The sequence below is a fragment of the Candidatus Nitrosotenuis aquarius genome, assembly GCF_002787055.1.
In the GTDB taxonomy this organism is placed as follows: domain Archaea; phylum Thermoproteota; class Nitrososphaeria; order Nitrososphaerales; family Nitrosopumilaceae; genus Nitrosotenuis; species Nitrosotenuis aquarius.
In genome coordinates, this window is the sequence record NZ_CP024808.1 from 503741 (window position 1) to 557026 (window position 53286).

At 42.9% G+C, this 53286-nt stretch carries 77 protein-coding genes and 1 pseudogene (2 of these 78 only partly in view); 32 read left to right on the plus strand and 46 right to left on the minus strand.

Annotated elements, in window-relative coordinates:
• On the plus strand, positions 1 to 795 hold the 3' portion of the coding sequence (locus NAQ_RS03045; protein WP_100182194.1) for a hypothetical protein. The gene continues 3 nt to the left of window position 1, outside the view; 795 of the gene's 798 nt are visible here — the last part of the coding sequence; the start codon falls outside the window, past its left edge; the stop codon is at positions 793 to 795.
• On the opposite strand, the gene NAQ_RS03050 is transcribed toward NAQ_RS03045, so the two are convergent.
• From NAQ_RS03050 to NAQ_RS03060, 4 genes are all read right to left on the minus strand, one after another.
• Positions 788 to 1036 carry a hypothetical protein gene (locus NAQ_RS03050; protein ID WP_100182195.1) on the minus strand — a complete coding sequence of 83 codons (249 nt, stop codon included), beginning with the start codon at positions 1034 to 1036 and terminating at the stop codon, positions 788 to 790. The two genes, NAQ_RS03045 and NAQ_RS03050, sit on opposite strands and share 8 nt — an antisense overlap.
• Before the next feature lie 26 nt (positions 1037 to 1062).
• On the minus strand, positions 1063 to 1230 hold the full coding sequence (locus NAQ_RS10015) for a hypothetical protein (RefSeq protein ID WP_162858601.1): 168 nt from the start codon (positions 1228 to 1230) through the stop codon (positions 1063 to 1065).
• Between the two features lie 35 nt (positions 1231 to 1265).
• Positions 1266 to 1538, minus strand: a complete 273-nt coding sequence (locus NAQ_RS03055; RefSeq protein ID WP_100182196.1) for a DUF5615 family PIN-like protein — start codon at positions 1536 to 1538, stop codon at positions 1266 to 1268.
• Positions 1539 to 1714: 176 nt separating this feature from the next.
• Positions 1715 to 2068 (minus strand): DUF6659 family protein, encoded by a 354-nt coding sequence (locus NAQ_RS03060; protein WP_100183413.1) that lies wholly within the window; start codon positions 2066 to 2068, stop codon positions 1715 to 1717.
• A 109-nt stretch (positions 2069 to 2177) separates the two neighbouring features.
• Between NAQ_RS03060 and NAQ_RS03065 the strand changes: the two genes are divergently transcribed.
• Complete coding sequence (locus NAQ_RS03065; protein ID WP_100182197.1) at positions 2178 to 2783, plus strand: O-methyltransferase; 606 nt, start codon at positions 2178 to 2180, stop codon at positions 2781 to 2783.
• Here NAQ_RS03065 and NAQ_RS03070 read toward each other — a convergent pair.
• From NAQ_RS03070 to NAQ_RS10030, 16 genes and pseudogenes are all read right to left on the minus strand, one after another.
• Entirely contained in the window at positions 2780 to 4210 is a 1431-nt protein-coding gene (locus NAQ_RS03070) for a coiled-coil domain-containing protein (RefSeq protein ID WP_100182198.1), read from the minus strand. The two genes, NAQ_RS03065 and NAQ_RS03070, sit on opposite strands and share 4 nt — an antisense overlap.
• A gap of 67 nt (positions 4211 to 4277) precedes the next feature.
• On the minus strand, positions 4278 to 4766 hold the full coding sequence (locus NAQ_RS03075) for a hypothetical protein (protein ID WP_100182199.1): 489 nt from the start codon (positions 4764 to 4766) through the stop codon (positions 4278 to 4280).
• Positions 4763 to 5128 carry a hypothetical protein gene (locus NAQ_RS03080; RefSeq protein WP_100182200.1) on the minus strand — a complete coding sequence of 122 codons (366 nt, stop codon included), beginning with the start codon at positions 5126 to 5128 and terminating at the stop codon, positions 4763 to 4765. Before NAQ_RS03080 ends, NAQ_RS03075 begins: the two co-directional genes overlap by 4 nt.
• A gap of 9 nt (positions 5129 to 5137) precedes the next feature.
• Positions 5138 to 5422: pseudogene (locus NAQ_RS03085) on the minus strand (hypothetical protein); the annotation flags it as partial.
• 327 nt (positions 5423 to 5749) lie between these two features.
• The gene (locus tag NAQ_RS10020; RefSeq protein WP_162858602.1) at positions 5750 to 5911 is read right to left on the minus strand and encodes a hypothetical protein; all 162 of its coding nucleotides are present in this window, start codon (positions 5909 to 5911) and stop codon (positions 5750 to 5752) included.
• Positions 5912 to 6054: 143 nt separating this feature from the next.
• Positions 6055 to 6513, minus strand: a complete 459-nt coding sequence (gene msrA, locus NAQ_RS03090) for a peptide-methionine (S)-S-oxide reductase MsrA (protein WP_100182201.1) — start codon at positions 6511 to 6513, stop codon at positions 6055 to 6057.
• A gap of 42 nt (positions 6514 to 6555) precedes the next feature.
• Positions 6556 to 7335 carry a hypothetical protein gene (locus tag NAQ_RS03095; RefSeq protein ID WP_100182202.1) on the minus strand — a complete coding sequence of 260 codons (780 nt, stop codon included), beginning with the start codon at positions 7333 to 7335 and terminating at the stop codon, positions 6556 to 6558.
• Positions 7336 to 7360: 25 nt separating this feature from the next.
• On the minus strand, positions 7361 to 7513 hold the full coding sequence (locus NAQ_RS10025; protein WP_162858603.1) for a hypothetical protein: 153 nt from the start codon (positions 7511 to 7513) through the stop codon (positions 7361 to 7363).
• Positions 7510 to 8373 (minus strand): matrixin family metalloprotease, encoded by an 864-nt coding sequence (locus tag NAQ_RS03100; RefSeq protein WP_162858604.1) that lies wholly within the window; start codon positions 8371 to 8373, stop codon positions 7510 to 7512. The genes NAQ_RS10025 and NAQ_RS03100 overlap by 4 nt, the downstream gene beginning before the upstream one ends.
• 41 nt (positions 8374 to 8414) lie before the next feature.
• Positions 8415 to 8810 carry a hypothetical protein gene (locus tag NAQ_RS03105; RefSeq protein ID WP_100182204.1) on the minus strand — a complete coding sequence of 132 codons (396 nt, stop codon included), beginning with the start codon at positions 8808 to 8810 and terminating at the stop codon, positions 8415 to 8417.
• 26 nt (positions 8811 to 8836) lie between these two features.
• Positions 8837 to 12106 (minus strand): fibronectin type III domain-containing protein, encoded by a 3270-nt coding sequence (locus NAQ_RS03110; protein ID WP_100182205.1) that lies wholly within the window; start codon positions 12104 to 12106, stop codon positions 8837 to 8839.
• Between the two features lie 70 nt (positions 12107 to 12176).
• Positions 12177 to 12623, minus strand: a complete 447-nt coding sequence (locus NAQ_RS03115) for a cupin domain-containing protein (RefSeq protein ID WP_100182206.1) — start codon at positions 12621 to 12623, stop codon at positions 12177 to 12179.
• 31 nt (positions 12624 to 12654) lie between these two features.
• Entirely contained in the window at positions 12655 to 12864 is a 210-nt protein-coding gene (locus NAQ_RS03120) for a hypothetical protein (protein ID WP_100182207.1), read from the minus strand.
• Between the two features lies 1 nt (position 12865).
• A complete protein-coding gene (locus NAQ_RS03125) occupies positions 12866 to 13312 on the minus strand; it encodes a hypothetical protein (RefSeq protein ID WP_100182208.1) in 447 nt (148 codons plus the stop codon).
• Entirely contained in the window at positions 13309 to 13560 is a 252-nt protein-coding gene (locus NAQ_RS03130) for a hypothetical protein (RefSeq protein WP_162858605.1), read from the minus strand. The genes NAQ_RS03125 and NAQ_RS03130 overlap by 4 nt, the downstream gene beginning before the upstream one ends.
• Before the next feature lie 168 nt (positions 13561 to 13728).
• A complete protein-coding gene (locus NAQ_RS10030; protein WP_162858606.1) occupies positions 13729 to 13890 on the minus strand; it encodes a hypothetical protein in 162 nt (53 codons plus the stop codon).
• Between the two features lie 90 nt (positions 13891 to 13980).
• Here NAQ_RS10030 and NAQ_RS10035 point away from each other — a divergent pair, with 90 nt between their 5' ends.
• Positions 13981 to 14157 (plus strand): hypothetical protein, encoded by a 177-nt coding sequence (locus NAQ_RS10035; protein WP_162858607.1) that lies wholly within the window; start codon positions 13981 to 13983, stop codon positions 14155 to 14157.
• Here NAQ_RS10035 and NAQ_RS03135 read toward each other — a convergent pair.
• On the minus strand, positions 14135 to 14410 hold the full coding sequence (locus NAQ_RS03135; RefSeq protein ID WP_100182210.1) for a P-II family nitrogen regulator: 276 nt from the start codon (positions 14408 to 14410) through the stop codon (positions 14135 to 14137). The two genes, NAQ_RS10035 and NAQ_RS03135, sit on opposite strands and share 23 nt — an antisense overlap.
• Positions 14411 to 14497: 87 nt before the next feature.
• Between NAQ_RS03135 and NAQ_RS03140 the strand changes: the two genes are divergently transcribed.
• Positions 14498 to 14749, plus strand: a complete 252-nt coding sequence (locus NAQ_RS03140; RefSeq protein WP_245871701.1) for a DUF1059 domain-containing protein — start codon at positions 14498 to 14500, stop codon at positions 14747 to 14749.
• A gap of 53 nt (positions 14750 to 14802) precedes the next feature.
• Here NAQ_RS03140 and NAQ_RS10395 read toward each other — a convergent pair whose 3' ends face one another.
• Together NAQ_RS10395 and NAQ_RS10400 are read right to left on the minus strand one after the other, a co-directional pair.
• Entirely contained in the window at positions 14803 to 14949 is a 147-nt protein-coding gene (locus NAQ_RS10395) for a hypothetical protein (RefSeq protein ID WP_320410637.1), read from the minus strand.
• A 77-nt stretch (positions 14950 to 15026) separates the two neighbouring features.
• The gene (locus tag NAQ_RS10400; protein WP_256387163.1) at positions 15027 to 15221 is read right to left on the minus strand and encodes a DNA polymerase ligase N-terminal domain-containing protein; all 195 of its coding nucleotides are present in this window, start codon (positions 15219 to 15221) and stop codon (positions 15027 to 15029) included.
• 102 nt (positions 15222 to 15323) lie between these two features.
• Here NAQ_RS10400 and NAQ_RS03150 point away from each other — a divergent pair, with 102 nt between their 5' ends.
• Positions 15324 to 16271, plus strand: a complete 948-nt coding sequence (locus NAQ_RS03150; RefSeq protein ID WP_100182211.1) for a ligand-gated ion channel — start codon at positions 15324 to 15326, stop codon at positions 16269 to 16271.
• Positions 16272 to 16587: 316 nt separating this feature from the next.
• Here the strand turns inward: NAQ_RS03150 and NAQ_RS03155 are convergent, their stop codons facing one another.
• Together NAQ_RS03155 and NAQ_RS03160 are read right to left on the minus strand one after the other, a co-directional pair.
• Positions 16588 to 18780, minus strand: a complete 2193-nt coding sequence (locus NAQ_RS03155; protein ID WP_100182212.1) for an elongation factor EF-2 — start codon at positions 18778 to 18780, stop codon at positions 16588 to 16590.
• Positions 18781 to 18843: 63 nt separating this feature from the next.
• The gene (locus NAQ_RS03160) at positions 18844 to 19734 is read right to left on the minus strand and encodes an SIS domain-containing protein (protein ID WP_100182213.1); all 891 of its coding nucleotides are present in this window, start codon (positions 19732 to 19734) and stop codon (positions 18844 to 18846) included.
• 104 nt (positions 19735 to 19838) lie between these two features.
• Here NAQ_RS03160 and NAQ_RS03165 point away from each other — a divergent pair, with 104 nt between their 5' ends.
• The 4 genes from NAQ_RS03165 to NAQ_RS03180 all read left to right on the plus strand — a co-directional run bounded on the left by NAQ_RS03165 (position 19839) and on the right by NAQ_RS03180 (position 22398).
• A complete protein-coding gene (locus NAQ_RS03165) occupies positions 19839 to 20654 on the plus strand; it encodes a CBS domain-containing protein (RefSeq protein WP_100182214.1) in 816 nt (271 codons plus the stop codon).
• Between the two features lie 31 nt (positions 20655 to 20685).
• A complete protein-coding gene (locus NAQ_RS03170; RefSeq protein WP_100183416.1) occupies positions 20686 to 21504 on the plus strand; it encodes a menaquinone biosynthesis family protein in 819 nt (272 codons plus the stop codon).
• Positions 21505 to 21773: 269 nt separating this feature from the next.
• Entirely contained in the window at positions 21774 to 22058 is a 285-nt protein-coding gene (locus tag NAQ_RS03175) for a hypothetical protein (protein WP_100182215.1), read from the plus strand.
• Between the two features lie 34 nt (positions 22059 to 22092).
• Positions 22093 to 22398 carry an MTH1187 family thiamine-binding protein gene (locus tag NAQ_RS03180; protein WP_100182216.1) on the plus strand — a complete coding sequence of 102 codons (306 nt, stop codon included), beginning with the start codon at positions 22093 to 22095 and terminating at the stop codon, positions 22396 to 22398.
• Here NAQ_RS03180 and NAQ_RS03185 read toward each other — a convergent pair.
• The 4 genes from NAQ_RS03185 to NAQ_RS03200 form a co-directional block, all read right to left on the minus strand.
• Positions 22384 to 23481 (minus strand): radical SAM protein, encoded by a 1098-nt coding sequence (locus NAQ_RS03185; RefSeq protein ID WP_100182217.1) that lies wholly within the window; start codon positions 23479 to 23481, stop codon positions 22384 to 22386. The genes NAQ_RS03180 and NAQ_RS03185 overlap by 15 nt on opposite strands.
• A gap of 67 nt (positions 23482 to 23548) precedes the next feature.
• A complete protein-coding gene (locus tag NAQ_RS03190; protein ID WP_162858608.1) occupies positions 23549 to 24172 on the minus strand; it encodes a hypothetical protein in 624 nt (207 codons plus the stop codon).
• Positions 24173 to 24252: 80 nt separating this feature from the next.
• The gene (locus NAQ_RS03195; protein WP_100182219.1) at positions 24253 to 24951 is read right to left on the minus strand and encodes a hypothetical protein; all 699 of its coding nucleotides are present in this window, start codon (positions 24949 to 24951) and stop codon (positions 24253 to 24255) included.
• A gap of 75 nt (positions 24952 to 25026) precedes the next feature.
• Positions 25027 to 25704, minus strand: coding sequence for a hypothetical protein (locus tag NAQ_RS03200; RefSeq protein WP_100182220.1), 678 nt, complete (start codon positions 25702 to 25704; stop codon positions 25027 to 25029).
• Between the two features lie 107 nt (positions 25705 to 25811).
• Here NAQ_RS03200 and NAQ_RS10040 point away from each other — a divergent pair, with 107 nt between their 5' ends.
• Positions 25812 to 25982, plus strand: coding sequence for a C2H2-type zinc finger protein (locus NAQ_RS10040; protein WP_162858609.1), 171 nt, complete (start codon positions 25812 to 25814; stop codon positions 25980 to 25982).
• A gap of 2 nt (positions 25983 to 25984) precedes the next feature.
• Positions 25985 to 26569, plus strand: a complete 585-nt coding sequence (locus tag NAQ_RS03205) for a tetratricopeptide repeat protein (protein WP_100182221.1) — start codon at positions 25985 to 25987, stop codon at positions 26567 to 26569.
• Here the strand turns inward: NAQ_RS03205 and NAQ_RS03210 are convergent.
• Both NAQ_RS03210 and NAQ_RS03215 read right to left on the minus strand, forming a co-directional pair.
• Positions 26542 to 27096, minus strand: coding sequence for a tetratricopeptide repeat protein (locus tag NAQ_RS03210; RefSeq protein WP_245871703.1), 555 nt, complete (start codon positions 27094 to 27096; stop codon positions 26542 to 26544). The genes NAQ_RS03205 and NAQ_RS03210 overlap by 28 nt on opposite strands.
• A gap of 328 nt (positions 27097 to 27424) precedes the next feature.
• The gene (locus NAQ_RS03215) at positions 27425 to 27709 is read right to left on the minus strand and encodes a tetratricopeptide repeat protein (RefSeq protein WP_320410631.1); all 285 of its coding nucleotides are present in this window, start codon (positions 27707 to 27709) and stop codon (positions 27425 to 27427) included.
• A gap of 39 nt (positions 27710 to 27748) precedes the next feature.
• Here NAQ_RS03215 and NAQ_RS03220 point away from each other — a divergent pair, with 39 nt between their 5' ends.
• Entirely contained in the window at positions 27749 to 28129 is a 381-nt protein-coding gene (locus NAQ_RS03220) for a response regulator (protein WP_162858610.1), read from the plus strand.
• On the opposite strand, the gene NAQ_RS03225 is transcribed toward NAQ_RS03220, so the two are convergent.
• Positions 28126 to 28365: a hypothetical protein gene (locus tag NAQ_RS03225; RefSeq protein ID WP_100182224.1), complete on the minus strand. Its 240-nt coding sequence runs from the start codon at positions 28363 to 28365 to the stop codon at positions 28126 to 28128. The two genes, NAQ_RS03220 and NAQ_RS03225, sit on opposite strands and share 4 nt — an antisense overlap.
• Before the next feature lie 107 nt (positions 28366 to 28472).
• Between NAQ_RS03225 and NAQ_RS03230 the strand changes: the two genes are divergently transcribed.
• Complete coding sequence (locus NAQ_RS03230; RefSeq protein WP_100182225.1) at positions 28473 to 28916, plus strand: Lrp/AsnC family transcriptional regulator; 444 nt, start codon at positions 28473 to 28475, stop codon at positions 28914 to 28916.
• Between the two features lie 37 nt (positions 28917 to 28953).
• Entirely contained in the window at positions 28954 to 29532 is a 579-nt protein-coding gene (locus NAQ_RS03235) for a DnaJ domain-containing protein (RefSeq protein ID WP_100182226.1), read from the plus strand.
• Here the strand turns inward: NAQ_RS03235 and NAQ_RS03240 are convergent.
• Positions 29521 to 29898: a hypothetical protein gene (locus NAQ_RS03240; RefSeq protein ID WP_245871705.1), complete on the minus strand. Its 378-nt coding sequence runs from the start codon at positions 29896 to 29898 to the stop codon at positions 29521 to 29523. The genes NAQ_RS03235 and NAQ_RS03240 overlap by 12 nt on opposite strands.
• Before the next feature lie 33 nt (positions 29899 to 29931).
• Positions 29932 to 30138, minus strand: a complete 207-nt coding sequence (locus NAQ_RS10045; RefSeq protein ID WP_162858611.1) for a hypothetical protein — start codon at positions 30136 to 30138, stop codon at positions 29932 to 29934.
• 206 nt (positions 30139 to 30344) lie between these two features.
• Here NAQ_RS10045 and NAQ_RS03250 point away from each other — a divergent pair, with 206 nt between their 5' ends.
• The 5 genes from NAQ_RS03250 (at position 30345) to NAQ_RS10050 (ending at position 33693) form a co-directional block, all read left to right on the plus strand.
• Entirely contained in the window at positions 30345 to 31670 is a 1326-nt protein-coding gene (locus NAQ_RS03250; protein WP_100182228.1) for an HD domain-containing protein, read from the plus strand.
• A 37-nt stretch (positions 31671 to 31707) separates the two neighbouring features.
• Entirely contained in the window at positions 31708 to 32133 is a 426-nt protein-coding gene (locus tag NAQ_RS03255) for a hypothetical protein (RefSeq protein WP_100182229.1), read from the plus strand.
• Between the two features lie 36 nt (positions 32134 to 32169).
• Positions 32170 to 32850: an MFS transporter gene (locus tag NAQ_RS10405; protein WP_256387164.1), complete on the plus strand. Its 681-nt coding sequence runs from the start codon at positions 32170 to 32172 to the stop codon at positions 32848 to 32850.
• Positions 32799 to 33443 carry an MFS transporter gene (locus tag NAQ_RS10410; RefSeq protein WP_256387165.1) on the plus strand — a complete coding sequence of 215 codons (645 nt, stop codon included), beginning with the start codon at positions 32799 to 32801 and terminating at the stop codon, positions 33441 to 33443. The genes NAQ_RS10405 and NAQ_RS10410 overlap by 52 nt, the downstream gene beginning before the upstream one ends.
• A gap of 106 nt (positions 33444 to 33549) precedes the next feature.
• Positions 33550 to 33693 (plus strand): DUF5679 domain-containing protein, encoded by a 144-nt coding sequence (locus tag NAQ_RS10050; RefSeq protein ID WP_245871762.1) that lies wholly within the window; start codon positions 33550 to 33552, stop codon positions 33691 to 33693.
• A 24-nt stretch (positions 33694 to 33717) separates the two neighbouring features.
• Here the strand turns inward: NAQ_RS10050 and NAQ_RS03265 are convergent, their stop codons facing one another.
• On the minus strand, positions 33718 to 33969 hold the full coding sequence (locus NAQ_RS03265) for a hypothetical protein (protein WP_100182230.1): 252 nt from the start codon (positions 33967 to 33969) through the stop codon (positions 33718 to 33720).
• A gap of 44 nt (positions 33970 to 34013) precedes the next feature.
• Positions 34014 to 34733 (minus strand): hypothetical protein, encoded by a 720-nt coding sequence (locus NAQ_RS03270; protein ID WP_100182231.1) that lies wholly within the window; start codon positions 34731 to 34733, stop codon positions 34014 to 34016.
• Positions 34734 to 34824: 91 nt separating this feature from the next.
• On the opposite strand from NAQ_RS03270, the gene NAQ_RS03275 reads away from it, so the two are divergent.
• A complete protein-coding gene (locus NAQ_RS03275; RefSeq protein WP_100182232.1) occupies positions 34825 to 35397 on the plus strand; it encodes a hypothetical protein in 573 nt (190 codons plus the stop codon).
• Here NAQ_RS03275 and NAQ_RS03280 read toward each other — a convergent pair.
• Positions 35381 to 37114, minus strand: a complete 1734-nt coding sequence (locus tag NAQ_RS03280; RefSeq protein ID WP_100182233.1) for a DEAD/DEAH box helicase — start codon at positions 37112 to 37114, stop codon at positions 35381 to 35383. The genes NAQ_RS03275 and NAQ_RS03280 overlap by 17 nt on opposite strands.
• A 207-nt stretch (positions 37115 to 37321) precedes the next feature.
• Between NAQ_RS03280 and NAQ_RS03285 the strand changes: the two genes are divergently transcribed.
• Entirely contained in the window at positions 37322 to 38020 is a 699-nt protein-coding gene (locus tag NAQ_RS03285; RefSeq protein WP_100182234.1) for a PAC2 family protein, read from the plus strand.
• 155 nt (positions 38021 to 38175) lie between these two features.
• Here the strand turns inward: NAQ_RS03285 and NAQ_RS03290 are convergent, their stop codons facing one another.
• A complete protein-coding gene (locus NAQ_RS03290; RefSeq protein ID WP_100182235.1) occupies positions 38176 to 38835 on the minus strand; it encodes a hypothetical protein in 660 nt (219 codons plus the stop codon).
• A gap of 29 nt (positions 38836 to 38864) precedes the next feature.
• Positions 38865 to 41003, minus strand: coding sequence for a PKD domain-containing protein (locus NAQ_RS03295; protein WP_100182236.1), 2139 nt, complete (start codon positions 41001 to 41003; stop codon positions 38865 to 38867).
• Positions 41004 to 41256: 253 nt separating this feature from the next.
• Between NAQ_RS03295 and NAQ_RS03300 the strand changes: the two genes are divergently transcribed.
• The 4 genes from NAQ_RS03300 (at position 41257) to NAQ_RS03315 (ending at position 44072) form a co-directional block, all read left to right on the plus strand.
• Complete coding sequence (locus tag NAQ_RS03300) at positions 41257 to 42174, plus strand: carboxypeptidase-like regulatory domain-containing protein (RefSeq protein WP_162858613.1); 918 nt, start codon at positions 41257 to 41259, stop codon at positions 42172 to 42174.
• A 79-nt stretch (positions 42175 to 42253) separates the two neighbouring features.
• On the plus strand, positions 42254 to 42493 hold the full coding sequence (locus NAQ_RS03305; protein WP_162858614.1) for a hypothetical protein: 240 nt from the start codon (positions 42254 to 42256) through the stop codon (positions 42491 to 42493).
• Positions 42494 to 42513: 20 nt separating this feature from the next.
• Positions 42514 to 43107, plus strand: a complete 594-nt coding sequence (locus NAQ_RS03310) for a hypothetical protein (RefSeq protein ID WP_100182239.1) — start codon at positions 42514 to 42516, stop codon at positions 43105 to 43107.
• 98 nt (positions 43108 to 43205) lie between these two features.
• Positions 43206 to 44072 carry a cupredoxin domain-containing protein gene (locus NAQ_RS03315; protein ID WP_218192570.1) on the plus strand — a complete coding sequence of 289 codons (867 nt, stop codon included), beginning with the start codon at positions 43206 to 43208 and terminating at the stop codon, positions 44070 to 44072.
• On the opposite strand, the gene NAQ_RS03320 is transcribed toward NAQ_RS03315, so the two are convergent.
• Entirely contained in the window at positions 44069 to 44368 is a 300-nt protein-coding gene (locus NAQ_RS03320; protein ID WP_245871707.1) for a hypothetical protein, read from the minus strand. The genes NAQ_RS03315 and NAQ_RS03320 overlap by 4 nt on opposite strands.
• A gap of 52 nt (positions 44369 to 44420) precedes the next feature.
• Between NAQ_RS03320 and NAQ_RS03325 the strand changes: the two genes are divergently transcribed.
• A complete protein-coding gene (locus tag NAQ_RS03325; protein WP_162858615.1) occupies positions 44421 to 44738 on the plus strand; it encodes a hypothetical protein in 318 nt (105 codons plus the stop codon).
• Here NAQ_RS03325 and NAQ_RS03330 read toward each other — a convergent pair.
• Positions 44735 to 45574, minus strand: coding sequence for a hypothetical protein (locus tag NAQ_RS03330; protein WP_162858616.1), 840 nt, complete (start codon positions 45572 to 45574; stop codon positions 44735 to 44737). The two genes, NAQ_RS03325 and NAQ_RS03330, sit on opposite strands and share 4 nt — an antisense overlap.
• A 100-nt stretch (positions 45575 to 45674) precedes the next feature.
• On the opposite strand from NAQ_RS03330, the gene NAQ_RS03335 reads away from it, so the two are divergent.
• Genes NAQ_RS03335 through NAQ_RS03350 form a run of 4 tightly spaced genes read left to right on the plus strand, consistent with a single transcriptional unit; the run spans position 45675 to position 48896 of the window.
• Positions 45675 to 46094, plus strand: coding sequence for a type II toxin-antitoxin system VapC family toxin (locus NAQ_RS03335; protein WP_100182243.1), 420 nt, complete (start codon positions 45675 to 45677; stop codon positions 46092 to 46094).
• Positions 46095 to 46099: 5 nt separating this feature from the next.
• Complete coding sequence (locus NAQ_RS03340; RefSeq protein WP_162858617.1) at positions 46100 to 46465, plus strand: hypothetical protein; 366 nt, start codon at positions 46100 to 46102, stop codon at positions 46463 to 46465.
• 37 nt (positions 46466 to 46502) lie between these two features.
• Complete coding sequence (locus NAQ_RS03345; protein ID WP_100183420.1) at positions 46503 to 47549, plus strand: ABC transporter permease; 1047 nt, start codon at positions 46503 to 46505, stop codon at positions 47547 to 47549.
• Positions 47550 to 48896, plus strand: coding sequence for an ABC transporter permease (locus NAQ_RS03350; protein WP_100182245.1), 1347 nt, complete (start codon positions 47550 to 47552; stop codon positions 48894 to 48896). It begins immediately after the preceding gene.
• Here the strand turns inward: NAQ_RS03350 and NAQ_RS03355 are convergent.
• Genes NAQ_RS03355 through NAQ_RS03370 form a run of 4 tightly spaced genes read right to left on the minus strand, consistent with a single transcriptional unit; the run spans position 48893 to position 51273 of the window.
• Positions 48893 to 49216, minus strand: a complete 324-nt coding sequence (locus tag NAQ_RS03355; protein WP_100182246.1) for a hypothetical protein — start codon at positions 49214 to 49216, stop codon at positions 48893 to 48895. The genes NAQ_RS03350 and NAQ_RS03355 overlap by 4 nt on opposite strands.
• Positions 49217 to 49555, minus strand: a complete 339-nt coding sequence (locus NAQ_RS03360; RefSeq protein ID WP_162858618.1) for a hypothetical protein — start codon at positions 49553 to 49555, stop codon at positions 49217 to 49219.
• Positions 49556 to 49591: 36 nt separating this feature from the next.
• Positions 49592 to 50005 carry a Mov34/MPN/PAD-1 family protein gene (locus NAQ_RS03365; RefSeq protein ID WP_100182247.1) on the minus strand — a complete coding sequence of 138 codons (414 nt, stop codon included), beginning with the start codon at positions 50003 to 50005 and terminating at the stop codon, positions 49592 to 49594.
• On the minus strand, positions 50005 to 51273 hold the full coding sequence (locus NAQ_RS03370; RefSeq protein ID WP_100182248.1) for a coiled-coil domain-containing protein: 1269 nt from the start codon (positions 51271 to 51273) through the stop codon (positions 50005 to 50007). The genes NAQ_RS03365 and NAQ_RS03370 overlap by 1 nt, the downstream gene beginning before the upstream one ends.
• Before the next feature lie 76 nt (positions 51274 to 51349).
• On the opposite strand from NAQ_RS03370, the gene NAQ_RS03375 reads away from it, so the two are divergent.
• On the plus strand, positions 51350 to 51826 hold the full coding sequence (locus NAQ_RS03375) for an SRPBCC family protein (protein WP_162858619.1): 477 nt from the start codon (positions 51350 to 51352) through the stop codon (positions 51824 to 51826).
• Positions 51827 to 51848: 22 nt separating this feature from the next.
• The gene (locus NAQ_RS03380; protein WP_177585552.1) at positions 51849 to 52166 is read left to right on the plus strand and encodes a hypothetical protein; all 318 of its coding nucleotides are present in this window, start codon (positions 51849 to 51851) and stop codon (positions 52164 to 52166) included.
• On the opposite strand, the gene NAQ_RS03385 is transcribed toward NAQ_RS03380, so the two are convergent.
• Positions 52163 to 53286, minus strand: partial view of a polysaccharide deacetylase family protein gene (locus NAQ_RS03385; protein ID WP_100182250.1) — the end only. It continues 1552 nt past the right edge of the window; the window shows 1124 of its 2676 coding nt (coding positions 1553–2676); its start codon lies off the right edge, out of view; its stop codon occupies positions 52163 to 52165. The genes NAQ_RS03380 and NAQ_RS03385 overlap by 4 nt on opposite strands.

Sequence of the window (53286 nt, forward strand, 5' to 3'; positions counted from 1 at the left end):
GCTAAAGACGGCAGAACATTAATCACATTAGGATTTGTGGCAATTGCGATTTTGTTTTTAATTTATGCAAGGCTTGGCAATTCCGAGATAACTCCTGCTGCACTATCATCAATAGAAAGACTGGGAGTTGCGTTTTATGGAATGATGATTCTGGCGCTAGGTGCAATAGCGTACGGGTTTTACCAGTATCACAAGTACAAAGTAGGAAAAAACCAGGACGATCCGTTTTCTATTATAGCCCAAGTAACATGGAATTCCAAGTCGCGCAGAATTTTTGCTGCAACGTCAATAGGATACGGAGTGTTTTTTGCCCTAACTTCTGGAATCTTGGTGTACCAGCCCGACGTTACTTTTTCATATCATTATAACGTGCAGATCCCGTCTGCGCAGATTGCTCCATGTTGCGGAGAAATCGGCTATGTGCCAAAAGTTTTGATATATCTGACAGACCATGTCGGAATGCAAATTATCCCAATTAATCTTATTTTGCAGATTGCGGTGTCTTATCTGGTAGGCCTAAACGCGGCAATTGCAGTAAACGCGTTTTCAATTCTACGCAAAGGTGCAGGTATGGGAAGTGTTGCAGCGGCCACGGGCTTGTTTGTTGCCTGTCCCACATGCGCAGGAACGTTCATCTCATTGTTTGTATCAGCATCCAGTGCTCTTGCATTTACCATAGCCATAACACAACTTCAGACAATATTCATCGCAATATCGATTCCATTACTAGTGGTGACACCAATCATAATGGCAAAGAAGATAAGGTCGAGTGGCTGGAGCTGCAAAATCAACTAGGCTTTACTTCTGGGACTTTCCAGTTGCCAATGTCGTATCCGTCACGTCGCAAATACTTTAACGTAAGCTTGTAGATGAGCTCATCATGGTCTACCTTTTCTAGTACTTCAGACCAGAGAACCTTTCCGTTCGCTGCAATCATTTTCTTAAAGTCCGGGTTTAGCGCCTCTGCTATTTGCCTGCACTGATCAAATGTTTTTCCGTTTCTATATGCACGGACTCGCCTGTCGCAGCTGTTCATGGTATAGATTCAATATAGTAAAATAATTACTTGTCTTGTCTGGCCTTGTCTTTGCCTTTTTCGGCTGCTTCCTTTCCCGCATCGTATGCTTTAGTGCCAAGCTCGGCGCCCTTTTCAATTCCTTTTTTGCCAAGCTCGCTTCCCTTTTCCACCCCTTTTTCAGCTACGCCCTTGAGTTTTTTTAGAAACCCCATGGTTACGGTTTAGATGCTAAACCTTAAAAAATATTCTAAAACTGCTTTAGCTTTTCCACTATGATTTTGAAGATTTCGTTATTGTCAATTAGTATGCACGGCAGGTTGTTTTCTGCGCAGGCCTGGCCGCTTTCCGTGTCCCGGGTAATCAGAATCATGCCGTTTTCCTTGGCGTAATTTATCACGGAATAGTCGGTGCGGAGATTTTTTCCTTCGGTTATCAGCTTTTTGACTGAGTATGCGTCATATCCTAGACTACGAAGTTTTTCATCCCAGCCATCATCCATTTCATCCACTAGAATCTTCATTGTAACCAAATTCTAAAATTTCATATAATAATATTAGTCAAGCAGGTAGCCGATTATCAAAGGTATAAACACAGACAGTGCAACTATGGCACCCATAATCGAGACGACATGTTGCGACTCCATGGTATAATGTTACACAGACAGATAGTAAGATTTGGTGTGTGCAAAACAAACAACTAGAGGTGTGCAGTTATTTTTTTGACTTTATTTACCAGCGCCATCTTTTTTGTTGCGTTAACCTCAGGCTCTAGTGTAAAGTAGACTGTTTTTCTTTTTGGATAGATCACCATCTGGGTTACCTTTTCGCGCTCTACTTGGACGTATCTTACCTTTCCTAGGGACTTGTTGAATTGCTGTCGCATTTTGCGCCTCTGTGCCACTTGCTTGCAAAAATGCTCCTCTTCTTTTTGGGATTTTAGAGAGGTCTTGCCTTTTTTCATTATTGATTCTAGAATGTTTCCTTTTAGATCTATTATAGCTGCAAACCTCATAGTAGAGTCCAAGCTGATGATATCCTCAACTATTTCCATTAATGTTGCTCGCTTGTAGACGTTCAATTTTCTGTGGCTAAAGTTTGGCCAAATATAATTGAATTAACAGATTTCAAAAATTATTATCCAATAATATTTTAGTAAAGATATGAACCAGATCAGATCGGTACTTGCAAGACTGGAAAGACAATCGCTTTTAGAAAAGGCAAGAAAAGTAGACGTAGTATCTGAGAGGCGAATGCTTGCGATTACCCCAGAGACTGCTAGATTTTACCACAGATTACTGAGAGGGATTGGGGCAAAAAAGATCCTCGAGCTTGGGACATCATCAGGATATTCTGCATTATGGTTTGCAGATGCAATTATGCAAAATGCCAATCCTAAAATCATCACAATAGAGGGCAATCCAACCAAGATAGAAATGGCAAGGGCAAATTTTGAGGCTGCCGGGGTTTCCCACATTATCCAAATCAGGCAGGGCCAAATCCTAGACATATTGCAAAAAATGCCAAAAAAGCCAACGTTTGACTTTGTGTTAATTGATGCAGACAAGGAAAATGTCACAGAATACTTTGATCTAGTGCTGTCAATGACAAGAATAGGTGGAATCATTGCAACAGACAACGTCTTGCTGCCAAGAAAATATCAAAAATTCATGCGCAAATATACAAATCACATAAGACAAAACAGGCATGTCGTCACAGGCACAATACCACTAGGGTACGGCCAGGAAATCACTATTCGAATTAGCTAGGATTTTGCCAGCTTTTTGATTTTTTCAGATTCTGCACTGATTGATTTTGATATGATTTTCTTTTTTTGTTCCAACTGTTTTAGTTTTGCTGCTTCCTTTTTCTTTTGTCGCTCTAGTTGGGTTTTTTGAGCTTTTATCTGCCTCTCAATTGCGGCCTTTTCCTTTTTGATTAATCGTAGCTCTGTCTGCGCTGTTTTGACCTGATTTTCCAGTGCTGCTCGGTCCTGCAGGATTTTATCTAGTAGCTCTTGGTCGGATTTTATCTGGGAAACAGACGGTGCCGCAGACAGTACCTTGTTTTTTTGGTCCAGTATTTGCTTTGCAATTTCTGATTGTTTTTGTTTGGATTCAGACAGAAATTTCTCATAGCTGGAGATTGTTTTGAGCAGCTTTGCCTGTGTTGCAATCTTTGCCTTTTCCTGCTTTACCTGTTCTTCAAGCTGGCGCTCTTGAGATTTTGCCTCTATGGTGATTTTTTGGTTTTCTGCACGTATTAATTCCAGTTGCTGTCTTTCCTCTTGGATTTTTTTGGCAACTTGCGCCTGTTCTGCTAGGTGCGCCCGCTCGACTTGTGCCTGGGATGCAATCTCGGCCTGCTCTTTTTGTAGTTGTAGCATGATAGAATCACGCTCTGATCTTGCTTGTTCTAGTTCTGCCTCCTGTGATTTTATCTGCTCTATTAGCTTGTTTTGTTCCAAGATTTTGTTGCGCTCCTGAGATATCTGCTTTTGGAGTTGTTCTTTTTCTATTTTGACCTGATTTTCAAATTCCTTTCTATCTAGAATAATCTGGGTAAGCTTTGATTGCTCTATTCTGATTTTTTCTGCCTCTGTCTTTTCGTGTCCCAGTCTTTGTTGTTCTGTTGCAAGCTGTTTTTGGATCTGATCAAGGCTTTGCCCCTGTCCCTCCCATCCTTTTGGTAGAGTTACATGCTGGCGGTGCTCAGATTGGAGATGACTAATTTTTTGTGTTATGATGGATTCTAGGTTTGCTATCTTTTGGTTTGCCCATGATACCTGGGACTTTAATGATTCAATGGTTTTGTCTGATTCCTGCTTTTCCGTTATAATTTTAGTGTAATCTATTTTTTGGCCAAGCTTTGATTCTAAATATTGCTGGTCTGATTTGTATAGGGTTTTTCCTTGCTTTAGAAATTCCAGTATAAACTGCAGGCGCCCCGTGTCTCCGGCTCCGGATGAGATCAGTTTTTGGATTTTGACTAGGATGCTTTCTTCTACTTTGAGCTGTTCTTGCAAGCCTATTTCCTGCGAGAATTTCTCATTGAGATATTTTTGATCAGATTGGTACAGTTGCCTGCCCTCGGTTAGAACTGTCAGAATGTGTTGTAGTCTGCCTGGGTCCCCTTTGCCAGAAGCCATCATCTTTTCTACAAATGCCCTAGTTTCCTGGCGAGTCAGATTTGCCATGCCGAGTTCCTGTGTTCTATGTAGGACGGGTATTTTAAGACCTCAGAGATTTACTAAATTTAACAACTCAGGCCGCGCCAAGACTAGCCTTGTACATTATCTTCCAGTCCTTGACACATTTGGAGGATCTGATTATTACTATGCCTCCAAAGGAAAATGATTTTTTTATTTTCAGGGAATTTTTGATTTTTCTCTTGGTAGAATAATCCATATTTTTGTAAATCAGGCTAATATGCGGTACAAAATCATATTTTGTGCCCAATACAGCATGCAGTGTTTTGTGGATTTTGCCTAGATTTTTGTCCTTTTTTATTTTGACAAATATTGTCTTCCAGAGATAGTTGGACTGACCAATGCCTGTTTTGCATACTTTAATTTTACAAGAGTCCAGGTTTTGCACTGCGGCCTTTGCTTTTCTCAGTGATGTAATACCACTATACACAGTAATGTGGGCTGAGAATTTTGGCGCGCCGTATTTTTTTGCCAGATCGTTAACTATTTTGTTTAGGTATTTTTTGTCCCCGTATGATGGAACAAGCCATATGGAATAAGTCATGACATTTTTTGCATTACAATATTTCTATATGGGGCATATTCCACTGCTGAATAGTCCTTTGAGAACTCTTCTGCAAAGACGGTGTCTTCTTTTGCAATCAACAGGTGCGCCGCCATCGGCGGTACAATAATTACTGCAGGGCTCGGTATTGTCTGGATTTTTTCCTGGTTTGTGTTGATGTCTTTTTCATAGTATTCTATTATACCTGATATCAGGTGATGTCTTGTCTCAAATGTGTGATAGTGCCCACCTCGTGCAAATCCTTTTTTGATTTGCACTAGGTTGATGCTCCTGTCGCCATATTTTAGAAAAATTATGGTCCCCCGAGCGTCGGTTACCTGTTTTTCGTATTCTAGTTCCATGGAATCATCCTAGGCTGCAGAACCCACGTTTATCTTCAATGACAGAGTTGGCGATAGTGCAGATGGGTTATCAATACTTTCCCATACAAAGATTGTCGCCTCATAGTCTCCCGCCTCACTTGGAGTCCATGAAAGTGACGGTGAAAATGATTGGGCCGCAGATAGCACTCCCGTAATCCAGGCAAGCGACACGGTTACGCCGTTTTCATCCTGGACTTGGACAATGTATGCAAACTCTTGCTCAAAGTCCTGGTTGTTTTTTAGATCGGCTGCGATTTGGACCTGCTTGCCGACTTCTACGGTCTCTGTTTGTGGGCCTGCACCTAGATTTACCTGTGCAAACGCCATTCCAAAAACGCTAAACAATACAAGGCCAATCAGTGCAAATCTGTACAATATTACAAATTCTTCCAGTCTTGTTGATAAACTAATCCTCTTCAGACTGGATCATGTGGTCTACGGCGCAATCAGTGGAGCAATAGTTAGATGCCCTGTTTTTGAACTCGGTGCCGCAGTTCTTGCACTTCATGTTTTGCAAATGTATACGAGGGTGTGATAAAATTAACCATAAAATACCAAGATTGGAAACGCCGTGAGCATAGTATGAATCTGGGATGAGGATCAAGTCGCTTCGGCAAGTATTGACTTGAGATAGTTTATTTCATCGATGATAGTGTCGCGTAGTTTTTCTAATTCTAATATTCTGTCGTAAAATGACTTGTATGCCGGATTTTGTGCATCAAACCAATACGGTGGTAATACAATTACTGAGCTTTGTTCCATGTATTGCATATCCAAAAATTACATAAAAGACTCACTAATGATTTATCAGTAGATGGGCTGGCAATGGCTTGCCAGAGTCCGGCATTAATCCCCATCTACTAGTATAGCAATAGTAAATTTTGTATTAAAGGTGGGCGTAGAAATCATCTAGAGATTCCGCATTTTACATAATACTTCTGGTGGTACTCTTCTGCCCGGTAAAATTCCGGCGCCGGCTGAATCTGCGTGACTATTTTTTTGCCAAACTTGCCTGACGCATCTAGCCTTTCTTTGGATTCTTTGGCTGTTTTTTCCTGGTCCAAATCATGATAAAATATCACAGAGCGATACTGCGTGCCAATGTCAGGCCCCTGCCTGTTCAGCTGCGTAGGATCGTGAGAGCCCCAAAACACATCAAGTAGTTTTTCATACGATATGACATTTGGATCAAACTCTACCTGTACCAGCTCTGCATGACCAGTCTCATCTGTGCAGACCTGCTCATATGTCGGATTTTTTGTGTGTCCTCCACCATACCCTACCGCGGTGGACTTGACTCCTGGAGTGGTCCTAAAGATGTCTTCGACGCACCAAAAACAGCCTGCGCCAAATGTTGCCTTCATGGCTTTGATTATACCATACCGCAATTAAAACGATATTCCAAATTATTTTTCATACAGCCAGACCTGTATTTTGGTCAGGGGAAGACTCAGATTGTCTGGAATTGCAATGAGCAGGCCAGAGTTTTTGCCAACATTGTTGCACGTGCCGGAAAACCTCTCATAGTTTTTGCCAAAGCATGTGCCGTCGGCATAATGAGTGAACTTGCCGTTGTTTGCATCATAGTTTGCTTGTTGCTCTATTGAATCTACGAAATAGACGTCAAAGCCGACCGCATTGTCGTTGATCTTTACGGTATAATCAAACGAGGCGCCGTCCTGTGACGTGCAAATAGGAATGAATTGTGAATAGCCTGACTTTAGCTGGTCTTGCTGTTGGGCATAGTCCTGCTTGCTTGGTTCAAGTGTGTACAGTGTTATGTTTGGGTCTGGGCTTTGCTGTAGGCCGGTAGCATACTCGATATAGTGTCGCAGTGTATCTGCGCCAAACCTTGCATAGTGTGGCTCCCAAGAGTCACGGCAGTTCGTGTTGCTGTTTTGGACCAAAATGTACGGCTTGTCATGGACGTACCTGATTTCATCAACATTGTTTTGTTTTGATATCTCCAGCCTTTCTTGCGCACTAAGCTGTGTTGCGTCTTGCTTTGACCAGACATTTGTTATCTCGTATACGATATTTCCCGGATAGCTTTTCCATCCAGGCTCTAAATGCACGTAAATTGACTGCTTGTTGATTGATTGTTGCTGCAGTACAAATGCAGAGACGATATAATATGATACTATAATTGCAATTATTGCCAATACAGCATAGTATCGCTTGCGCATGTTTTGGGTGGTTTTATGGGGGTTTTTATTTTGTGTCCAGATCGTTTCCCGTTTCGTGATAGTACCTGTGTTTTAGCTGCTCTAGCCGAAGTTGTATCCTGTGGTCATATGACTTTGCTTGCTTTGTCCTGAGTAGTTGGTATTCCTGCACTAGTTTTTTGAGCTCGAATGGTTTCATTTGGAGATTTCAAGGCTGTTTGCCTTTTTGAGTGATTTTTTTATTTCTATGATTTTAGAGTCTATCTTTTTTGCCCTGTCCAGCGACGACTTGTATTTTTGGTATGATTCCAAGTATTTTGATTCGTAGAACAAGCCATCTGCCTGAGATTGTAATAGTTCGGCGTCACTTTGGAATTTTTTTGCGGCAAAGAGATGTTCTTCTGCCTTTTTCATCTCTGCCTGGGATGCCTTGTTTGTGGCCCAAGTAGAATTGACAAACGGCGCTATTGCCGATATAGAGTTTTTTGTAGAATACAGCTTTTTGTCCGAGCTTGTCTGGAGTGTGGTTGCCTTTGCTTTCCAGTCTACTTGCTTTGCCAGAGTTGTTGCCTTGAGAGGCGTCCTAGAGGCAAGCCATGACTCGTAATTTTCAATTTGTGGATACATAATGTCAGTTGGGTCTGTGCTGTGTTGCAATCCAATTGCATGTCCTAGCTCGTGCTTGGTTATTTCCAAGGCATACTCAGGCGATACTAGGTTCCATTTTTTGTCCTTGAAATAGCCAAGAGTAATTGTCAGCCGTGGTTTTCCGTATTCGTTTAGCGTGTTGCTGCTATAGTAGCCCAGCTTGCCGGAATCATACTGGCTTGCCCACTCTAGGACAAAGTCTGCCTGGTCCTGGTATGGTACTTTTTCAATTACAAGACCCGGATTTTTTTGCTGCCAGAACTGGATTGCCTTGTCTAGGATGTCTCCAAACGACTTTTGCCAGTGAGGAGGCATTTTCTGCACATACATTTTGTATGTTTGGGCATCCGCCATACCGACAAAAATCCACGACAGTGCAAATACTGCAATTAATCCGTAGACTAGCTTCACTAGCATATTATGATACAAGTCCCAAATAAAATAGTGCTGTGTTATTTTGCAGGCTCACGAAACGACTGGTTTGAAAAGCTCACAGATATTGTATCCGGATTGTTTGCCGCAATGAAAAATTCTCCAGACTTGCAGGTCTTGGGCATTATTAGGCCCCACATTGTGACTTGGACTACGTCTCGGTCTGATCTTAGTTCCAGATCAGGCGAATAGAGTTTTTCTGCGCCGGCGCAGACTTGGACTCCAACTATATGCCAGATGTGCAGTGTTCTGGGTTTTGATATGCTGATTATTTTTGCAGATTTTGCATCTAGTGGTGCATTGAGATCCTTGATGTCTTTTTTTATTTGGGTTTTTACTGGCTTTGCCTCTACAAATTGTATGGAAAACACGGCAAGTACTAGTAATATTGTCAGGGTGATTCCGCTTGCCTTCATGTTGGATTAGTATGACAAAATATGATTTAAGATTTTTTGGAAAACCCAGACTTGATTTTGTTTCTAATTATAATAATTGCAAGGGTGGGCATCACTAGGTAGATTCCGGCATTGAGCAGAATTATTCCAATTCCATAGCCGAGCAGCTCTGATTCTGAATCTATATCGGCATGGCTTAGAATTGACAGAGTGGAAAGCATCGGGGCGATTGTTGTCTTTACAATTTCCCTGAAAATAGGACTCTGCCTTTCCAAGTCTGCTATGCCAGGACTAAATGAATAATAGAATTCATTGAATCCGGCCATGAAAGCTGTGCCTGAGTTTGTGCTAAACAAGACGTTGTCTCTGATTTCTCTTAATGTCTGGACCTGTGGTGCAAGCTCTGTTCCATGGGCAGCAGTTGCAATGAGACATCCGCCTCCAAACGGTCCAGAGTCCTCATCTGGGATGCAAACTCCTTTTTCCAGATGTGTTCCCTCTCCACACACCATGACAGGTGGCTCAGGTTCTGGCAGTCCAACTACTTCATAGATTGTCTTTCCAGGAAAGTTCCTATCAAACCAGGCCTTGTATGCGGCCTCTGAGTTGTATCTATCAACATATGACTGAGGGTCTTTGGTAGGATCTGGAAATCCCGGAATGTGCGTTTGTGGCCCTTGATCTATTGGCTCTGGGTCGACTATTGGTTCTGGCTCTGGCGCAACAATGCAGCTTTGCGTATTTTCATCAAATATTGTTCCAGCACCACATTGTGTTGGTTCCGGCTTTGGTTCGGGCTTTGGCTGCTCGGCAGTCTGCAGTGTTACAACATTTGATGCAACACTTGCCCCAGCTGGATTTAGTGCATATACGCGATACGAGTATGTGTTTGCCAATAACCCAGTATGAGAATATGTGGTGCTCGTAGTCTTGGCAGTCAATGTGCGGTATTGGTCAGAGCCGATCTTGTACTCTATTGTATAGCCAGTAATTGATGCACCACCTGTATTAGTGGGTGTTGTCCAGTATAGGTTGATCTGGTTTGGAGAGGCCAAATTTGCAGAAAGTGTTGGTGGTGATGGAGGCTTGGAAGTAACAGGGGTTGCAGGTGGTACAGTATCCAGTGTTGCAGTAGCCGATGCCTCTGATGACGCAAGACTTGTTCCAGATGATGTTATAGTGTAAATTCTATAGACGTGTGTTACGCCGGTTGTAACTCCAGCATGAGAATACTTTGTGGTGGCATTTTGAGTAGAGGTCAACGTTTCGAATTGTCCTGGGCCCTTTTTGACTTCGATTTTGTATCCCACTATACCATTCGATGTTGGTGCCTTCCAGGTAAGGTCTATCCTAGTTGGTGAATATGGAGTGGCAACAATGTTTGTTGGCGGATTTACTGTACTTGAGGTCGTGCTTTGTGATGGTGGAATGGCATTGGATGTTGATAGTGGTGTTGCGGTGGCGTCTGCAGATCTTGGACTAGCGCCAAGTGTGAAATGGGCAGAGACTACATACGTGTAGGTCTGACCGGTTGTCAACCCAGATATTGTGTAGCTGGTGGCAGTTCCTGCATTTTCTTGCAGCACCACATAGCTGTCTTGGCCTACCTTTTGCTCTATTTTGTATCCGGTAATGGACTGCTTGTAGGTCTGCGATGGTGGGACCCATGTCAGCGTAATTGCAGTTGGAGAAACGGCGGTTGCAGTAACTGTAGGTGTTGTTGTTTCCTTGGGTGTCGCAGAGGTTTCGCTTTGCGTTCCTGTACCTACCGAGTTTACGGCAGATACTCTGTAATAGTATGTGGTGCCTGTTGTCAGGCCAGTATGCGAAAATGATGTTGTGGTGTTCTGCGAGTTTGAGACCAGTGTTTCAAAAGAGCCGCTTCCTTTCTTTGCCTCTATTTTGTAACCAATAACTGGCGAGCCGCCATTATTTGATGGTGCGCCCCATGACAAATTTACTTGGGTTGGAGATGCTGCGGTTGCAACAAGCGAGGTCACAGAGCCCGGCACGCTTGCAGACTGGGACGACCCAGTTGGGGTGGCAGATGTCTCTGAGGATGGCGAACTAGTTCCTATTTGATTTATTGCAGACACTCGGTACACATATGTGGTGCCAGAACTCAGGCCGGTGTGCGAGTAGCTGGTGGATGCGGTGCCGGTGTTTGCAACCAGATTAGAAAACGCTCCCGAGCCGGACTTGTATTCTATTTTGTAGCCGGTAATCGCATATCCACCGTTGTTGGATGGTGCCGACCAAGAAAGGTTTACCTGGGTTGCCGAGCTTGCAGTGGCAACCAATCCTGTCGGGGCACTTGGAACACTAGAGCTTGACGACGATGTAGGAGTTGTGGATGTCTCGGATGATGCGGAACTAGTGCCAATGGAGTTGATTGCAGATACGCGATATGTGTATGTGGTGCCTGTTGTCAGGCCAGTATGGGAATAAGTTGTGGCGGTGTTGCCGGTGTTTGATACCAGATTAGAATAGCTGCCAGAGCCGGACTTTACTTCAATTTTGTAGCCTGTGATTGGCGAGCCGCCATTATTTGAGGGTGCTGTCCAAGACAGATTCACTTGGGTTGGAGAAACTGCAGTTGCTCCAAGACCTGTTGGAGAGCCAGGGGCAGTAAGTGCAGATGATGATGTTGGTTGGACTACAACCTCGTTTGATGGTTGGGCACTGGTGCCAAACGCAGTAACAGTGTAAACGCGGTATAGGTAAACTTGGTTTGTGGTAAGGCCTGTGTGAGAATATGTCGGATTGGTGTTTTGCGTGTTATCCACTAGTGTGGTGTAGCTGCCCGAGCCGATTCGGTATTCAATTTTGTATCCAGTAATTGGGTATCCTCCAGAGTTTGCAGGTGCAGACCATGACAAATTTGCCTGAGTAGGGGACGCTGCAACTCCTACCAGATTTGTCGGGGCGCCAGGCAATGTTCCAGTTGATGATGAGGACGGAGTGGCAGACACTTCAGATGATGGATTGCTGGTGCCAATGGAGTTGATTGCAGAGATTTTGTACGTGTATGTATTGCCAGATGTTAATCCAGTGTGGGAATAATATGTAACGGATTGGCTGCCGGTGTTTGCAACCAAAATAGAATAGCTGCCCGAGCCGATCTTGTATTCAATTTTGTAGCCGGTGATTGCCCCACCGCCATCGTTTGCAGGGGGATTCCAGAAAATGTTTACTTGGGTGGAAGAAATGGCAGTGGCACTAGGGTTTGTGGGCGGGTCAGGGGCGGTTGCGGCAAACGCAGACCCAAATGAAACAACAATGATAACGTAGGATAATACCAGTAGTGATTTGTTCAAATCTAGTCAGAACAAGCGTTCCAAGATTGATAAACACTTGGAATAAATCATCAGTGATCTTTTGATAAAACTAAACTACATCAGACGCTTTGCTGGCAAAGTCGGAATCGTACCATGTTGTTTGGTACTTGCCTGATTTCGGTATGATGTTAATAGCAATGTGTGAAAACGTTTTCCCGGATACAGAGCCGTGCGTGTGCAGTGTGTTTTTTGGAATGTAGGCAATGTCTCCAGAGATCAGCTTTAGTGTGCGGGTCTTTTTTATTTTAAAGTGGGACTTTTTGTTGCCTAGTTTTTTGAAAAACTCAAGGCTTCCTGTGCCTGCAGTTACAATTAGAATTTGGTTGCCGTTGTGCTTGTGTAGTTTTGTTTTTGCATTATTTTTGAAATAGACGTGGTATATGTCATGACCTTTGGACTTTATGGTAGAAGAAATGTCCTTCATGTGGACTGGGCCTGTAAACCAGTCAGGGCTTATCGTTCGTCTATTCCCAGAAGTATAGATGTTTGACTTCATTGTTTTTTGTTTGAATGGTGTCGATATAATGTTATTTTTGGTACGATTCCAGTGATTCTTTTTGATAATAAATTATGCAAGACTCGCAAAAAGAATCCCACTCACCAATTCCCTTTTTTGCAAAATAATCCATACACCACGAATATGGCGGGACTTTTCGGTACTGGAACTGTTGTATTGTGTAAATGTCCTTTATATCAAAGAGGTTGCTGCACCTGGTGCATTTTGCAGTCTTTTTCATATCAACAATATGAGTTGATTTTTTCCAGTGCTGGCTTTATTTTGTCCAGGTCTTGTTCTGCGGAATTTTTGTCCGTGATTAGCTCGGAATAGAATGCATCGGAGTTTATTTTGGAAATATCAGACTGGTAACATGTGAGTGCTTTTTCGATTACCGATATGTCTGGCTCTAGGGCTTTGAGTGATTCAGAGTTTTGTAGTCCGTCGTTGATTTTTGCAATGATTGATTCTGCCTGCTTGTAGGACTTCATTGCCTCTTGCTCTATTATCTGTGCAAACATTGGCGCATCCTTGATTTCAGGCGATTTTCTAATGTTGCGTAGCCTTTTTTTGTAATGGTGTAATGCTCGCAGCACCAGCTCGTATCCACCTTCCTCTTTGAGATAGATTCCGCCAAGCCATACATGCGACATGAGTTTTGGCAAAAATCCACCACTTGTAAATGTCACGCATAATCCAGAACGCTTGATATCACATCTAATACGTGCTGATATTCCGGCGTTGCGGGATCTCCCCGAATGACCAGCGTTCCGTTTTTGTGGAATGAGGCCTTGATGTCCTTTACCCTGGTGTGAATCCTAAAGGACTCCATGATTGACGGCTCTTCTGCATTATAGAATACGACGTTAAAGTCGGCCTTGAGTCGGTTTGTTATTATGACAAAATCGTCTTGCGATATTTTTCTGACAAACTCCATGCAGTGTGTGGATGTATTGAACAACATATCTCTATTATGCTATTTTTGCATAATATCAGAAAATGGTCGTTACAACAAAGATGTACCACGGAATGGTCAAAGAATCTGAAATCTCACAAATTGGGAAAGTCGATCTAGAGATGCGAAAAAAGGTCCTGGTTCAATAAGTTACCAGAGTCCCCCGCCGCCTTCGTCGGTCATTTTCTTGGCAGGCAGGTGTCCGTGAGCCTTGTTTATGTGGCGCTTTAATCGCTCTGGGTCGTGCAGTTCCAGTCCGCAGGTCTTGCATTTGGTTTCATTTGTTTCCTGTTTTTTCTTGAATAGGCCCATTGTTTTTGGTATGGCTGTAAAATCCGTTATAAATTATTCTCAATAGATTTTAGGCTGTTTTTTGTGGATCAGTCTGTGAAATGTCAGTGTTTGTGCAATTGCAGTGTAGAATTTGAGCCAATAGACAGAGAAAAGCTGCTCAACACCATACAACATGGCAGACTGGACAGAAAACAAATCGAGTTTGCGATGAAAAGACTAGACAGTACAATATGTGAGACGTGTTTTGTTGGAAAACACAGGACTAGTTTTTCTGATTTAGTGTGATTACTGGCGTGAGGGGATTTACATAGATGAGTCCGCCCTCATCCCCAGAAGAGATTGCCTCTATGACTAGATCTTTTTGTGAATTTTTGCAGATTATTTGTAGTGTTGATCGTGGAACGTAAAAAGACGAGCCGGACAATTTTGAATTAGAATTCATCTCAGATATGGAATAGTTTTGGATTCCTGCCTGCTCCAGCCTTGTCTTTATCTGTGTCAAATGCGCATTACGAATTACAGTATCAATTCTTAGCAATCATTTTCATGACAAATACAACTATAAAAAAGACAGATTGACTGATTAGCGCAATCTATGCTCTTGGCAGTAGATTGTGAATGTAACATGCAAAAAGTACGAACAAATGATGCATATAGAGAAGATAAACAAAATATAGTTCAAGACTTGGAATCCAATATGGGAAAAAGCATCAGCTGTAAAGATGCTGGAAAAACTTGTGGCTGGTCTGCAACCGCTGAATCCGAAGATGCGTTGCTAAAGATCACGTTAGAGCACGTAAAAGAACATCATAAGGAGTTAACAATCAATTCAGAGCTTGCAAAGAACATCAAATCAATAATGAAAGATACAAAATAACAAACCCGAATAATTTTACGTTATGATGGTTTGTCTTCCTCGCAGCATCAAAATCATTTAATTTTAAAAAACAACCAATTCTTTTCTTGCGGTTTAAAATGCAACAGGTAATATTTACCACATAGTTTTTGGCCTTTAATGTCAATGACTAGCTTTCTTTTGTCTTGTTCTATAATCTCAAAAGTTCCTCTATCCCAGATGTGGACTGTACCTGCACCATAATTCCCCTCAGGAACTTACCCTCAAAAAGTGCATATTCTATTGGATGGTCCGGGACCTATACTGCCAGTCGTTTTTCTCCTATTTTTTGAGGTGGAGTCTTTGGCAATGCCCAGATTTTCAGTGTGTTGTTGAGTTCAAATCTTAAATCCCAATGCCGTCGTGTTGCAGCATGTTCTTGTGCAATTGTTTCTGGCGGAAGCAAATTTTCAGCGTCCTCTAGTGACTCATTTTGCAGAATCCGGATTTGCAAGATACATGAAATATTATGTGGTCATTTGTTTATAGAAAATTCAAAATATTTTAGCATTAGTAACAGAAACCTTTAATCAAACAAACCTAATGTCTTCAATAATTGTACAAAATAGATCTAATTTTGGTAATATCGATTATTTTTCTTACTCCAAACATCATACATGCACAAGAACAACCAAACAAACCGCTTACATACAATGTTGGAATTCAGCTAGAAAATATCGGCTCAATTGACAGACAAAACGGCTCGTACGAGCTAATTTTTTGGGTAACTCTAACCTCTGATGAAATTAATTTTACAAAAAACCCACCGCCACAAGAATTTGATTTTACCAATGGCTATGTTGAAGAAATCACAGGACTTACAACAGAACCACATTTTCACAAATTCAAAGTAAGAGGCGTTTTCTACAATGACATGGATTTTAGAAACTATCCGTTTGAGAACATTGATCTTGCAATACACATGGAACCGTACTATCCAAACACGCAAGACAAGCTAGTCTTTACAGTAAATTCAGAATACAGCGGAATAAGCAACTCAAAAACAACTAGCGTTCCAGGATGGGAGCTAAGCAATCCGCAATTTACCGTAAGCACGGGATATTATCCATGGGGCGAGTTTTCCCATTTTGAGGCTCACTATGATGTTGGCACTTCGGAATTTTTGGCATTTATGAAAAAACTATTCCCAGTTGCAATACTGATGGGATTTTCTTTTGCATCGTTTTTGTTATCACCTAAAAACCAGGCAGAAAGACTGGCAATGATATCTGCAGCATTACTATCTGCAATTTTCTTTCACACCGGATATCTGCTCACAGAATTACCGCCATTAGGATATACGACGTTTGCAGACAAAATCATGATAGTTGCCTATGTGTTCTTTATTTTGTGCCTAATTCCGACACTTTTGACAAGATATTATTCGGAAATCAAAAAACAAGAGTTTACAGTAGAACAACAAATACTCTTGGACAAAAAGGCAGTAATTAGAACACCAATAGTTTCGTTTGCCTTGTTCATGGTCATCTATTTTCTTTTGTAAATTCTTAGATTTGTCATAAAGAGCAGGGTAATAATTTATAAAATATTTACAAAATTCTATTATTCAAGAAACAGAAAACTAGTCGTTATGAATCAAGAATTAACCCTAGATTATCAAGCGGATTTAGAGTGTGAAGAGCGATGAAATTAGAATTACGGCAAGAAATAGTCCAATTTGAAATTTCATCAACAATAATGATCAAGATTATGATTTAACTTCTCTCCAACAAATCCTAACCTGCGTCATAATCTAGTGCATGATCAAATTTGTTCGAAAAGTACGGATTTTTCCCTCACAGGAGGGGGGCTTTGCATTTTTACTCTTTATCGATGAATTCGTCTGCTGTTGGTGGCTCTGGTGACAGACCCTTTCTCTTTCTAGTATCTGCAATCAGGTTTGCTTGGATTGATTTTGGCATTGGAGTCCAAGCTTTGAAGTGAGTGTTCCACATTGCCTTTCCAGCAGTCTGGCCCCTCATTACCTCTGAGATATCAAATGTCTCAGAAGCCGGAATTTCTCCAGTAATGATACTAGTGACACCTTTTTGCTGCATATCAAGTACCTTGCCGCGTTTTCCAGAAAGTACTGTTGCAACATTTCCAATCATGTCTTGCGGCACTCTGACCTCAATTCCAAGCATTGGTTCCAATAAAATTGGGTTTGCCTTGAGCATTGCTGCCATGCATGCGCGTCTTGATGCTGGCGATAATTGCGATAGACCTCTGTGCGCAGTGTCCTCGTGGGGCACAAAGTGGGTAAATGTGAACTTGCAGTTTCGCACCTGTTCTTTTGCAAGCGGACCTTCCTTCATTACCTCTTCAAATCCAGACAGAATAGAATCAGATGATTCCTGAATAAACTGGACACCTTTGGTGCCGTTGATCATGATATTTCCTCGCGAGTCAAATCTCATTACACGCTTTGCGGTATCGGTGTCCCAGCCCTTTGACTTGAGAAGGTTTTCCATTTCCTTTTTGTCCTTCATTTCAGATAGTTGTCCTGCGCGAATCATATCTGCAATTTCTGGCTCTAGTGGCTCTACTTTCATGAAAATCTTGTTGTGCCTGTTTGGTGATTTTGACATTACAACTTCAGATTCATTCTGAATTGTCTCTCTATAGTTGATGAGTGGCTGCGATGTTACTATTTGCACGCCGGCATCAGCAATTAGTGAGGTGGCAATTTCTAGGTGCAACACACCCATTCCAGCAATTACTGTTTCGCCAGATTCTTCGTTGATTTTGACGACTAGGTTTGGATCCTCGATTGTGATTCTTCGCAGTGCCTCGACTAGTTTGGGCAGGTCTTTAGGATATTTTGCCTCGACTGCGATTTGCACGACCGGCTCTGAGACATATTTGATTCCTTCAAAGATTGCAACGTCTTTAACAGTAGATAATGTCTGTCCCGCTCGAGCTTCAGTTAATCCAAGCAACGCCGGAATGTTTCCTGCTCCCAATTCTCCGACCATTTCTCTTTGGTTGCCCATGAAAAAGTTCACAGATTGGATTTTTCCTTCTCGTTTAGTATCAATTAGGTGTACTGGCATTCCGTCTTTTAGTGTGCCAGAGAATAATCTACCAATGGCCACAGGACCGGCTGCAGGATCCATTGCCATATTTACAATCATCATTACTGCAGGTCCATTGTCATCGCAATTCAGAATCGCTTTGCCAATGTCGGATTCTAAATCACCCTTCCAGATTTTTGGAATTCTGTACTTTTGTGCTACGTGTGGTGGTGGGTGGTGCTTTACAACCATGCCAAGGACTGCTTCTGCCAGTGGTGCTTTCTTTGCCAAGTCATCCACATTTGCTCCGTCCTGGTATGCCGCGTAAATGTCCTTAAACGAAATTCCTTTTTCCTTCATCACGTCAATGTTAAAGCCCCATCTGTCCTTGGCAGAGCCAAACGATACAGAGCCGTCCTGAATTGAGACCTTCCACTTTTCCTTGTATTCAGGTTCTGCATAGGTATCAATTAGTCCGTTAAAAGTAGAAACAATGTTTGCAAGCCATTCTTGCATTTTGTCTGGCGTCAATCTCAGCTCTTTGATGAGTCTGTCGATTTTGTTGATGTACAGTACTGGCCTGACTCGCTCTTCTAGCGCTTGTCTAGTTACAGTTTCAGTCTGAGTCATAATTCCTTCTACAGAGTCTGATACCACAACTGCACCGTCGATTGCTCTGAGGCTTCTGGTGACACGTCCGGTAAAGTCAATGTGGCCAGGAGTATCAATCATGTTTACGACGTATTCCTTGTCGCCTTTTTCAAAGAGTAGTGTAACGTTTGCCTGCACAATTGTCATCTGACGGTCTTGTTCAAGCTTCATTGAATCCAAGGCAAGTGCTCTGCCTGCTGCCTGAGGAGAGATGATTCCCGCATATCCTAGTAGATTGTCACTCATGGTTGTCTTGCCATGGTCTACGTGAGCAATTACACCAAAGTTGCGGATGTTTTCCTTGTTTTTGATGATCTTTAGGATCTGCTCTGTTGCCTTGTACTTCATATTTGATTGGGTTTTTTTCGGAGGTGTATTAAACCTTATTTCTGTCCGATCATGTTTTGATAGCTAATAGATCATGCCAGAGCTTGCAGCTCGGACTTTCTTTTGTGATACAAAATAACAATCGCGGATTTTCTTTTTTCGTGCCAATTCCAGCGGGATCATCTGCGTGACAAAAATATAAAACAAGACCTGTGACATTGCATCATCATTAATTGATGGATGATACACGTGCAGGCCTAGCTTTGTCAGATGTGTTGCCAGCTTGGAATTGTGCTTGTTTTGCCGCTCTAGAATAATTACGGTATCACCGGGTTTTGCAGAAAACAAGCCCATGTGGGAGAATTGCTCCAGTCTTTCATAGTGCGAGTCAACACCCAAGATTTCGCCTAGCTTGGCAGATGCATACATTGCAATTGGATACGTGTGCTGGCTACCAAGGAAATAGATTTTGTTTTGTGGTTTGATTTTTTTAGATTGGGCAGATGCTTGTGAGAATATTTTTTTGGCATTTTTTATTTTGAACTTGTGCACCAAGGAAATGCACGTCAGCGCACTTGCCAAGAACCCAATACTGCCAGAGGTCAAAACCCCAGAGTCAAAATAATCAAGCGTTATGACATTTCGGCATAGCTTGGCAAGCTTGCTTGTGCTGTTTTTTGTTATTGCGGTTTTGTGCAATACCAGTTTTGCCGCCCCAATATTGGATATTGTGTTGCCTGAAACCGATACAAAATAGGCATGCCTTTTGTCTGCAATGGTTTTGTTTTTTGCAAGCTCCAGCGGGTCGCATGATTTTATACCATAATTAGAAAATGCCTCTGCAAGCATTGCCGCACATAACGAATCCCCGCTTCCAATAAAGAGGGCATTTTTTGTTATTTTTTGCGGCTTGAATTTTTTCAGATAATCCAGTTGCAATAACAAATCGTTTGCATATGCGTCAATTGTGTTCATGAACCGAGTGCAAAAACGTACCTTATGTGCTTGGCGATGAAAACTTTGTTTGGATAAATCGAACATCCTACTCTATATCGTAGTGGAATCATCACTGCACTCTAATGCTAAAGCAAAAGTCAAGACATGAGATACTAGTAACTGCAGAGGATCTAATGAAGCGCCCAATTGCGATGGATGCAAAAACCACCATACATAACGCGGCAGAGACGATTTTGGATTTTGATATTTCAGGAGTCATAATAGAGTCGGACCAGGCAAGGCACCTATCACAAAAAGGAATAGCCCAGGCATTACTAGAAAACGACAAGAGCATCAAGTCTGTTTTGGCGCTAGAAAGAACGCGCGAGCTGGCACTAGTCGACAGATTTTCCCCAGTTTCAAATTGTGCAGACCTGATGCTAAAGCTTCGAATCAACGCACTAGGAGTCAAAGACGGCTTACGCCTAGTCGGCATAATCACAAAACATGACCTAGTCAAGTATTTTGAGCAAAGCATTGTCGATGAGACAAATCTCTCAGAGATAATGTCGGTTGGCAGTTTTTTTGTTCCGCATACGGCCACACTGTATGATGCACTGTACAAGATGCTAGACAGTGGAATCTCACGCCTGCTAGTCAAGGATGACTCGGATACACCAGTAGGAATTGTGACCTACAAGAGCTTCCTCAAGACGGCAATGTACCACTCTAACCAGTCAAAGGACGCAGTCTTTTCACAGAACTTTGGCAGAGCCTACAAGGTTGGCCAAATAATGACCAAACAGATAATCTCCGTATCAGTCAACACCAGCATCGCCAAGGTAGCAAAGATACTAGTCGATTATCGAGTTCATGGTGTGGCAGTAACCCACAAGCAAAGAATAGTAGGGTTTGTGACTGAAAAAGACATTACGCGCCAGCTTGCAAAAATGGCCTAATTATTATTACCACATCAAAAAGACCAAAAACATGAAGATAACTATCGGCCACACTCCAGACTCGGATGATGCATTCATGTTTTATGGAATGCTCACAGGAAAGGTACCATCAGATGATTTTACAGTTCAACATGTTATTGCAGACATTGAGGAGTTAAACAAAAGAGCGCTAACTGACGAGCTTGATGTTACGGCGGTGTCTGTCCATGCCTGTGCATATTTGCCAAACCATACAATACTGCGAAGTGGTGGAAGTTTTGGAATCGGCTATGGCCCAATAGTCATTGCAAAAAACAACATGCCGCAAGAGAAAATTGCCAAGTCAAAAATTGCTATTCCTGGCAAAATGACATCGGCCTTTTTGCTTTTGCAGTTAATGATTGGAAAATTCGACTATACGGAGATGAAATTCAGCGATATTCCGGCAGCAGTCCGAGACGGAACGGTTGATGCAGGCCTGGTAATTCACGAGACCCAGTTATCATATGAATCAGAAAAGCTAACTAAAATCCTAGACGTCGGAAAATGGTGGGACCAGACTACGCACTTGCCAGTTCCACTAGGCACCAATGTGATGAGCAACAGATTTGACCGAAAAACCATCCAAAAATTCGACAAGTATCTGCACGATTCCATTGTATACGGCCTAGAGCACCAAAAAGAAGCACTAGAGTATTCCATGCAGTACAGCAGAGGCAAGCCAGAAGACCTAATTGAAAAATTTGTCAAAATGTACGTAAACGATGTCACAGTCGACATGGGAAAAGATGGCGAGCAATCAATTAGGACGTTTTTTGAGATGGCGGCAAAAAAGAACCTAATTCCAAAATTCAATGTACAGATAAGCTGAGATAGGAGGAAGCAGAACACAGCGATTGAACAGGTCATCGCATACTTGATACATCAATACCACCTTGTGATGAGATCAAGTTTGTGTTTGCTTCGTATACATTATAGTGATTTGAACACATAAAGATGATCAGAGAACAACTAGACATTTGTTCAGATAAGTTGGCGCATCTTTACATTCGTTCAGATATGATATTGTGTAATCTTGGTTTTTTGTACAGGTGTTTAGGGGCACGATTTGTATAATAATGATGCATGTGTATTCACACCATGGTACTAGTAGATAAGAAAATACTTGGAGGGGGACTTGCAATGCTAATTGTCGGAATCGCATTGATTTCCTATCTGAATTCTACTGTACCAATAGGCCAGGCAGGCATGACAGAAGAGCAGGCCTTTGATTTGATGAACAGAGAAAGAATACACAAAGAATATTCTACGTTGGCCGCAATACTAGCAGGAGTCGGCTTTTTGCTTGTATTGATCAGTTTTGGCGCAAGAAGAAAAAAAGGCGGGGCAAAGACAATAGAAAAAAAGCCCCCAGAAGCATCCTAAAGATTTTAACCAAAATCCACACATCACACCATGATTGGTCACAGCAGAAATCAGTCTTTATCCAGTAGGTACAGATTCGCCCAGCCTCAGCTTTTACATAGCAAGGGCAGTCGAGTCAATCGACTCTAAAATAAAGCACCAAACCACGCCAATGGGCACAATACTGGAATCAGACGACATTCAAGATATCTTTGATGCAACAAAAACAATGACAGAGATAATCCACAGATTAGGAGTAAAGCGAGTAGAAGTAATCCTCAAGATTGATTCTAGGACAGACAAAAAGCAAACAGCCGATGATAAAATGAAATCCCTTGACAGGTATCTAAAAGGTGCGTAATACCTCAAAGAATGTGTTTCGCTGGGCAGGCGCGCGTCCGATTTCCTTGACCATTGTTGCAAGCTCCATTACAGATGAATGAGTCGGCTTGCCGGCTGCACGATAAATCTCCTCAGAGAATGCAGTTCCAACCAGATCGCTTCCGCCATTGGACAGTGCCACTTGGGCAAGCTTCTTTCCCAGTGCAACCCAGTACACAGAGATGTTGTTTAGGTGGCCTGCAAGCATCAGTCTTGCCAGTGCAATTATTTTCAAATCATAAATTGCTGATGACTCGTGATTTACCTGGTGTTTTTGCTCCAGCTCGGTGTTATCTAGGCTGAACTTTAGCGGGATAAACGTGATAAATCCACCTGTCTTTTTTTGCAGTTCTCGCACCTTGATGAGATGATCAATTATGTGCTCTGGCTTTTCAATGTGGCCGTACAGCATTGTGACATTGCTTTTGATTCCAAGGTTGTGAGCTTGTTCTATTGTGTCAAGCCATTCTTGGCCTGAGCACTTGCCTCTGACAATTTGGTTTCTTATATCAGGATGGAATAGTTCTGCGCCGCCGCCAGGCATGGAATCAAGGCCTGCAGACTTGAGGCGCGACAGTATCTCCTTGACTGATGTCTTGGTAAGTTTTGATAGGAAGAATATCTCGGCTGCAGTGAACGCCTTGATGGTAAGGTCCGGGTGGTTCTTTTTGATTATTCTCATCATATTTTCGTAGTAATCTAGCTGCAAGCTTGGATGGAATCCACCAACAATGTGCACCTCGGTTGCACCCATGGATTTTGCTGCGGCAACTCGTGCTTCTATTTGCTCAGGAGTTAATGTATACGCATCAGATTCGTCTCCCTTGCGATAAAATGCACACATCTGGCAGCTGGCTGCACAGAGATTTGTGTAATTCATGTAGTATGATGCGGCAAACGTCACAGTATTGCCGACTAGTTTTTTTCTCACCAGGTCAGCTGTTGCACCCACTACAAACTGGTTATCAGAATTTATCAGTTCCAATCCATCATTGTATGAGAGCTCTTCCCCTGCAAGTGCCCTATCTATTGCCTTTGAGTCAACAATAATGTCGCGCAGCATTTGCTAGCTAGTCCAAGATTTGTAAATATAAAAGAAACGTACCGAAATAGACAAATTTTTGGGTTATCTATTTGCGGTTGTAGTGGATTGAGCCGTATTTTTGCTTTTTGATTTCAGCTGCTTTGTCAGCTTCTGCTTTTTGTGCTTCTTCCTTTGCTTTTTGATCTAGAGCGCCAATGTCCTTTTGGGTCTTTGGTACTTTACGATCAGCGTCAACTTTTACTTTGAGGTCTTTTGCTGGAGCTTTTGGGAGGTTTTCTTTTTGTTCCTTTACCTTCATTGCAAAATTCTCTCTTTGTGCTTCCAAGTCAACTTGTGACTTGCTTGGACCACCAGAGGATTTTCTTGCATCAATTGCTGCCTTTGCCTCTTCTTTGATTTTTGCTAGAATGTCAGCTGCTGTTGGAAGATCGTTTTTCTTTACTGCTTCGCTTCGCTTTGCAATTGCCTCTTCGATAGCTTTGGCTGCTTGCATTTTCTTTGCTTGCATCTGTGCCTTGATATCTGCGGCTTTTTGCTTTTGCGCTTCTAGTCTGTCTGCTCTTGCTTGATCAAAAGCTTCTCTGCTTTGTTCATGTTTTGTCTTTGCGGTAGCTGCAGTGTCAGCTGTTTGTGCATAAGACAGTCCAACTGGACCAACAATCGCAGCAGTCAAAAGAAGTATTGAAGCTAGGATACCTAGTTTTTGCATGATTGAGCAACCAAGAATTCAATATAAAAATAATGCGCCGAGATTCGACGGTTTTTGGTTCGCTTTAAGAAGAGATCGGCCTATTCTTTGGCAGGTTGTGATTTTTTGGCTGCTTGTGCTGCCTTTGCAGCCTTTATCTTTGCCTGCTGGAGCTCATAGTTTTTCTGTTCTGTTTGCTTTGCCTTTTCCTCTAGCTTCTTTTGTTCTTCTTTGAGTGCCTTGAGTGCTGCCTTGTGTTTTTGCTCCATCATTTTCTGTATGTTCTTTTGATCAATCATGGCATCTACTTTTGCCTTCTTTGCCGTCTCGCCGAGGTCTTGCTTTGTTTTGTCCAGTGATTCCTTTGTGTCGGCCTGCTTTTGTTCTGTGATTACAGTATCACGCTTTTTCTTTAGCTCGTCGACTTGGGCCTGTGCCTTGTCTTTTATTGCCTTGAATTCATCTAGCTTTTGTTGTCTTTTTTGGAGCATTTCTTGGCGTTGTGCTTCACGCATTTCTTCTAGTTCTTTTCGCTTTGCGTCAAGGTCTTTTTGGTTTTGCTTTAGTTTTTCTAGTATTTCCTTGTTCTTTGTTTGGGTTTCCTTTAGTTTTATTTGGCGCTGCATCTCTAGTTTTTTGAGTTTTTCTTCTTGGGCTTTTTCAAATTCCGCGATTTTCTCTGCGGCGGTTTGTTTTTCCTTTGCCGGCTCGCGCTCTGAAATGTCTTGAGCATGCGAGTATGGCACCACAGTAACCGACGCCAACAAAGCCAGTGCGACAAATACTGCCCAGTTCTTCATGGTAGGATTGTAATGCCAAGACTATAAAATAATAACTAATGATTCTTCCAAAAGAAAAAGAGTTTACTGTTCTGCTTACGGAGTTCCGCTGGTAGAGTTTGTGCCAGTAGTTTCTGTCGATTCAGAACCCGCCGAGCTAGAACCAGTATCTGAACTACTAGATGTCTCCTCTGCAGGTGGCGTTTCAATTACAGGCTTTTTGGATTTGAGTTTGACGAGTTTGTCGAATTTCTCGTTGTGCTTTTTCATTTGTTCGTCAAACTTTTTCTTGGCTTCTGCCTGTCTTTCCTCAAAGCTTGCTACCTTTTTCTTCATTCGCTCTTCAAACTTTGATTTCTTTTCCGTCATCTTCTTTTCCATCTTGTCTGCTTTTTCCTGCATTTTTTCTTCCATCTTTGCCTGTTTTTCTACCAGCTTGCCCTCTGCTTTTGCTCGTTTTTCTTCAAGCATCTTCATTCTCTCGGCAACTAGATCATCAAGTGTTTTTGATTTTTGCAGTGCGCGTTCTTTGATCATCTTTGTTCTTTCGTCGTATTTTTTGGCAATCTTTGCCTTTTCCTCTGCAATCTTTATTCTGATCTTTTCTTCGTCGCTGAGTGGCTTTGCCGGCGGCGTTGGTTTAGGAGCCGGCGCTGTGGATGTCTCAGTGCTAGTAGAGTTTGTCTCAGCGGTTTGTGCAAATGACAAGCCTGCTGGTCCAACCAGTGCCGCACTTAGTAGTATTAGTGATGCTAGGATTCCTAGTCTTTGCATACCACAAAACAATTTTTGAGGGTATTTAACATTGTGGAATGATTTCTCCACGATTTGATAATTCTACCACTTGAAAAGTTTAGTTAGCCTCAATGCCAAGTCATACTATGGTACTCCCACTAACAGACGAATTCAAGCCAAAATGCTACATTTGCAATAATGCATTTGACACAATAGAATCACTCAGAGAGCACCAAAAGGAGCAACACGCGGAATTTGTCAGCTACCATGAGAACCAAAAACGAGAGCCAGCCCCAGGCGACGTAACTGTATTTTAGAAATGTCCGAGGAGCAACTACAGCGAGCTGTCCAGATGTTTTTGGCAAAACAATTCGATGATGCAGTATTATTGTATGACCAGATTTTGCAAAAGAATCCAAACAACCTAGATGCGATAAACAACAAAGGATACGCACTGGGTAAGCTCAAAAAACACGCAGAAGCAATTGCGTGTTATGACTTGGGCCTAAAACTATACCCAAATGAAAAGACACTGCTTGTAAACAAGATCTCGTCTTTGCGCAAGACCAAGTCATATGATGCCGCACTAGAAATTTGCAGGCAAGTTCTCAAGTCAAATCCAGACGACAACATAACTCTGTACCACATGGAGCGAATCCTAGCCGCAATCGGAAATTATGCAGAATCCATCCAATGTTGTGATAGGATTTTATCATCATATCCGCAAAATGCCGAGGTCCTCTTTGATAAGGCCGTATCGTTGGCGAAAACACAAAGCCCTCAGATGACAGACATACTTGCACAGGCAATAAGTTCCGACCAGCACCTCAAAGCCAAGGCAAAAAATCACAGTGCCTTTGCAAAATATAGTACAGATCAGGAATTTTTGCGCATCGTCTCTTGATTGGACTTGAGCAGTTTTTCTGCAATCTCTTTGGAGATTTGCGCAATGTCATAGTCCTTGTCTATTTGTAGTGCGTTTTTGAAACAGGATAGTGCCTCTTGCATTTTTCCCTGCTCGCCAAAAGACAGGCCCTTGTATGCAAGTGCCATTGCGCATTTTTTATCCAAAAACAAAGCCCTATCGTAGCGGGCTATTGCCTCATCAAACCTTCCAAGGCTGTGCAGTGCAGTTCCTTCGTTTAGAACTGCTGTAACACTGTCAGGGCTGAGCCTAGTTGCCTTCTCAAAGCACTTGAGTGCTTGCTTGAATTTGCCCAAATTTTGTAATGCCACGCCCTTGTCAATTATGGCATCCAAATGATCAGGATCAGAGTCTAATATTTTGTTGTAAAGCGTTATTGCCTCGGCAAATTCGCCCTCATGGCACAGCTCCGACGCCTGATTCAGAATTTTCTCCAAGTTCAATGAATTTACTGAAACAACAATAGACATTAGTCTTGCTATGGAATCGTTGGGATTTGTAGACATTGTTGCGCAAATGTGTCAGTCCAAGCTAGTGATAGACTCACCAGTTCCGTTTTATCCAAAACCAGCCAAAACACTGCAATGTCCAATCGGTGTGAGAAGTGCAATATCACCTTTTATTCTTCTGTCGGGTTGAACGCTCACCTAGAGAGGACGCATAAAATAATAGAGCAAAAGGACAACCGAGTGCTAGATTCCTTTACGTAGCCAATGTATCGGTACGATGACAGTTGTTCCAAAAACTCTTTTATTCTGGTATTTTGAAGTGTTGTCATAGCCTTTGTTAGTATCTTTTGATACTCACTTGGATTTGAAACACAATCCAAGCAATTTATGATGCCCTCTTGTCCGACGGATCCAGCTCGAGCGCCCGATTAAAGCATTCCAGAGCATCATCGTATCTCCCAATACTCCGAAGTGCCGAGCCTTTTTTGTTCCATATCTCTGGGTTTTGCGGCTCGAGGATCAACGCTTGCTCAAAGTACGACAGCGCATCCTCAAAATTGCCTTCAAGCAGCAATCTGGAGCCTTTTTCCAACAGTTCTGTTGCGTTTGGCATCATACCAGTTACGCGCCCAACCCTTTTGTGAGTTTCCTGTCTGTTTGAATAGAACACACGCACATTAATGCCACAACCGGTTCATCCAAAATCAAATTGAACATACTAGTAGCAGAAGACAACCAGTTTACAGCAACCCAGTATGAGAGAATTCTAAAAAAATACGGCCACAACGTAGTCATAACAAAAGACGGAGCAGAGTGCCTAGATGAATACCGAAAACAAAGCAAAAAGTCGGAATTTGAGTCAATAGACGCAAATCCATTTGATGTGGTGGTATTGGATCAATCAATGCCAAAAAAGAGCGGCTCCGAGGTAGCCACGCAGATCCTCAGCGCCAAGCCAACTCAAAAGATAATCTTTGCCTCAGCATATGCTCTGACTGCAAACGAAGAAAGCCGCAAGCTAGAAGACAGAGTAGAATACCTGCAAAAACCATTCTCATTGAACTCTTTTGTTCAAAAAATCCAAGGTTAGGCCCTGCTGAACCTCTCACAGCTACACCTGTTAACAAGGCAAGACTCGTAGTTTCGCAGATGATCATGCAACAAGTGCCCGCATTTTGCATTGCCGCACGTCCTTTGCCTGAGCTCTTTTTGCACTACCTTTTGCGCAATCTGGTTTGCAGCCTCCTTGGTGTAGTGTTTTTTGTCCAGATAGTACCTAACTATTCTTGCGTACAGCTTGTTAAAGTCAAACTTTTTTTCTAGCACAACACAGTATAATCATGGATGAATTTATTGCCCATCAATTACAAGATGAAAATATTTTTAAAAAAACCGGATAACCTTTAATATTTGTAAAGCACATACTATACACGTTGATTTTAGATAAAACAGACGTAAAGATTCTCAAAAACCTCCTAGTTGATGCACGGCTATCATCACGCCAGCTTGCGCTAAAGCTTGGCATGTCAACTGTAACAATCCTGACTAGAATCAAAAAGATGGAACAGGAAAAAATCGTCAAAGGATACACTGCCATAATAGACCACGAAAAGCTTGGATACGACCTTACCGCCATAATAGAAATATACACAAAAAAAGGCAAGATGGTCGAAATAGAGCAAGACATCGCATCCTTGGAAAATGTCTGCGCCGTCTATGACGTCACAGGCGAGTCTGATACCGTCCTTGTTGCCAAGTTCAAAAACAGAGACGACCTAAGCAAGTTCGTCAAGACACTCTCATCCAAGCCAAACGTGGACAAGACAGTCACCAACATTGTCCTAAATACTGTCAAAGAAGACTTTAGGCTGGTATAGGCAATATTAATAAAATTTTGAGCCAGTCAGAAACACGATGAGCAAGCTTGCACTGTTGGCATTGGCACTTGTGTTGGTACCAGTATCAGTATATGGACAAGTCATAATGGAAAAGCCACAGCGAGGATCCGAGGAGATTTCAGAGTACTACAACCCAGAAGACGTCCGGCTAGCCATGATTGGAATAGCAATAGCAGTCATAATCCTGTTTTTGTATCTTGCACGAGACATTATTTTGCGCAGAAAATCAGACTATGAGAAAAAAGAGTTTGATTCAAAGAAAAATCGCGATTATGAAAAATACCACTCCGAGTGGAACCGCGACGATGAGGATTATTTTGGAGAGAGAAAATCCAAAGAGGCTCAAGAATTCCGCAAGATGATGCAAGACTCCGCCCTGCCAAACTATTACAGAGTGCTTGGGGTGTCAATGGAGGCAACGCAAGAAGAGATAAAGGCAAAGTTCAGGCAGCTTGCAAAGGAATACCACCCCGACAAGTCAAAAGACGAAAAGAGTGCTGAGCTGTTTGCTGAGATCAACAAGGCATATGAAGTCCTCTCAGACGAAGAAACCAGAAAGGATTATGACAAGTACTACAAGGCATCATTTGGATAGAGTGTGCATTATTGTCAGGTTTAGCTCAATGCCTGTGCTTTTTTGCACATAGTTTGTCAGGTTCGCAAATATCTGCACAGGAATAGACTCTGGCACCAGTTGAATTTTTGCAAACTCTGTGTTTGGGCCAAGCATTGCCTGCGATAACAACTGAGATATTGAAAAATCCGTGACTAGAATTTTTGCTTTGTATGCAGTGGTGTCAGAAAAATATACGCCTCCCCTGGTAGTGGGCCTGCTCACAGGGACATCGGAAAAAACAATCTCTGAGGATTCCGCTGCAAAATTTTTGTTTTGGATTATCAGATGTGTGATTTTTTCTTTTTGAACAATTAGTTTGTCCAGTATTTCCCTGTTAATTGCCACAAAACAAAAAAGAAGAGAAACGGTATTGAATCTTTAGAATTCTACGACTCCCGACTGCAATGCCTTGAGTTTTAGCATCAGATCGATTTTGACCTGCTTGCATGCAAGCCGTGCCTCGGACTGGGAAATGCCGAATTCCGACTGGAGTTTTTTGTAGATTTTGGTCTTTTCTGTTATTCCTTCATCAAGAATATTCATAATTGATGATCGTATTTTCGCCTGACCGAGTTTTGCGCTCATATTACTTCAAAAATCAATTTCAGTACAAGACCTTGTGTGTGTACACCAAGCCAAAAGTGCTGTTTGCACACCAAAGACACACACTTGCCAATATTGCATATGATAGTAACAAAAGCAAATTTGTTATGAAATTTGCAAATTTTATTACAATTTTTACACGAAAAATCTAGCTACAGATTTAAAACTGACTGGCCAAGCATACACTAATGCAGCTGTTTGCCAATCCACAGACCTTGCGAAACGAAATTCTGAATCTGGCAGTGTCATGTGGGCTGGACAGTCCCTGCTATAGCAAAATGCTAGACTATACCATCAGGCTTTTTGAAACCCAGGGGCTTGGCAAGGAATACTATGGATACCACAACATCACACATGAGCTAGAGGTGACCTATGTGACCCTGGTTGTCCTAAAATGGAAAAGCATCCTCAACAATATCAGAGAGGAAGACTTCAAGTATCTGTATGCCGCGGCCTTGTTTCATGATTTTGATCCCCAGAAAAGTGTCGACAAGCCACACGAGGACAATGTCATCCGATTTTTAACACAAGACCAGCATTTGGGCCAGCTCCTCAAAGACGCAGACTTGGACATCAACATAATCATGGCACTCATTTTGCGCACCACATACCCATGGCGCGGCGAGCTAAAAGAGCACGCAGAAGAACAAATCACAAGATGCTTTGACTCGTTCCCAATCACAAAAGACAGCCCGGAGATGCGCGATTATTATATGCGCCTGGGCTGGCTGTTGTCCGTAATAGACAGGGTCGGCGGATATTCCCTTGGGGATTTTGCAAAGGCAATGGACATGGCAAAGAAAAACGCACACGCATTGGCATGGCACCCGTCGTTTATTGTAAAGCGCTCTGTTGGGTATTTTGAAGATCTGCTAAACAGCGAATCCGAAATGTGCGAAACCGTATTACATGCATTGCCAAAAAACATGAGAAAAAATTTTATGGACGCAGTGACAGGATTTTTGAACCTGCGACAACAAGAGATCAAAATCCAATCTGACTATCTCTATGAAAACCTAAGACTGGTTCCAAAAATAGAAGCAATGCGCTCAAGGCAAGACAGAGAATTCCAGTCCACATTATTTGAAATATTCAACGAGCTCCCAACCCCGCTTCAGATAAACCGGGAAAATTTTGTAAAAACAGTCGAAGACCCAAAAACAATTCTGAATACTTTGCGCATTGGCAGCTCCGACGGCCCAATAATCGGCTTTGCCAAGGGCGGACCGCTAGAAAACTACACCCTCAGGCCAGAGATAGTAGACCAAAACTATGGCAAGCACAATACTGTTTTCCTAGAGCCAATTGCGCTCAAGATGGGCTACTGGGGGCTCCATGGCGGAAGCGAGATGAGACACCTCTTTACAATGCAGGCACACTCGATGAACTACCAGTACCTGACCAGCTTTGCACTCCGAGACGTCATACAAAAAAGAATCGAGGGAAAAGAAAAGGCAGAGTTTGTCACAAAGTTCGACCCAGAGCGCTGGGACTATTACCGCATAGAATTATAGGCAAACTCTTTAGTACTGCACAATTTTGTATTGTTTCGTGCTAAGGTTAGCTGCTATTTTTGCAATCTGTACTTTGGCTTTTGCCTCATTTGATACTGTTTTTGCCTTGGACGGCACGCAGCGAGCCGAAGTCAAAAACCCACGCCTGCTCAATTCCTTTGGCGAGGCACTCTCGCAAAACGTCAACGCAAACCAGCAGGTACAGATTTCAGCAGACATTGTAAACAAGCAGGCAACGCCCCAGACCTTTGTGTATATTGTGCAAATAGTAGACGGCGCAGGCGTAATCTACAAGCTTACCTGGATCTCTGCATCGCTCAACCCACAGCAGTCATTGTCGCCTGCAATATCGTGGAACCCAACAAAGCCAGGAACCTACACCGCACAAATCTATGTCTGGGACTCCATCAAGGATGCAAATGCACTGGCGCAAAAAACAGATCTAAAAATTCTAGTCAGCTAATTTACGACTAAATAGTACAAGACATACCAAAAATCGTTGAGTCTTACAAGCCAGCAAAAGAAAATTGCGGTGGGATCCTTTCTTGGCTGGTCGCTTGACGGATACGACATTGTCCTAATGTTGCTGGTAATTCCGTCAATTTCACAATTGTTTTTCCCATCGGAAAATCCAGCATTTAGCATAATTGCGACATTTGCATCATACACTGTCACTCTGATAATGAGGCCGCTCGGCTCCGTTATTTTTGGAATTTACGGCGACAAGTTTGGCCGCAAAAAAGCAATGATAATCACAATATTGGGATTTTCGTTTGCAACCTTTGCAGTGGGATTGCTACCCACATATATCATGGTAGGAATAATTGCGCCAATCTTGCTCATACTGGTTCGGCTAGTCCAAGGAATATTTGCCGGAGGTGAGTGGGGAAGTGGCGCAGTCCTCACAATAGAAAGTGTCGAAAAACAAAAGCGCGGAGCATTGTCAGGATTTTTGCAGAGTGGGTTTTCATTTGGATTTTTGCTTGCGGCAATTGCGTTTCAGACAATAACAATACTGTACCCAGGGCCTGCATTTGAGGAATGGGGCTGGAGAATCCTCTTCTTTACTGGAATAATTCCAGGACTAGTAGCCCTCTTTGTTCGATTCAGCATGGACGAGTCACCATTGTGGATGAAGGCACACAGCAACAATGCCCTGGAGAGAACACCCCTGCGATAGTCCTAGGTGCGCACAAAAAAGAGTTCATCCTGTGTGCAGCAATAATGACTGGCCTAGTATACATGTACCACGGCTCGATTAGCATTTTGCCCACATATCTCCAGCAATTTGGCACATTTGACAAGGGTGAAATCGCAAGGCTCATGATATTTGCCACGACATCATCGTGGCTCGGCATGGTACTGACAGGCTGGCTTTCGCAAAAAATCGGCAGAAAAAAATCAATCATCATTTTTTGCTCTGCATCCATGTTGGTTTCAATTCCGCTTGCAGGACTTGTTTTGCAAAAAGACCAGTGGTTTGAATTGTTTGTAATCATCTTTGCGTTCATAGTGTCTACTGCATCGGGGCCAATACCTGCATTTTTCTCAGAGCGATTCCCAACCACAATCAGAAACAGCGCGGCCGGATTCTCATACAATGCCGGATTGATCTTTGGTTCCTGGTCTCCGCTAATTGCGCTATCCCTAATGAACAGCGTATCAGCAGAATTTGTTCCAGTTGCACTTGGCATCAATATTATGATTGGTGCGATTATAGTGATAATTCCAACAATTTTGAGCCGAGAAACCAAGGAAATAGAGCTGAATTGATAAGGATTGCTGTCAATTGATCAGCGAAATTAAGATCCCCGCTCCACTATTCTGTTAAATAATTTTTACAGGATCCCGCTAATAGAGGATCTGCCCAAAACAGAACATCATGATAGGCTATTGCGTAAAATGCAGAGCAAAACGAGAAATGTCAGGCATCAAGCCAGTCACAATGAAAAACGGCAAGCCTGCAACAAAAGGAACATGTCCATCATGTTCAACAGCTATATTTAGAATCGGAAAGGCATAAGCCTTTTCTGATCCTTTTTTCAATTTAGAAATTCCACTCTGGCGTTATTCCATTCCAAAGCGATTTTAGCGGACTTGGGTCCTTGCCAATCTCCTCGGTTATTCTGTTCTTTAGCGCAAAGAACATGTTTTCTAGTGCGTCTGCTCCACCGTCTGCAAACAATTCCTTTCCTATTTCCGTGATTCTTTGCTTTTTTGACGCCACATCTGGCGAGTCTGGATTCTGCAGGCAGAATGTCAGAAGATCAATTAATTCTTCTTCTAGCATAAAATCCAAGGCAAATTATGGACTTTACATGCCCGATATAGCCATTTTGATAATTAGAAAACTATTGTAAGTGCTATTCCAATTAGAGCAAGCATCCCGAGGCCGCCCATGACAAGACAGTATTTTCGCCCAATGCCGCGGAGCTGCCTGCTTTTGTATGACCTGTCCCTTCTGTCTGTGATGTACTCTTCATAGAGTTTTTTTGTGTCATAAAACTGCCAGCCAAGAATAGAAAGCCAAACCGCAACCACTATTGAGCGAAGAGCGGCATCACTTGGTAGAATTGATTCATCGCTTCTCTGTATTGAGGGAATTGCAAAAAACAACACAACAGCAATTACAGATACTGCCAATACTTCGATTCCCTGCCGGTATTTTCTTAGCTGAAAGTATCCTAGCCCTTGCAGCCCCACAAGTCCAGGGGCCAGTGAGAGGATCAGGTGCAGTTTTTTGCTTTTGCGCCACGATGGTCTGCATGTGGATCTTTTTTTGCGCAGTTCTGTGAGTATGTCGTATTCCTCAATTGTTATTTCGCCCCTAGCTAGTTTTTCTCGCAGATCGTTTTGTTCTGTCTTTTCTGGCTCGGTTGTCACAGATGAATCATTGGGATCAGGCCTAGCATTCAAGCCCAGCAATGAGTCAACATATTTTTGATCCGAGGAATACAACGGTGCCCCGCGCCTCAGGGTTTGAACAATGTGATTTAGCCTGCCAGCGTCCCCCCTCCCAGACCGGATGAGCTCCAGTATTTTGTTGATTAGATCTTCGGACAACAATCAAGTTTCAACTAGGACACATAAATTAGATGCCATGAATTTACCAGTAAATGACATTTGGCCAGACGATATTTTTTGGAGAGAACATATGAAGATTGACCAAATAGATTTGGCATTTTTGCACCTGGCGGTATCACACAATAACAGATTCAACGAGCAAGACCTGGCAGGCTCGGATCTTGTCTATCTTGGTGTTGGTAGAACGCTTGACAAGCTAGCACACCTCAAAGAAAACAACCTAATCCAGTTGGACGGGGAATCATTCAGAATCACAGATGCGGCAAAAAAGATCTTTTGGGACAAAGACACCCCACTACAGACTAGAATCCTGAGGCTGCTCCAGGTAAAGTCATTTGAAGAGCCAGACATTGTAAAATATCTGCTAGAAGAACCGCAGTCAATACAGGAAAAAATCGACGAATCCAGAAAGCACGGATTGCTGATTTTTACCACAATAAAAAAGGACGAAAAAATCACCAAAATCTGCGAAATCACACATGAAGGAAATGAATTCCTACAAGTACAGTCGCTGGACCCAAAGTCACAACTGCAAAAAATGCTCCAAGACATTTCAACTAAAATTCAAAATTCTAAGCTAGACAATACCAAAATAAAAGAAATCCTAGAAAAAATACAAAAAATCTCTACTGAGCTGGACTAGCCTGCATTATTGCCTTGACCTTGTCCTGGATTTGCGCCAAGATGAGCTCTGCTTTGCCCTTGTTCTCAAATGACTCTACCTTGTTGTCCATGATTGCGTCAATTTCGTAGCTCTTATCCACCAGAACGCGCGCAACATGCTCATCCAGCGTTCCGTTTCCAATCAAATAATACGCAAAGACTGTATTTTTTTGGCCTATTCTGTGGAGTCTGTCTTCTGCCTGCAGGTGTATTGCAGGGCTCCAGTCAAGTTCCGCAAAGATCACATATTTTGCCCTAGTCAGATTAATTCCGACGTTTCCTGCACGCAGTCCCGCAATCATCAGCTTTGTCTGGCCGCCCTGAAACGAGTCAATGTTGTCTTGTCTCTGCTTGTCTGTTTGGCCTCCGATTATTGATGCGGGCTTGAACTCAGAGAGGCTCTGGTGCAACAATGTATGAATTGATTTGTGGTGGCAGAACACTACTACACTTTCCTCTATTTCCATTATGTTTTTGACAAAGTTGATGACGTGTGGAAGTTTTGCAGCCCCTGCCGCCTGCCTTTCGCTTTGGATTGCCCGCTGGTATGCAGTGGACGCATCAAATGCCGTTTGCGCCTCTTTGCGCTCATCTTCCAGCTTTTTCCAGATTCTCTCCAGTTCTTTGTTATAGTAGTTGATATCAGAGTCGATTATCTCCTTGTAGCGGATTTTTTCTTTGAGCTCAGTTAGCACGTCTGTTTTTTTGCGCCTCAGCATTACGTGTTTTTGTAGCATGTTTCGGAGGGACTCGCGCTTGTTTTCCAAAACTATGGCCTTTCCCTTTTCATTTACATAGCAGAAATATTCGCAGAATTCCTTAAAGCTGCCTAGCAGCCCCGGGCGCAAGATATCAACGATTGGCCAAATCTCCGATCCCCGGTTATAGATTGGCGTGCCGGATAATCCAATTCTGTACTTGACAGATTCCAGTGCTGCAAGTTTTTTGATTGCATGATATTTTTGCGTGGTCTTGGAGCGCAAGTTCTGCACCTCATCACATACGATTGTTTTGAGGCCAAGCTTTGCTAGGTCCTTGTATCTTTTGTACAATAATTCATAATTGATAATATAGAAATCATATTTTTCAAGCGCCTCGGATTTGCCCACCCTGATTATGGTGGATGTTGGCGCCTCGCCTTCCACTAGTCTGCCGTTTCTGCTTTTTCGCACCAGGAATTTTTCAATCTCTCTTTGCCAGTTTTGCAGGGTGACCAGAGGCGCCACAATCAGTGCCGGAAATGCGTTTTGTTCTGATGCCAAATAAGATAATGACTGAACCGTTTTTCCAAGGCCCATTTCGTCGGCAAGCAGTGCGTTTCCAGCAGACTTTAGCAAAAAGTCAAGGCCTTCGCGCTGAAAATTAAGCAGGTTTCCCTTGAATTGTTTTCCAGGAGTCGCAAGCTGCAGTCGTTCCGTCTTTTTTGGCTTTTTTGGCATCACTTTGGCGGACGGCGGTAGTTTTTTTTGCCAGACATTTTTTGACAGAATCTCCAGTGGGTACCTGTCCATAATCCACTTGATCTGCGCGACATTTTTTGGCTCGTCTGGGACAATTGCCTCATATTCACCGTCGCCATACCAGGCCTGCGGGATTATTCTGGACACCATGGCTACTGCTCGCTCGCCTGTTACCTTCCAGCTCCACGTGCCAGAGAATTTGTCCAGTACATATTCCAGAGTGCCGAAATTAGTCATAAGCCTCGATGATCTTCGTTGGGTTGTTTTTTTCCCTTATGAATCTTGAGATTATTGATCGATTCTTGCACCAAAATTGTAAAAAATTTTGGCAAAACCGGATTCAACAAAGATAATTTTTCACAAAATGAAATAGAACTTACTATTATTCCAAAATTAGCTTGCCCTTTGCCAAAGTTTTAATCAGTTACCAATAAAACCCAAGCATTGAAGTTCACACAAACTGCCGAGCCTGCGGTAGAAAAACCACTCATCATTGCAGCCCTACAAGACATGGGAAACGTTGGAAACATTGTAATTGATTTTCTAAACAAGGCAAAAAAGACCACGCCGTTCAGAAGAGCAGAGTCAACCGAACTGTCATATGTCCTAGATAGGGGAGGTTACATCGAAATTCCAAAGGAGGGCTGGGACTACAAGTACAGCCAAAGCCTGATAATCTTTGGCGGGGGTGCAGGCCAGCCAAAGACAACAGAAGAGCTGCATGAATTATGCCAGGATGTCATTTCCGTGGCAAAAAAATACCAAGTCAAATTCATCTATACAGTAGGCGGCTTTCATACGCCAAGGATAATACGCGAAGAGCCAAAGGCCTTCATCACCACCACATCACAAGAATTATCAAAGCAACTAGAAAAGCTTGATGTCTTTATGACTCCGACAAAGTCAGTCATAACCGGATTTAACGGGTTGATCCTAGGCTATGCAAAGCTAAACGACATTTACGGGATTGGCCTGTATGGCGAAATCGACGAGCCATCCATCCCTCAATACAGGGCCGCAAAGAGCATAATCAAGACGCTTGAAAAACTCACGTACCAGAATTTTGGCCCTACGCAAGAACTGGATGCGCTGGCAAGCGAGATTGACAAAAAGTTGCGCTCTGACTGGAAAGTAGATTACTAGTGCTTGTGCATTTCTGAATCCAAGTGACAGTCACATGTGCACAGTTCTGTCTTGTGGTCGTTTTGGCAGTCGATGCACTCATAATGCTTGTGTTTTTCACAGCTGGCGCAAATCATCTTTTGTTTAGTACGATATAGTCATATTTTAGGACTGCGTCAGAGATCAATCTCGCTTTTTTCCAGTATCGCCGCAGTCAGAGAGTAATACGATTTTGGGTCCATCTGCTTTGCAAAGCCCTTGTCTATGTTGATTAGGTAAATTGCGTCAAGCTTGGCATTTAGTATGTCGTCAAATTCAATTGGGGGATTTTTGTAAAACGTATCACAGAGTGATTTTATTTTTTTGATTTCAGGGTGCGGTCGCTGCGATGGCGGACTAAGAAACAGCTTGTTGATTGGCAGCATCCCAATTACTGGCGTTGCCAGCGAAAACTCGTCACAGTACTTGCTGTATCTTGCAATCTTGCTGATTATTCTGGAAACATAGTAGTCGATGGTATCCAGCGCATGCTCCGGCGGAGTAAAACCTGTTTCTATTTCTATTATTGCGGTTTTGTTGTCTTTTTTTGCATACAGATCACACACTAGTGAGCCAGTCAGTGGCTTTTCCACATCCACTGCAAATCCCTTTGCAACCAGATTTGCGGCGCAGATTAGCTCCAAAACAGAGTGATTTATCTTGACTAGATTTTGCTTGTATAATTCGATTAGTCGCTGTCGTACAAAGTTCAGCTTTGGAATGTCATCTGGAGCCAGGTTTTTGCCAAGTTGGTTTGTTACCGTGTAGACATCGTCCTGAAACTTTTCTAAATCCAAGTAATCAAAATTGAAAAGATATTAGCAGATTATACTGCTTCTCGCACAGTCTTTACTTTGGCAATTGCAGTTGGTGCGCCGTTGATTGGCTCTACAATTACCGTTACTGTGTCCTTTGCACTTCGTCCAGTTCCATCGCTTGCTGTGATTTCAAAGACCAGTGTCTTTGTTTCACCGTTTGCAACTTCTGGTGCAATGAACGATGGTTTTGCAATGTCATTTGCAGAGAGTTCTACCTGCTCACCAGAGATTTGTCTCCAGTTGTAGTTGAGTTTGTTCTTCATCTGGTCCTTGCCAGAGCCAAAGAGTGTTACCTCAGAGTGTTCTGGGACTCGCTGGTCTTTGCCTGCATATGCAGTCATTGCCTTTGCTAGTGTTCCTTTAACTGTGATATCTACGGTGTCTGGCTCGCTGTCTTCGGAGCCGTCGTTTGCAATCAACTGGAACGTGATTACAGTATCAACCTCGGTCTTTGGAGCCACAAATGCTGTCTCTAGTTCTGTTGCAGTAGATAGTTCCACTGCGGGACCGGAGATTTGGTTCCACAGGTATGTCAATGGTTCTTCATCTTCATCAGATGCAGTGCCTGCAAGTGAGACGGTAGTGCCAATCTCTACTTCTTGGTCTTCTCCCGCATCAACCACCGGTGGTGTGTTTACTGGTAATACTGTAACTTTGGCAATATCCTTGGTTGGGAAGCCGTTTTCATCTGCTACGCGTAGCTCAAAGACAAGTATCTTGACTTTGCCGTTTGCCACTACTGGTGCAGTAAATGTTGGTTCTGCAGATTCAGTGTCCGATAGTTCGACTGCCTCGCCGCCTATTTGCTTCCAAGAGAATGTAATCTCTTCGCTGTCTGGGTCAGAGCCAGAGCCTGCAAGTGTGACTTCGGTTTGCTCATCTACGACTTGGTCAGATCCTGCATCTGCAGATGCTCTAACATTGTCAGATACTACTGTTACCGTTACGGTGTCGCTGTCTTCGCCACCGTATGGGTCAGTGACTGTTAATTCAAATGTTAACTCGGTTGATGCACCGCCTGAAACCTCTGGTGCCTTGAATCTTGCCTCACCCTTTGTTGGGTATGCAATTACTACATCTTCGCCGTCGACTTGGCTCCAGGAATATTTGATAATGTCTCCGTCTGGGTCAGAACCGGAACCTGTCAAGTAGACAAATCTGTTTGACATCGTGTTCTTGTCTGGTCCTGCATCTGCCAGTGGATCATCATTGACTGGTCGGACTCTGACAATTACAACATCGGTTGCTGTTCCGCCGCCGTCTGCTTGGCATGTAAATCTAAATGCTGTTGGAACGATTTCGCCGTTTGGAATCTCTGGTGCTACAAATGTTGGGTCAGAGTCAGCGTTTGAGGATAGTTCCACAAATGGACCTAGTGTTTGTACCCAAGAGTAGCTCAGCTCTCTGTCAAGCTTGTCGTCACATGTACCCTCTAGCTGTACAGAGTCGCCCTCGTCCACAATTTGGTCAGGACCTGCAGATGCAGAGATTAGTGTTGGTTTGCCTGCAGTCATTTTTACTATCATGGTGTCTTTGGCAATTCCGCCAAAGCCGTCAAATACAGTTAATTGGAATCTGAAAATACCAGTGCTTCTAGTTACACTTGAGGTGTCGAAGCTTGGTGTTTGTGATGAAGGGTCATCTAGTTCTATTACTGGACCGTCGATTTGTGACCAGTGGTATGTAAGTGCATCACCGTCTGGGTCAGAACCAGAGCCGTCAAGTGTGACTTCGTCGCCTTTTTCCACTGTTTGGTCGTCTCCCGCATCAGCAGTTGGTGGTTGGTTTCTTGGTAAAATAGTGACTTTAACTAAATCAGTATCAATTTCTCCATAAGGATCTTCTACGGTTAACTCAAAGGTTAGGATTTTGACTTTGCCATTTTCTACTTCTGGTGCTTTGAAGGTTGGCTCTGCAACGGTGTTTGATGGGGTCAGTTCGACTTCTTCTCCGCCGACTTGGGCCCAAGAGATTGTAAGTGAGTCATCGTCTGGATCGATTCCTTCGCCCATCAGGGTTACAAAGTCGCCAGATTTTGCAATGTTTTGGACATTTTGAGTCGATGGTGTAACTGCAGCAAATGCTGGAGATACAATCATGCTACCAACTAGTAATGCCATCAAAACTGTGAGTGATTTTAGTTGCAACGTTTGTATCGTAAAAATACGCCGATTAAAAGCTTTCGTTCAAATCGGCACACTTTGTGGATCAATTTTTTGATCACGGATCACTTGTTTTATGTTTTGTCCAAAATGTGATCAAATGTCGATCATTTCACCAGATCTCTTTTTACGATCAATTTCGGACAATTTGAGATCAGAAATCTGCTCAAAAATAACTGATCTATAACTTGTGACATTTTGATTTGTGGATTTAACAAAAAATCGATCAGAGTTTTACATGTTGAAGTGGGCAATCACCGCCATAATATTGGGAGCGATTTTGGTTACTGCACATACTGGTGCATTTGCCACAAAACCGTGGGACCTCTTGATTACTGCAAAATTTGAGCAGGACCAAATAGGACTAAACGAGCAGCCCGTGCTTGTGGGAACAATACTGGACCAAAAAGGCGAGCCTGTCTTTGGAGCCAAAGTCCAGATCCGCTTTGCAGACAGCTCAGTCAGCACAACAACTGATGAAGAGGGCAATTTCAGATACGAGTTTGGCCAAGCCCAAACGGACGGAATATTTTCAGCAAGCATCACTGCCACAGTAGCTGATCTTAAGGGCATGGGCAAGGCATCAGTAAAGATCGGAACCGGCGTTAGCACCTTTGATGACTTGTATTATAGCAGGGATTTTGATAAAGAGACAAAAAACGACCCATACAAATCCCTAAAGCAGAAACAATACCAGAAATTCATAGAAGAACAGAACAAAAGAAAATTAAAACAAAATGAAATCGAGGCAAAAAAGTTAGCGCTGCAGGAAAAGCGTGACATATCAGAACAAAGGAGAAGTGACGCAGTCAATGCAACCAAGCCCGGCGCAGGTGTCTATTCATATGATGAGCAAGAACAATACATTGCCAAAAAGGATCCTCGCCTCAAGGCAATGATACGTGCCCAGATGGACCACACACGTCAGATCTATGAGGAGGCAAAATACGAAATGAAAAAGATCCTAGATGCAGGAGGCTCACTAGAAGACGCAAGAAAGGCCTACTTTGAGAAGCTAGCAACAACACATGAAGAAGCACAGAAGGTAGGTGCCGAAAACAATACCGAAAACCACTCCAAGAAAAAGACCCAAGAAGAGAGAAAAATAAGCAGTAAAAAAGTCAAGGGCCTCACATACAACAAATATTTCAAGTAAATTTTCCGGTTCCAATCTGGAACCAAAAAACCCGATCAAGTTCCGCCATAGATATAGTCAGACCTAAAGAATGGCGGGCATGATGTCAACACGCATCAGTCTAGGCAAGGGAATAGGCAAGTATCTTTCTTCAATACTAGTAGACGAAGAAGGCGTCTCGCTTGAGAACATTTGGCAGACGATTACGGACTTTGGCATAAACAGGGAAGACCTCAAAAAGATAGACCCGACATACAAGGAGCTCTTTGAGATTTACTCTGCAATTCGTGCCTACAGAATAAGCGTCAAGTATCTCAAGGACCTCAAAACCAAGCTCTAGGCAGACATCATAGGAAAAACATGGACAGAACAGACCTCAAAGAAAAGACAATAATCCTAGGATTTACGAGTGCCATATTTTTGCCAGTGCGATTGCTCGTAGGTCAGTTCCTTTTGGACCACTGGCTTGGGATGCTTGGAATTGCATCTGCAGTTTCCATAGTGTTGATGGTCCTAGTAAAAAAGGAAAAACTTGGCAAAGTCGGCATCATGTTCAAAAACCAAATGACAAAGACACTTTGGGGAAGATCCGCCAAGTGGATAGTTCTGACTTTGGTAGTGTTTTGCGTGTATTTTGGCACAACCATTCTGCTGGTAGAAAAAGGAAACACTGAATATTTTGAGGACAAGCAGGTAATCGCAGAAAACTTTGCAACAAAACTTGACAGGGACGACATTTCAAGGCTGCAGGGGCCGCAAACTAACGGTATCATCGGAGTTACGCAGCTGCAATACTTGGAGTATTTTCTTGCAATATCATATGCTCTAATAAACGACACCACAAATGGCTGGCTTGTTAACCTGCACCTCATAATGTTTGTAGAGCAAATAGAGGTATTGGGATTGCTATGGTTCTACAGGCGCGCCTTTAAGCCACAGATGGTGCAAGCCTGAATCAGGTTTGTACATTCTGAACAAACAAACTCAGAAAATATCAGATACCAAAGCCTAGTCTGTTGCAAATATTGATTTTTGGACTAGTACTGCTAGGGATGACATTTCCGCTGGCACATGCTGAAAATTACCAAGTTACCATCCTAGACGGCACATCACAGCAAGACAGCGGACTAAAATTCTATCCAGAGACATTGCCGTTTAGCGGCGATGACACCATAACATGGAAAAACCAAGATTCCGCCACACACAGCGTAACAAGCGGGATTGGCACACACCCAGAGTATTCAGGCAAGTTCTTCAAGACAGGAGCAATAGAGCCAGGCAAGTCAGGCAGCGTAAAAATTGATGTCAAGCAAAACTTTGCATTTTATTATTTCTGCGAGATTCACCCATGGCTTGCAGGAAAATTGGTAGTAGAAACTGCACCGGAGTCCCAGCCGGAAACTACAAACCCAATTGTCTCAGAAATTCAGATAGGCTCTGATGTTTCATTGACAGGCCAAGTACACTATGACTTTAGGAAAACCCCATATGATATTTTGACATATCAGGGCGATTCCCTAGTTGGTGTAAAACATGGCCTCTTTGATGATTCAGGATCATACACAGATACAATAAGACAGCTGGCCCCTGGAACATACACACTCAAAATCGTGTACGGCTTGCCGACCCAAGTAGGGGCAACAAGCATCGAGATAACTGAGCAGATTCCAAAATGGATAAGAACCGACGCCAAGTGGTGGGCAGATGACTCCATAACAGACTCGGAGTTTGTCAAGGCAATAGAATACCTGGCCAAAGAGAACATAATCAAGATTCACAAGTCTCAGACGGCACAAAACACAGTCATCCCGGCATGGTTCAAGTCCAGTGCAGGATGGTGGGCGTCAGGCCAAATATCAGACACTGAGTTTGCAAAGAGCCTCCAATACCTAAGCGACAACGGGATAATTCAGATCTAGTTTTTTTGCAAAAATATTCTCACGGCTTCTAGGTGCGAGCAGTTTGCCTTGAGGCCTTTTCCGTGGTGAAACGTGTAAAAGTTCTTAAAGCCAAGACAGTCGCACGAGTCAAGCGTCACCATGTAGGACTTTTCGGGGTCTGAAGACGATCTTACCTGAAAGATGTCATCGTCTACCTTGATTACGTTTCCCTCATCGACTAGCTTTTTTGCCTTGCGTATTGTGCTTGCGCTCACTGGGTATGTTAGATCGGCCGCATTAGAATAGATTGCGATCATTGTATGTTTTTTGTGCAAATAATTTACTCGTAGAACACATAAACAATACCAATCAAATTTTGATTTGAAAGTGGAGCGAAAATTCAACCAAACCCCAGGAGACACCAACATTGCCATACTTGGGTATCTATCAAAGGTTGGAACATGGATGAACTTGAGGCAAATCACCACTGGAACTCCGGGCTCTGACCTAAACAGAGAAAGGCTTCGAGCTATCCTGGAGAGTTTTGCAAAAAAGGAATTTATCGAAATTAGGGAAAGTCAGAATCCAAAGGCAAAATTCGAGTACAAAATAACAGAAAAAGGCAAAATTGCTTTTCTGAAATGTGTCAGCTTTGATCCCGATGTGAAATATTTGCTTGGCCTGCGAGACCACAAGGAAGTCTAGTTTATCCACAGCATCGAATAACCCTGGTCGTCTTCGAAGATCAGGTCCATGTCAAATTTTAATTCCAGATTTTGCAGTATTGTGCCAAGATGGGCTGATTGCAGCTCGTCATCAAAGTTTTTTGAAATGCACAATACTCTGAAGAATGGTTTGCCGGACTTTGACAGATTGTTTGCGAATTGTTCTAGTGTTTGTTTTGATACAGAGTCAAAGAACTTGACTGCAAAATATCCTTTTTTTGTTGAAACCACGACATCCATCGTTTCTCCGCCAACTGATTGGTTTTGCTTGTAGGGTAGTTTTTTTTCGCCGGGCTTTGCCTTGCTCATTATTGCTTGCAGTTCTGGAAAAACCAAGCTAGAGTGGTTTAGAATTTTGTCGACTTTGGTCTCTCCCTCTGGCAGAGACGTCTCAAAATTAACCAGATATGATTGGCGGATAAGCTGGCTTTCTATGGACTTGAGTTCTTTTTTGTACGACTGCCCCCGTGCAGTAATCCACAAAAACAGAAACGACAACAACCCAATTACGACGCCGTTGCTTGCCATGAGCCAGACCTGTGTTGTGTATAATTTCAGAATGCTTTCTGCCGAAAAGACTTGTTCTGTATCAGGTACAAATGCCAGGCCGACTAGGCCGGATTCTTCGTCCTTGATTTCCTTGATTTCTCCGTGCTTGTGGATTTCTTCTTGGAATGTAAATTGAGACAGCGATATTACAACAGACAGCGATAGCAATCCAATGATTACCATGACAAGTGTTACTCTGTACCAAATCGAGAGATTCTCGATTGCCGCATCTAGTTTTCCTGCCAAGGACCTGTCGTCTTTAGACAACGCCATTGGGCGATTTTGTGCGTATTTAACGACTTGTTACAAATTGTAACATGATACAGTTCTTGCAAAATCGCTTTTATATCTGAGGCTAAGTATTCTCATGGAATCAGCGCAGACAGTAATTCTTGACGCAAATGTAATCATAAAAGAAATCCAGGAAGGAAGAATTCTCCGACCAATCGCAAAGCGAATGAAGAAATACAAATCAAAACTTGTCCTGCCAGAAATAATTCTAGGCGAGGTAAGCAAGATTACCGGCTCTGATCCAATATCTACGATGGAGCGAGTCTATCAGCACTGCAAGCAGCCAATCATGGTGGACAAAACAAATGAAATTTTAACAGAATCGCAGCGAATCAACGAGAAATATTACGAGTGTCACAGATCAGACAGCCTCATTTTGGCCACTGCAAAACTGACCGGCTCTACTCTGGTCAGCTTTGACAGGGACTTGCTGCAGACAGCAAAGATGGAAGGCGTCCAGGCATTTTTGCCTAGAAATTACATTAGGTGGGGATAGAAAAAATGAGGGCATTGGTCTTAGAGCAAAATGACAGAATAATCCAGTTGTATCGGTCCATTTTTGAGCAAAAAAAATATGACGCAGACTTTGTCTGCGACCACGGCCAATGCCTAGACAAGGTAATTGCAAAAAACCAGTACGACATGGTAATTCTGGAAAAGCCGATCAGAACAGACATTGACACAAATCTGGAAGACGAAATAAGGATGGCAAACCCAGAACAGCGGATCTTTTTCCTCTCCCCATACATGACTCCACGTGATGAGGAATTTGAAACAGTAAAGGAAACGCTGGACTTAATAGACAAGCCGTTTGCCATGGTGAACCTGCTGACCCACCTAGAGATCAAGCCGACATTGGGCAAATAAGATTTTAAGCTAAATTTGCTAGCTTGGTGTGATGGGCATCAAGCGGTATTTTGCCAAGCGCGCGCTGGTTTTGTTTGGAGTCCTGATGGCGACCCTGTTTTTGACGGTTTTGCTTGTCGGCTCTAACATGGATTCCATACTAAAAAAGGGAATTGCAATACAGGTGCGCGCAGAAATAGTGGAAAACAAGGAGTTGATGTCGGGCTTTGCCGGAACGGATGAGCTAAACCAGTACATTGAATCCCAGATAGAAAAGCGCACCAAGGCGCTTGGCTTAGATGAGCCGTGGCACTCGCCAAACAGAATAGGCCTTGCAATGTACAAGATTCTGATTTTGGATTTTGGACATTCCGCATTTCTGACTAGCGACTCTGGCTCTACTAGTGTCGGTGACATAATTCTAGAAAAGATGCCAAGAACGATTCTTCTTTTTACTACCGCCACAGTAATCATTTCAATAATTGGGATTTTGGTTGGCGCGGCAGCCGGAAGTAAGATAGGCTCCAAAACAGACAAGATAACATCGTCGTTTGCCATTATCAGTAGCAGTTTTCCCGTCTGGTGGATTGGACTGCTCATGATCTTTACGTTTTCCTTTTGGTATGCGATATTTCCTGCAAGGGCAACACCGCTCATTCCCCCAACAGATCCAGGCTACGTAGTATCGTTGTTGTACCACATGACACTGCCAATAATCACAATTGTTCTAATCGGATTTGGGACATGGGCATATTTGGTTAGGAATTTTATGGCAGGAATAATGCAGGAAGATTTTATCTTTGTAAAAAAGGCAATTGGGATCAAGCAGCGCAAAATAATTTTCGGTAGCGCACTAAAGAACGCTGCGCCGCCAATTGTCACCATTCTTGCCTTGAGCCTATCCGGATCATTGGGCGGGGCAATAATCACAGAGGCAGTCTTTGATTGGCCTGGGATGGGTCGGCTCTACTTTGAGGCAATCACGCTAATGGACTTGCCTGTAATAATTGGCGCCACATATGTTCTGACTGTGTTCTTTTTGGTAAGCATCTTTGTTTCTGACTTGCTGTATGGGTACTTGGACCCAAGAATCAGGACTGGTTAGATGGACTATACCGAAATCAAGGCTGGTTTTACAAAAAGCAGAATAGGACTGGCAGGCCTTGCCATGCTTGCATGCCTAGTGGCAGCATCCATTGTTACCATATCTGCAATACCTGTCGATACCTACAAGCAATGGAACAATCCCGCGAGATGGACGGAGCTTCCCAAGTCTGCCCAACCAGAATGGGTAAACTGGTTTTTGAGCAAAAAAATACCAGAGCACAAGATTCTTGATTCCTCAAACATAACACTCAGGCAGGGACAAACAGAATCTGCCATTATTCAGAGATTTGACGTCGACTATACATCGGATTATTTTCCAGGCGAGTTTTTGCTTAATTTCAATTCAGAATATTCCGGCTCTCCGATTCTGCAAATCAGTGTGATAAGACCAGATGGAATAACTCTGAAGGTGTTGTCATCATCGCTCCCATACTCTGATCATAAGGCGGATTATTTTGACAAGATATTTTCGACAAACGAGTCCATCAAAAAAAACCTCAGGCTACAGTCCGACTATTTTGCATATCCAATCCATGAATATAGTGCAAAAGAGATAATCTTTGCAAAAACAGACAGACATGAGACGCTAAAGGGAAAATACGAGTTTGTAATTGCAGTATCCGATGTAGACGTGTTTGACTCCAAGATTGTGCTTAGCGGCAAGGTCTTTGGCCTTGCAGGAACGGACGAGCTAAGACGCGATTTGGCAATAGGACTGCTCTGGGGAACACCAATTGCATTGTTCATTGGAATTGTGGTGGCATTTGGCTCCGTCATTTCGGGACTGGTCTTTGGGGTTTATGCTGGATACAAGGGAGGAAATACGGACGAGTCCATGATGCGGCTCAATGATGTGATTTATGCGCTCCCCGCCCTACCGTTTTTGATAATTCTTTCAGTTACGACATCAAACAGCATATTTTTGATGATTGGATTTTTGATGATCTTCGGCTGGGTTGGAGTTGCCAAGGTCTCTCGCAGTATGGCACTGCAAATCAAGACGCGACAATTCGTAGATGCGGCAAAGACAATGGGTCAAAAGGATTCCAAGATTATTTTCAGGCATATTATCCCGCAGATAATGCCCTATGCGCTTGCAAGCATCGCAATCTCTGTTCCCGCGGCAATAACGACAGAGGCAGGCCTTAGCTTTTTGGGTCTAGGAGACCCAACATATCCAACGTGGGGCCAAATTCTGCATGATGCCAAGTCCCATGGGGCAGCAGCTCGAGGGTTATGGTGGTGGATTATCCCGCCAGGAGTCATGGTTGCAATAACTGGCCTTGCTTTTGTCTTTATTGGAAACTCGCTCGAGTCCACGGTAAATCCAAAACTTAGGCGCTAGTTTGAGAAGTTGAAGTCGCGGATAACTTTGAGTGCGCTGTCGTTTAGCTTGATGGTGTAAGCTGCGGCATTGGGATCGGTTAGTTGTGCCAAGGATTCTGCAAATGTAGTCTTGTCTTTTCCACGCTCGTACATTCCCCCGGTTTCCTTTATGCAGAGTGGGAATTTTTTGAGCGACAGCCCGTTTTGGAAGAGGTGAGCGATGAATTTTTTATAGTTTTCCGGCTCGTACCAGTCTACATTTTTTTCCTCGCATGCTGCAATCCAAGTATCTATTGAATTCTGATAGATTGCCTTTGTCCTAAGAGCATCCAGAGTCATTTAGAAATCTGCGCGCTTCATTTTGGAGCCGCATCTTGGACATGTGGCACCCTTGAATTTGTGGTTGCAGGTAAGGCAGACGTATTTTACTCCACCTCCGCCGCCCTCAGAATTGAATCCAAAGAATCCCCCTCCCCCACCTGACGAGTCTCCTCCATATCCGCGCATCTTGCTCATCTGGCTTCGCCTAATCCAGAGCGGCAAGAGAATGAAAACTGCCAGTGCCACGCCAAGACCCACATATGATGGAAGTCCCATGGCTGTGAACAATAATTGAATTCCTATGCTAAACGCAAGCGATGCAAACAGGTAGATGAGGTATTTTTTGTAGGTATACAACACAGTAATTGCCTTTAAAAAGGATTTAAAGTTTTGTCAGTTTTTTTGCTCATCATCTGACTCAAAAATTATCGGGATTTGATTTCCTTGGCTATCCCATGCAAAAATGTCAGTGTCATTCTCATATGGAGATTGCACAATTATTGACACCAGTCCAAAAAAATTGTGCAGGTCCGTAACTGACGGTTCTGCAGAGCCGCTTGGATGCGAGTGAGCGGTTCCGACATATGCCAAGTCTAGTGGTAAGAATGATTGTGGAAAGCCAGCGAACGTCTGGTCGCTGTAGGAGAACGGTGGAATTGAAAGCCCGTCTATTGTGATTATTCCCTTTTTGGACTTGCCCTTGAGAATCAAAATTGCTTCGTATGGGTGCTTCATTTTACAATATGACAAAATGCTATCATGGACTTCTTTTTTTAAAAACACCTTGCGCTCTGGCCTGGTGCCCATTATTGTGTCAGCTCGCCCTTTATTCCAAGTCTTTCCAGTGAGGATTTGAGGTCTTGGAATAGTTTTTGCCTTTGTGAGGATTTTTGCTCCAGCTCGGATTGGAGGTTTTTTATTTTTGCCTGAGCATCAGCCAGGTCGGATTTGGATTTCGATAACTGTTTTTCAAGGGATTCGAGTTTTTTGCGATCAAATGCCGATGCTTGTTTTTCTATTTCCTGGATCTGGGACTGGATGCTCCTTTTTTGCTGTATTAGATTGTCAAGAATCGACATCAGGTGTGTGATATGATCCACTGACTTGTCGGTTTCCTTGACAGATACCGTCCCAGAGACAATTCCTTTCATGCATGATTCCAAAATGGTGATTATGGATTCTTTGCTTTCTGTTGTAATTACTTTGGACGGTCGCTCCAGCAGCCTTTCAAGTATTGACTTGAGGGACTTGTCCAGAGATGTGACATAGACATACTTTCCAAGCGGGCGCGAAACCTTGGAGAATTCGTCGTCAATTTGCCCGTCTAGCTTTTCTTCTTGAGACTTTATCTGTGTGATTTTATTTTCTAATTCTAAGAGTTGGGCATACTCTGAAGAGGTGTGCGTGTCTATGATTTGTTTTTGTGTGGATTCGCAGAGATTTTGTGCCGATTCCTGAGACTTGCGCAGCTGTGCAATGTGATGTTCGATGTCCATGAGCTCCTGTGTGGAGTGTTGGATTTTCAACATGGTATCTTTGATCACGCCGGATGAGGACTCCAGTGTTGAATAGTCGGAAAGCATTTTTGTTATCAGGGTGTGGTTTTCTGTCAGCAATGCGAGGTGGTCCTTGAGGTCTTGGGCATATTTTTTTGCAAAAACGTGAATGACGCGACTGTGCTTGCCCAAAACATCGCCGATTTTTTTTAGGGTGTGCGATGATGCATCCGCGGTTTTTGCCACATCCTCAAATGTTGAAACGACAGGTAGTGACTTTTTGGATTCTTTTGATATTACGTCGATTACCTCGGTTTTGGCCCTGACTACTATGACCCGCAGTATTTTTTCAATGTCGTCTACTTTGAGATCGTCGTTTTTTAGGTGGTCAATTATCTTGTAGATGTGGTTCAGCTCGCGCTCTATCTCAGAAAATAACGGCTTCGACTGTATTGTGATTTTTTTGCGCAATTCTTCCTTTTTTGAAGCCAGGATTGGCTCTAGCTCGTCTATTCTCAGAGTGTGAGATGTGGCAGGCTCTTGCTCTTCTTGCTTTTTTTTGCCCCAGCCAAAAACCATGATTTCTATGAATCCAGTTCCAATGTATATTTGTCGTATCTTAAATTTTAAAGCCAGTCAGATCTTGAACAAAAGCATGCCATCTAAGATCCTAAGCCAAAACAAAAACGGCAGCCTTTGCGGCACGGTAAGCCAGAGTGCCATAATCAACACGTCAATTTCAGCATTGTGGAAGATTATTGGAAACTATACGGGTCTGCCAGAATGGGTGCTAGATGTCAAAAAAACAGAATCACTGTCTAGAATAAAAAACGAAGTTGGTGCAGCACGAGACATAACCTTTGCAGACGGCAGCCACGTAATAGAATATGCTGTCGGTTGGAAGGATAAAGAATACCTATCATATGTTGCGACAAGCGGCCTGCCACTGACCGGATATCACGCAACAATATCTATTGCGCCAAAAGGCAAGGCCTCTCAGATAACTTGGACGTCGTTTTTGATCAGCCAAGACTCGGACAAAAAAGAGTTCCTAGAGTTTTTGGGCTTTATGGACTCGTTTTATGCCAAATCCCTAGAGCAACTCAAGGCAAAGCTGGAAAAAACAACATAAGCCAGAACAATGCAGGAATATCATGAGCGATATCCGCCTTACTTTGATTGGTGTGGCACTTGTTTTTGCGGGATTTCTAGTTCTCGGGATATTTGGCCAGGATCATTACAATTTTGCAATCCAGGAAAAAGAATTTGGTGATTGCTTTACATATGAAGATGGAAAACAAGTCGAAGTCAGTTGTGCCGAACAGATGCAGGACAGGACGTTGTTTTTTGGGCTAGTCATTTCTATAATTGGTGCCGGAATATTTTTCCTAATCAAAGGAATCAGAGGAAAGTGGGACCAAGACGTCAAGCCGCAAGACAAGGTAGGCCCGGATTCTAGCTTTCCAAGCTAGGCCGCAATTATTCCGTTTTGTATTAGATATTGGAGTCCTTTTACAAAGTCGCCGTTGCTTATTTTTCCTTCTGACCACCACTTGGCGTTGCTTTTAATCCAGTCAGGAATCTTTTTGGCAGTGGTTTCTTTTTCTGTTTGAGGAACCTTGATGATTTTTTCTTTTATCAGATATTGGATTCCTTTTGTAAAATCAGAATCTCCAATTTTGCCTTCTGACCACCATTGTGCGTTGCTTTTTACCCAATCCGGAACAGCAATAGAATCATCAGATATCAATCCTGGAATTTGTTCTAGGAGTACTATTTTCATTCCGCTTGAGCGAACATCTGAGATCAGCGATTCCAACAGTTGGATTTTTTCTTGGTTGACTTCGTTTTTGAATGTGTCTGTCTTTACTGCAAAGTCAGACGATTGTAAAGAGATTACGGCAAATCCATTTTGTGTTATACTAGTCTGGGTTTTTGTGAGTGCCTTTTGAGGAATTGTGCCTGCGACGAACGGATCATCACTTACCAGATTAACAAAAGACAGCGTGCTTGGGATGTGTTTTAGATGACCATCCGATAGTTTGTCGCTTGTAATTGATGCACTAAAGTAGGCCATTTTTGCTTCACTTGCTGCATCCACCGTGTCCTTGTTGAATGCATCGTATGGAGGGCTAAATACGGTTGCAGTCTTGCCAAAGACTTTGGTTATCTTTTCGTTTGTTTGCTTGATGCTTGCTGTCTGTCTTTGCTTGTCAAACGTGGTGTGATCAATGTATTCCCAACCACGGTTTGCTATTTTGATGTTGGATGTTTTACCTAGTTTTTCTTTTAAAAAGTTGACACTATTTGGATCATCTCCGGTAAATTTGCCAATTACTGATACAGTTAGTGGTGTTTTGTTTTTGTCAAATGTATCGATTACCTTGTTTTGGACATCATTTAGCCAAAAGTCTTGGAAATTATCCATCCTAAATGCAACGCAGTTACAATCAGGCATTTTCGGCTTTTCTGGTTCCGGGGCTGCTTGTGGTTTTGGCATACGCAGTTTGTCAAAGTCATGAATTTGGCCTATCGGCAAAATTTTGTATTTTGCCTGTCTTACTTGGTCAATTAAAGAATCAAGTTCTTGGA

What these genes read in the sequence shown, in the direction of transcription:
- NAQ_RS03050 (WP_100182195.1), bottom strand. Translation starts at nt 1,036, where the DNA reads ATGAACAGCTGCGACAGGCGAGTCCGTGCATATAGAAACGGAAAAACA.
- NAQ_RS10015 (WP_162858601.1), bottom strand. Translation starts at nt 1,230, where the DNA reads ATGGGGTTTCTAAAAAAACTCAAGGGCGTAGCTGAAAAAGGGGTGGAA.
- NAQ_RS03055 (WP_100182196.1), bottom strand. Translation starts at nt 1,538, where the DNA reads ATGAAGATTCTAGTGGATGAAATGGATGATGGCTGGGATGAAAAACTT.
- NAQ_RS03060 (WP_100183413.1), bottom strand. Translation starts at nt 2,068, where the DNA reads ATGGAAATAGTTGAGGATATCATCAGCTTGGACTCTACTATGAGGTTT.
- NAQ_RS03065 (WP_100182197.1), top strand. Translation starts at nt 2,178, where the DNA reads ATGAACCAGATCAGATCGGTACTTGCAAGACTGGAAAGACAATCGCTT.
- NAQ_RS03070 (WP_100182198.1), bottom strand. Translation starts at nt 4,210, where the DNA reads ATGGCAAATCTGACTCGCCAGGAAACTAGGGCATTTGTAGAAAAGATG.
- NAQ_RS03075 (WP_100182199.1), bottom strand. Translation starts at nt 4,766, where the DNA reads ATGACTTATTCCATATGGCTTGTTCCATCATACGGGGACAAAAAATAC.
- NAQ_RS03080 (WP_100182200.1), bottom strand. Translation starts at nt 5,128, where the DNA reads ATGGAACTAGAATACGAAAAACAGGTAACCGACGCTCGGGGGACCATA.
- NAQ_RS10020 (WP_162858602.1), bottom strand. Translation starts at nt 5,911, where the DNA reads ATGGAACAAAGCTCAGTAATTGTATTACCACCGTATTGGTTTGATGCA.
- msrA (WP_100182201.1), bottom strand. Translation starts at nt 6,513, where the DNA reads ATGAAGGCAACATTTGGCGCAGGCTGTTTTTGGTGCGTCGAAGACATC.
- NAQ_RS03095 (WP_100182202.1), bottom strand. Translation starts at nt 7,335, where the DNA reads ATGCGCAAGCGATACTATGCTGTATTGGCAATAATTGCAATTATAGTA.
- NAQ_RS10025 (WP_162858603.1), bottom strand. Translation starts at nt 7,513, where the DNA reads ATGAAACCATTCGAGCTCAAAAAACTAGTGCAGGAATACCAACTACTC.
- NAQ_RS03105 (WP_100182204.1), bottom strand. Translation starts at nt 8,810, where the DNA reads ATGAAGGCAAGCGGAATCACCCTGACAATATTACTAGTACTTGCCGTG.
- NAQ_RS03115 (WP_100182206.1), bottom strand. Translation starts at nt 12,623, where the DNA reads ATGAAGTCAAACATCTATACTTCTGGGAATAGACGAACGATAAGCCCT.
- NAQ_RS03120 (WP_100182207.1), bottom strand. Translation starts at nt 12,864, where the DNA reads ATGAAAAAGACTGCAAAATGCACCAGGTGCAGCAACCTCTTTGATATA.
- NAQ_RS03130 (WP_162858605.1), bottom strand. Translation starts at nt 13,560, where the DNA reads ATGGAGTTTGTCAGAAAAATATCGCAAGACGATTTTGTCATAATAACA.
- NAQ_RS10030 (WP_162858606.1), bottom strand. Translation starts at nt 13,890, where the DNA reads ATGGGCCTATTCAAGAAAAAACAGGAAACAAATGAAACCAAATGCAAG.
- NAQ_RS03140 (WP_245871701.1), top strand. Translation starts at nt 14,498, where the DNA reads ATGCAAAAAGTACGAACAAATGATGCATATAGAGAAGATAAACAAAAT.
- NAQ_RS03155 (WP_100182212.1), bottom strand. Translation starts at nt 18,780, where the DNA reads ATGAAGTACAAGGCAACAGAGCAGATCCTAAAGATCATCAAAAACAAG.
- NAQ_RS03160 (WP_100182213.1), bottom strand. Translation starts at nt 19,734, where the DNA reads ATGAACACAATTGACGCATATGCAAACGATTTGTTATTGCAACTGGAT.
- NAQ_RS03165 (WP_100182214.1), top strand. Translation starts at nt 19,839, where the DNA reads ATGCTAAAGCAAAAGTCAAGACATGAGATACTAGTAACTGCAGAGGAT.
- NAQ_RS03170 (WP_100183416.1), top strand. Translation starts at nt 20,686, where the DNA reads ATGAAGATAACTATCGGCCACACTCCAGACTCGGATGATGCATTCATG.
- NAQ_RS03175 (WP_100182215.1), top strand. Translation starts at nt 21,774, where the DNA reads ATGGTACTAGTAGATAAGAAAATACTTGGAGGGGGACTTGCAATGCTA.
- NAQ_RS03185 (WP_100182217.1), bottom strand. Translation starts at nt 23,481, where the DNA reads ATGCTGCGCGACATTATTGTTGACTCAAAGGCAATAGATAGGGCACTT.
- NAQ_RS03190 (WP_162858608.1), bottom strand. Translation starts at nt 24,172, where the DNA reads ATGCAAAAACTAGGTATCCTAGCTTCAATACTTCTTTTGACTGCTGCG.
- NAQ_RS03195 (WP_100182219.1), bottom strand. Translation starts at nt 24,951, where the DNA reads ATGAAGAACTGGGCAGTATTTGTCGCACTGGCTTTGTTGGCGTCGGTT.
- NAQ_RS03200 (WP_100182220.1), bottom strand. Translation starts at nt 25,704, where the DNA reads ATGCAAAGACTAGGAATCCTAGCATCACTAATACTACTAAGTGCGGCA.
- NAQ_RS10040 (WP_162858609.1), top strand. Translation starts at nt 25,812, where the DNA reads ATGGTACTCCCACTAACAGACGAATTCAAGCCAAAATGCTACATTTGC.
- NAQ_RS03205 (WP_100182221.1), top strand. Translation starts at nt 25,985, where the DNA reads ATGTCCGAGGAGCAACTACAGCGAGCTGTCCAGATGTTTTTGGCAAAA.
- NAQ_RS03210 (WP_245871703.1), bottom strand. Translation starts at nt 27,096, where the DNA reads ATGTCTACAAATCCCAACGATTCCATAGCAAGACTAATGTCTATTGTT.
- NAQ_RS03235 (WP_100182226.1), top strand. Translation starts at nt 28,954, where the DNA reads ATGAGCAAGCTTGCACTGTTGGCATTGGCACTTGTGTTGGTACCAGTA.
- NAQ_RS10045 (WP_162858611.1), bottom strand. Translation starts at nt 30,138, where the DNA reads ATGAGCGCAAAACTCGGTCAGGCGAAAATACGATCATCAATTATGAAT.
- NAQ_RS03250 (WP_100182228.1), top strand. Translation starts at nt 30,345, where the DNA reads ATGCAGCTGTTTGCCAATCCACAGACCTTGCGAAACGAAATTCTGAAT.
- NAQ_RS03275 (WP_100182232.1), top strand. Translation starts at nt 34,825, where the DNA reads ATGAAGATTGACCAAATAGATTTGGCATTTTTGCACCTGGCGGTATCA.
- NAQ_RS03280 (WP_100182233.1), bottom strand. Translation starts at nt 37,114, where the DNA reads ATGACTAATTTCGGCACTCTGGAATATGTACTGGACAAATTCTCTGGC.
- NAQ_RS03300 (WP_162858613.1), top strand. Translation starts at nt 41,257, where the DNA reads ATGTTGAAGTGGGCAATCACCGCCATAATATTGGGAGCGATTTTGGTT.
- NAQ_RS03305 (WP_162858614.1), top strand. Translation starts at nt 42,254, where the DNA reads ATGATGTCAACACGCATCAGTCTAGGCAAGGGAATAGGCAAGTATCTT.
- NAQ_RS03310 (WP_100182239.1), top strand. Translation starts at nt 42,514, where the DNA reads ATGGACAGAACAGACCTCAAAGAAAAGACAATAATCCTAGGATTTACG.
- NAQ_RS03315 (WP_218192570.1), top strand. Translation starts at nt 43,206, where the DNA reads ATGACATTTCCGCTGGCACATGCTGAAAATTACCAAGTTACCATCCTA.
- NAQ_RS03335 (WP_100182243.1), top strand. Translation starts at nt 45,675, where the DNA reads ATGGAATCAGCGCAGACAGTAATTCTTGACGCAAATGTAATCATAAAA.
- NAQ_RS03340 (WP_162858617.1), top strand. Translation starts at nt 46,100, where the DNA reads ATGAGGGCATTGGTCTTAGAGCAAAATGACAGAATAATCCAGTTGTAT.
- NAQ_RS03350 (WP_100182245.1), top strand. Translation starts at nt 47,550, where the DNA reads ATGGACTATACCGAAATCAAGGCTGGTTTTACAAAAAGCAGAATAGGA.
- NAQ_RS03355 (WP_100182246.1), bottom strand. Translation starts at nt 49,216, where the DNA reads ATGACTCTGGATGCTCTTAGGACAAAGGCAATCTATCAGAATTCAATA.
- NAQ_RS03365 (WP_100182247.1), bottom strand. Translation starts at nt 50,005, where the DNA reads ATGGGCACCAGGCCAGAGCGCAAGGTGTTTTTAAAAAAAGAAGTCCAT.
- NAQ_RS03370 (WP_100182248.1), bottom strand. Translation starts at nt 51,273, where the DNA reads ATGGTTTTTGGCTGGGGCAAAAAAAAGCAAGAAGAGCAAGAGCCTGCC.
- NAQ_RS03375 (WP_162858619.1), top strand. Translation starts at nt 51,350, where the DNA reads ATGCCATCTAAGATCCTAAGCCAAAACAAAAACGGCAGCCTTTGCGGC.
- NAQ_RS03380 (WP_177585552.1), top strand. Translation starts at nt 51,849, where the DNA reads ATGAGCGATATCCGCCTTACTTTGATTGGTGTGGCACTTGTTTTTGCG.